Below are 57,671 nucleotides of genomic sequence, written 5' to 3' on the forward strand. Positions count from 1 at the left end.
GTGGCGGTTTCACTTTGGCAGCAATGCATCGGGCGACTACAAGATGAGCTTTCAGCTCAGCAGTTCAGTATGTGGATCAGACCTTTGCAAGCAGAAATGGATGGAGACACACTTGTTCTCTATGCGCCAAATCGCTTTGTACTCGATTGGGTTAGAGATAAGTACATTAATATCATTAACCAGTTCTTTACTGAACAGATGGGCAGCAACGCACCTAAGTTGCGCTTTGATATAGGTAGCAGACCATCTGCACCTAAGCCAATTCAAGCCACTGCGGGAATTATTAGGCCAAGACCGGCTGTAATGCCACAAAAAAGTCCGACCTCTTTTAATGTTAATTCCCCTGAGCCTGCTTCAACGGCTAACCATAGAAGTAATATTAATCCGACTTATCAATTTGAGAATTTCGTAGAGGGTAAGTCTAACCAACTCGGTAAAGCGGCTGCTATGCAAGTGGCTGAAAACCCAGGTGGTGCTTATAATCCATTGTTTTTATATGGCGGTACAGGTTTAGGTAAGACTCACCTGTTGCATGCTGTGGGTAATGGCATTATTAAGAATAATCCCAATGCTAAAGTCGTGTACATGCACTCAGAAAGATTCGTGCAGGACATGGTTAAAGCATTACAAAACAATGCGATCGAAGAGTTTAAGCGCTACTACCGTAGTGTCGATGCCTTGTTTATCGATGATATTCAATTTTTTGCTAACAAAGACAGATCCCAAGAAGAGTTCTTTCATACCTTTAATGCGCTCTTGGAAGGTAACCATCAGATTATTTTAACGTCTGATAAATATCCTAAAGAGATCGATGGTGTAGAAGATCGATTAAAGTCTCGTTTCGGTTGGGGCCTAACGGTTGCCATTGAACCGCCAGAATTAGAAACTCGTGTGGCAATCTTGATGCGTAAAGCACAAGAGAGCGGCATTAACCTTCCAGATGAAGTGGCTTTCTTTATTGCTAAGCGTTTACGTTCGAATGTCCGTGAGCTTGAAGGGGCGTTGAATCGTGTTATCGCTAATGCTAACTTTACCGGTAGACCCATTACGATTGATTTTGTGCGAGAAGCCCTTAGGGATCTCTTGGCTCTGCAGGAAAAGTTGGTCACGATAGATAATATTCAGAAAACAGTTGCTGAGTACTATAAGATCAAGATGGCGGATATGCTGTCTAAGCGTCGTTCACGCAGTGTTGCTCGGCCACGTCAGGTGGCAATGGCACTGTCTAAAGAACTAACAAATCATAGTTTACCCGAAATTGGGGATGCTTTTGGTGGTCGTGATCATACAACGGTATTGCATGCATGTCGTAAAATTGCACAGTTGCGTGAAGAAAGTCATGACATCAAAGAAGATTATGCTAACTTAATCCGTACGTTATCTTCATAAATCTGGGAAATTGGCACTGATGAAATTTTCAATTGATAGGGATGCCCTATTAAAACCGTTGCAACTTGTCACAGGTGCGGTGGAGAGACGACATAACTTGCCTATCCTAGCAAACCTATTAGTGGAAGTGAGTGGTCACTCACTTAAGATGACCGGCACTGATTTAGAAGTTGAGCTTGTTGGTCAGGTTCAACTTGAAGGTGATGTCCAAGAGGGGCGCACTACGATCCCTGCGAAAAAATTTCTCGACATCGTTAAATCATTACCCGATCAGGTTGAGCTTAAAATTGAGCAGATAGATAACCGTCTGTTACTGAGATCCGGTCGCAGCCGTTTTACTTTGGCAACGCTTCCTGCTGAAGAGTATCCCAATGTTGAAGCCTTTCAGGCTGATATTGAATTCACCATTAAACAGGGTACGCTTAAGTCTTTGATTGATGCGACTCAGTTCTCTATGGCGAATCAGGACGTTCGTTACTATCTTAATGGTTTGCTGCTGGAGACTGAAGGTAATGTGCTGCGTGCCATTGCGACTGACGGTCATAGATTGGCATTAAGTCATCGACAAATTGAAGCTACCTTGCCTGAAAAGCAGGTTATTGTGCCACGTAAGGGCGTCATTGAATTGCAGCGTCTGTTTGAAGGCGAAGATTTAGACATTACTATCGCCATTGGTGACAATGCGATTAGAGCGACGACAGCGAGCGCAGTGTTTACCAGTAAGCTGGTTGATGGTCGCTTTCCTGATTATCGTCGTGTATTGCCTAAAGGTGGCGATAAGGTTGTTATCGCAAGCCGTAACCAACTTAAGCAAGCTTTGCTTCGTGCCTCTATTCTTTCGAACGAAAAGTTCCGTGGAGTGCGTGTTCAGCTTGAAAATAACTTAATTAAGATCACTGCTAATAATCCTGAACAGGAAGAGGCGGAAGAGATCTTAGATGTAGAATATGAAAATACCCCGCTTGAGATAGGTTTTAATGTTAGCTATCTACTGGATGTGCTGAATAACCTTCCATCTGACGATGTGCGCATTACCTTAATTGATGGTAATTCTAGTGCCTTGATTGAGAACCATATCGAAGAAAATTCTATGTATGTTGTGATGCCGATGCGATTATAGGTTTCACTCACGATAAATTTTCTATTAAAGACTGATTAATCAGTCTTTTTTCATTTGTGGCTGCAGTGGTTTTTGACGACTTTAACTGGTCCTCTTTAGCGGCTTTGATGTGGCTTGAGGATGTGCTAATCTTCTTGGCTATTTTGAGTATTATCATACAAATTTGTTTTTTAACCTGGACCAATAATACCAATCAGTATAAAGGTGTGGTCGCTCAGCGAGAGTTTAACGCTTCTGAGGCAAGGCAACGAGTGAAGAACATAGTTGTTCTACGTTTAAGCTTGTTAACACAGCATCGGAAGCGATAAAACTCGCCTGTTAAGGAGTGTTTTTGTCTGCCTACTTCTGCGTTGAATGAACTTACAAGGGAATAACCATTCCATCATTCATTCGCCTTGAATTAGTTTGCCAAGAAACACGCTGAGTAGATCACTTTCTTATACTGATTGGTATAGGGTGTTAACTGAGTACTAAATGAGCCTGACACGTCTTCATATCGAAACTTTTCGAAATATCAGTTCGGCTCATTTGAACCCCGGTGATGGTTTAAACCTTATTTATGGTGAAAATGGTAGCGGCAAGACCAGTATTCTTGAGGCTATCTATTTTCTAGGTATGGGGCGTTCATTTAGAAGTCATCTGTCCCAGCGAGTGATCCAACATAATGACGATAAACTGACCCTGTTTGCCACTTTAAGTTTAGGTGAACGGGAGAGTAAAATCGGTTTACGTCGTTTTAGAAGTGGCGAAACTGAGGTCAAAATTAATGGCGATAATATAAAACGCTTGTCGACCTTGGCCGAGACGTTACCCATTCAGGTTATTACACCTGAGAGTTTTTCTTTGCTGTTTGAAGGGCCAAAGTCGAGACGCCAGTTTATCGATTGGGGCGCATTTCATAGCGATAAAAGTTTTCATTCGGCATGGGCCAATGTTAAACGGATTTTAAAGCAAAGAAATCAGTTGCTTAAAAATCAAGTTTCCTATAGTCAAATCCATTTTTGGGATAAGGAACTGGTTCGTTATTCTGAGCTGGTTACAAATATACGGAAACAATATGTAGACTCGTTAAATGAACAACTTAAGGGTATAATCGGAGAGTTTTTACCTCAGGTTGAAGTTAAGGTTTCTTTTACGCGAGGCTGGGATAGTAAAACAGATTTTGGGCAGTTACTTGAGACGCAGTATCTTCGAGATGTCGCGGCAGGGAATACTGGTAGTGGTCCCCATAAAGCTGATTTGCGATTACGTGTAGGAGTCTTGCCTGTACAAGATGCTTTATCCCGGGGTCAATTGAAATTGTTAGTCTGTGCACTGCGTATTGCACAGGGAAAGTTGTTAAAACAACAAACAGATAAGAATAGTATTTATTTGGTGGATGATCTTCCATCGGAATTGGATGCAAAGCACAGGCAACTATTGTTGCGGCAATTGATGGATACCGGTGCACAAGTTTTTGTTACCGCGATCGATCCTGCAGCGATAGTCGATTCGTTAGCCACACCACCAAGTAAGATGTTCCATGTGGAACAGGGGTGTGTAACGGTAATTGATAAACCGACGAGAGAACAATATGTCAGAGAATAGTTACGATTCTTCGAGCATCAAGGTACTAAAAGGTCTTGATGCGGTACGTAAAAGACCAGGGATGTATATCGGTGATACCGATGACGGTACTGGTCTGCACCACATGGTATTCGAAGTGGTCGATAACTCTATCGATGAAGCTTTAGCGGGCCATTGTAACGATGTTATCATCACTATCCATGCCGATGGTTCTGTCTCTGTAAAAGATGATGGACGTGGTATCCCTGTTGCGATCCACCCTGAAGAGGGGATTTCAGCTGCAGAGGTGATCATGACGGTGCTGCATGCTGGTGGCAAGTTCGATGATAACTCTTATAAAGTGTCTGGTGGTCTTCACGGTGTCGGTGTTTCGGTTGTTAACGCACTGTCTAGAAAGTTACAGTTGATCGTTCGACGTGACGGCAAGCTTTACGAGCAATTTTACACTCACGGTGTACCTGATGAACCGATTAAAGAGATCGGGGATTCCACCACTACAGGTACTGAGCTAAGATTCTGGCCAAGTACAGATACCTTTACCAATGTGTTATTTCACTTCGACGTTCTTGCTAAGCGTGTTCGTGAACTGTCATTCCTAAACTCAGGTGTAGGTATTCGCTTAATTGATGAGCGTGACAATAAAGATGAGTTTTTTAAGTACGAAGGCGGTATCAGTGCGTTTGTTGACTATCTAAACGTTAACAAAACGCCAGTGAACAAAGAAGTTTTCCATTTTATTCACGAGCGTGACGACGGTATTACCGTTGAAGTGGCTATGCAGTGGAACGATGGTTTCCAGGAAAACATCTTCTGTTTCACCAACAACATTCCTCAACGAGATGGCGGCACTCACTTAGCGGGTTTCCGTGGTGCGTTGACGCGTAATCTAAATAACTATATGGAAAGAGAGGGTTATAACAAGAAGGGTAAGACTAGCGCGACTGGTGATGATGCCCGTGAAGGTTTAACCGCTGTTATCTCTGTTAAGGTTCCAGACCCTAAATTCAGTTCACAGACCAAAGATAAATTGGTATCGAGTGAAGTGAAAACTGCTGTTGAGCAGACCATGGGTGAGAAATTAGGTGATTACCTGATTGAGCATCCAAATGAAGCTAAGTTGATTGTTGGTAAGATCATTGATGCAGCCCGTGCCCGTGAAGCGGCGCGTAAAGCCCGTGACATGACTCGTCGTAAAGGCGCATTAGATTTAGGTGGTTTGCCAGGTAAGCTTGCAGATTGCCAAGAGAAAGACCCAGCTCTTTCTGAAATTTACATCGTGGAAGGAGACTCTGCTGGCGGTAGTGCTAAGCAGGGCCGTAACCGTAAGAACCAAGCGATTCTTCCACTGAAAGGTAAGATCTTAAACGTTGAAAAAGCACGTTTCGATAAGATGTTATCTTCTCAGGAAGTTGTCACCCTCATTACAGCATTGGGTTGTGGTATTGGCCGTGATGAATATGATCCTGATAAAACCCGTTACCATAACATCGTCATCATGACCGATGCCGACGTCGATGGATCACACATTCGTACTCTGCTTTTGACCTTCTTCTTCCGTCAAATGCCTGAGCTTATTGAGCGTGGTTATATTTACATTGCACAACCACCTTTATATAAAGTTAAAAAAGGTAAACAAGAACAGTATCTTAAAGACGATCCTGCGTTAACTGAATACTTGACTAATCTAGCGTTAGACGGTGGTGAAATCCACCCTTCTGCCGCTGCACCTGCTATGTCTGGCGCACCGCTAGAGAAGTTGGTTTATCAGTACCGTGAAGTGGAAGCCATTTTCACTCGTTTAGAGCAGCGTTACCCTAGCTTGCTGACTGAGCGTATGCTGTATCACCCTGCACTTACTCAAGAGTTATTGAGTGATGAAGCAAAAGTCACGCAGTGGTGTAATGCTTATGTTGCCGATCTGGAAGAGCGTGATTCAGGTGGCGTGCACTACAATGCTGAAGCCTTCCTTGATATTGAACGTAAAGTGTATGTTCCTAAAGTGACGATTCGTAAGCATGGTATCGACACTAACTTCTTGTTCACTTATGACTTCTTACATTCTCATGATTATGAGTTGATGACTAAACTAGCTGAAGCACTTGAAGGACTCATCGAAGAGGGCGGGTTCGTTAAACGTGGTGAGCGTATGCAGGAGATAACGACTTTTGTTGAAGCGCTTAACTGGCTAATGAACGATTCAAAGCGTGGTTTATATATTCAACGTTATAAGGGATTGGGTGAGATGAACCCTGAGCAGTTGTGGGAAACGACCATGGATCCTGAATCGCGTCGTATGCTACAGGTGACTATTGAAGATGCTATTGGTGCGGATCAACTGTTTACCTGTTTGATGGGGGATCATGTTGAACCACGTCGTGACTTTATTGAAGCTAACGCACTGAACGTGGCTAACCTAGACGTCTAGACTAGAAACTGCGAGTTCCTAGCCTCGAGTTGCGAGGTTAAAGCTAAAACTAAAACAAGCCTCAGAGAAATCTGGGGCTTTTTTGCACATGGCGGGAGATGATCTTACATCTCTGTGCAATTTACCTTGTATCTGGCCAAGGGTCACTAAAGGTGGGGTTGTTGATAAAATCATCATCGGTCAAACTGTGCAGGAAGGCTAACAGCTGCTGTTTCTCTTCACTGGTTAAGGTGAATCCTTTGATAAAGGGACTTTTTAATGGATTAAGCCTGCCATCGCCTTGGAATGGGCCATCGGTAACATTACGTCCACCAGCTGCATAAATATCCAGAATCTCATCGAGTGTTGCCACACTACCGTCATGCGTATAGGGAGGAGTTAAGGCAATGTTTCGCAAACTTGGTGCACGAAAGCGTCCATCATCCATGGGGTTGATGGTTACTTCAGCAAGCCCTCTGTCTTTTTTTGGATAGTCTAAGTTATGGGTTTGAGTATTATCGCTTTTTACCAAGTTTGGCCGCTCAGTATAGTAAAGGCCGGTATTGTGAAAAGGGCGTTTATCTAAGGGCTGTTTTTCATGGCTGGTTGATTGAGTAAAGTTGAATCCACCATGGCAGTGATGGCACTCAAGTCTTTCGGAAAAGAACAGATCCATACCGGCAAGCTCTTGCGCATTTAAGGCTTCATCTTGACCTTGATAGGCATAAAGATCGAAGGGGGAGTTCAGAGACAGTAGGCTGCGAACAAAGCTAGATAGGGCTTGAGTGATCTGAATAAAATCAGCAGTTGCTGCAGCCTCTGGAAACGCGCTTTTAAATAGTGCTGGATAAGGAGGGCGCTTAATCGTGCCAGTATCTCAGTTTCATGGCCTATGGCTCCTAACTCTATGGGGCTTTCACCAAAAATAGGGAGGAGTAGCTGTTGCTCTATCTCGGTTAATCCATCATATGCCCAAGTTAAGGTTTTATTGTAAGCGATATTAATTAGTCCTGGAGAGTTACGCCGATGCAACTCCCCTGTGCTACCAACTGACACCGTTCATGCCTCTGAGAATGCCAGTGATTGTAGATGGCAACTGGCGCAGCTTTGAGACTGGTTCGCGGATAAGGCTTTATCGTAAAACAGGTAGCGACCTAGAGTGACTTTAGCTTGGCTCATTGGGTTGTTTTCCGGTACTTGTGGTCAAGGAAACTCCTTAGCCAGTGACCATTGATAATAGGGGGTAGGTGACGGTTGGTTCGATATTATGCCTAGGTAGATTAGAGGGATTAATAATCCTATTAAGCCTATCCATATCAACCTATTCATGATTGCCAACGCCATATTTGAGCGGTGCCATTGACGCCTATTTTAGGTAATAACTCTTTGTAGATAAGCGTGTTTGGGTCTGACATGCATGAGTCTTGTGTGATCTCTTGGTTCTGTAAAACCTCAGATAATAGCGGAGCAAGATCCAGCACTAAGCTGGCTTCACCTTGATAATGTAAAGTGAACCTTGGTCTGTTGGGATAGGCACACTCCTCGGCTGGTGCTCTCATGACACTGGCCGACTGACAGCCCGTTGAGCCCAAGTGAAACTGCCAACCAGTTTGCAGCTTGTCATTTTGCTGCTGTTCAGTTGCGAGATCCAGCCTGAAAAACTTATAGCCCAGCTGCCATGTCCAAAACATGTCACTTTGATTCAGCGGCGATGCGCTCGTGAGTAGCGCCTGATGGTTAAGTTCAAAGGGCACACCTAGGTTGAAACTAAACTCTCCCGGTTGCAAAGCCTGTTCGAAATGGAGTTGCCAGCGTCCATCGGATTGACAATCCGATCCCAATAGGGCCAGATTTTTTTGCTGGGTGTCATGACCTTTCTCGACTAAAGCGATAGCTTGTCCATTGTTGTTGAAATCACTCAGGTAGAACTGAATATTATCCAGCTGCCATAGTGGTAATTCAGGCAAAGCTTGATGACAATTTAATACCTGATCTCCCCACATCAGTTTGATTGGCAACTTTGTTGGTTTAGGGCTACATCCGCTTAAAAACGTGAGAATGATGATCACTGCTAATAGAGAGTTGATTGACGCGGTGCAAGATAGTGAGTGTGCATTATCAGTACTTATCATTGTTACTTTTATGTTGCTTGTGCTAGGTTTTAACCTTACACAAAATCAACATAAGTTGCATCCAAAAAGCCAATCGTTCTAGCTGCAAAAATACAATCAGAGGTTAATATGACGACTCGATTACGGATAAGCCAATGGCCAAAAATGGTATTACTTTTTCTGGGGAGTTGTTTAGTTGTCGCTTATTCATCTGCACACTCTGAGCATGATAAAGCTCGTTTCGTGAGTAGCCAAGGTGAAGATATCGGCTTATGTGACAAGGTTCTGCGTCCATGTAAAACCATTGCTTATGCGGTTAAACATGCCAATAAAGGTGATCGTGTTTTAGTGGCTGATGGTGAATATCACTTAAAAGATGTTGAAGATATTTTTCTGCTTACCAGTGGAATTGTACCTGTAATGGGCGGCTACAATCGCTTTGATCATTATCAATCCCAAGCTCCACAGCTTAATAAAACCTTGCTTGTTGGGGTTCCTGTTGAGTTTGCTGATGGGCTTACACTTAGGGGGTTTAGGGTGATCACCGATGGTATTGGCCAATATGGGACTGAGCTGGATGAGATGCTCAGTGCGCACCAGTCGTTGCAGCAAAGCCACAGTAATCAAGCATGTGAACAGGGAAAGTCAGGAAGCTTTAACTGTGAGAATATCGATCTGGTTTCCCATATGGCTTTGGGTGATTTTTCCTCCTCTCCATCTACAGCAAACGATATCTGGGGTCACGTCGATCTCAATACTGGTACTGAATATGCTTTGATAGGACTCAGAAATGGCACCGCGGTTGTCAGTTTAGCCGATCCTGAAAATCCGTTAGAGGTTGGGGTTATTTCTGGTTCTGGAACCTCTTGGCGAGATATAAAAGTATATCAATGGTTTGATAGTGATAATTTACGTTGGAAGGCTCATGCTTATGTGGTTTCTGAGGGCTCAGATAAGGTTCAAATCATTGACCTGAGTCAGTTACCTAATTCGGTTGTTATGGCAGCGACAGATAATGCCGTTTTGTCAGCACATAATATCTATATTAGCCATGTGGATTACAGCACTAATACGGCCTTGGATGGACTATCTCCTGCATTGCATATTGTGGGTCAAGACAATCAAGGTGGAGCATTTAAAACCTATGGTTTAGCAGATCCCAAAAAGCTTAATACTCTGTTTGCCCACTCTGGCGCAACACGAGATAATTATACCCATGATGCGGCTTCTATGGTTGTGGGCGACTCTCGGGCACAATCAAGTTGCCAAACTAGTTTATGTACCGTACTCATGGATTTTAATGAAAACTCCATGAGCTTGTGGAATATATCTAATCAATCTCAATCTACACTGCTTGCCGACGTCACCTATGATAACGCTCACTATGTGCATTCCGGTTGGTGGAGTGAAGATAAGCGCTATGTGTTTGTGCATGATGAGTTGGATGAGCAAAGGGCTGGGTTAAATACCACGCTGCGAGTATTTAACCTTGATAATCTTAAGGCCCCCTCGTTAGTCAAAGTCTGGACGGGCCCAACCAAAGCCATTGACCACAACGGTTATGTGCGTGGTAATCGTTATTACATGTCTAATTATCAACGCGGCGTGACGATTTTGGATATCAGTGACCCTACCGATCCACAAGATGTAGGCTATTTTGATACCTTCCCGTCATCTGATAGCAATGCTTTCAATGGCGTGTGGGGGGTTTACCCTTATCTTCCTTCTGGTTTGATATTGGCCAGTGACATTACTAGTGGTCTATATGTGCTCAGGGATAACACCCTAAATGAAGCTTTTGGTTCAAGCTCATTCTCTACAAAAGAATCTACGCTTACTCCGGGTGAAAGTGTGACTGTCACCGTTAATAGACCCGCTGGCACTGGTGCTGTCAGTGTGGGCTTTGAAACTTTAGGTGGCTCAGGTGTTCAAACAAGAGATTTTGAACCGCTTGTGGGTCGTTTAACCTGGGGAGCAGGTGATAATACGAGCAAGACGATCACAATTAATACCATATACAGTGGTCAAGATAAGGAGTTGCTGGTCTTTGTTCGTTTGTTTGATCCACAAGGTGGATTAACTCTCTCTGCACCCAGTTACCACACTTTAAGGATTGGAGTAAATCCAGCGCAACCTGGCGTGTTGGGTTTCGCTGATTCGAGTAAGAGCTTAAACGAAGGTGATAGCGCTACTAATGTATCGGTGGTCAGGCTTGGGGGAAGTTCTGGTGAGATAAGGCTTGATTACAGTTTGGTGAGTGGCAGTGCTGATGTTGGTGATGATATTGTCGATACCAGTGGGCAATTAGTTTGGGCAGACGGAGATAGCGAAGCTAAAACAATTAAGCTTACGCCTATCGAAGATAGCTTAGTTGAAGGTGCTGAGCAGTTTAAGATAGAGCTTAAAAGTGTTAATGGAAGCGAGTTGAGTGAGTTAGCGGTGACTATAATCGATAACGAACGAGCTAATACCGCTCCTTCGGTGAGTGCTGGTGAGAGTCGTGAGGTAAATGCCGGTGAAACCGTGACACTGATGGCTACAGCAACCGATGCTGAAAATGATCCTATCACTTACTTATGGGAGCTAGTTGAAGGTAACGTCTCGCTGTCGGCAAATCATCTCGCTGAGGTATCGTTTGTCGCGCCAAGTGAGAATGCATCGCTAAGCTTTAGGGTTACTGCTACAGACTCTTTTGGTGCGAGCTCTCAAGCTAGTGTGACAATTCAAGTTAAGGCGGCAGTAGTTACTCCTCCAACTACATCTGGTAGCTCAGGGGGGGGAGGTGCATTTAATTGGTTAGCGCTATTTATGCTTTCTTTGATTGCAAGTTATCGCAGGACAAAGTTGGTTTAATCTGTATTAGAGACTTTAACTTAAGGTTTCTTTTTTATTTAGTTTGAATTAGTTGATAAATGGACTTAGCAAACTCAAGAGCCTGTTCATTATCACCATGGAGGCAGATTGTATCGGCGTTAATTTTCAACGGTTGGCCATCTAAGCTGGTTATCGGTTTTTGCTGAATAAATTGCTTAACCTGCGCTAGTGCTATCTGCTTATCATGGATTACAGCACCCTCTCTACTGCGGGGGGCCAGTGAACCATCATTAAGGTAAGCGCGATCGGCGAATGCCTCTTGAATAACGTTAAGTCCTGCAAGCTTTGCCTGTTCAACTAAGGGGCTTCCCGCCAAGATCATCAACCTAAGTTTGGGATCTACCTGTTTAATAACATCAATCAATACAAGCCCCATAGCCTCGTTTTTAGCAACGTTATTATAAAAAGCACCATGAGGTTTCACGTGGAACATTTTAGCGCCTAATCGCTCGCAGACTACCTTCAATGCGTTTATTTGGTTGGATATCGACTCATGCAATGCTTTATCTGAGAGTGCCATTGGGGAGCGACCAAAATTAGCCGGATCGGGATAGCTAGGGTGAGCACCGATTTTGACACCGTTTCTCAGTGCGGATTCAACTGCAATTGTCATAGTATCTAGATTACCAGTATGGCCACCACAGGCGATATTGGCTGAGGTGACGATGTGGAGTAAGGCTTCATCATAGAGGCCTCCTTCACCCAGATCAGCGTTTAGGTCTATCGGGTAGTTTTTCAAGTTTTCTTTCACTATTAAACCTTACTGTTATTATTTTCTACGAGCTCTTAGGTTTATCTTTAGCTCGCAACTCGAGACTTACTTATCCTAGCTACTTGCTTCTATGGCTCTCTGTAGCCGATAGAAATACTGTTGCCACTCATAATTTGCGTCATCGGCTTGATTTGGACTGACATGGATGAATCTTATCTCCTGTCCCGGTAGGGTCTGAGCTAGTTTCCATAAATCCGCCACTATCACTGTTGCTATTTTAGGATAACCACCAGTGGTTTGTGCGTCGGCGAGTAGAACTATTGGCTGGCCTGATGGAGGAACTTGTACCACACCAGGCATAACAGCATGAGAATTTAGTTCTTGGAGCTTAGTCAGAGATAATAGCTCTCCTGCGAGTCTTGCTCCCATACGATTACTGTCATTGGTCAATTGCCATGGATTACTCCAGAAGGCTTTGCGAGACTGTAGGGTAAACAGTGACATTTCTGGGCCGGGAAGGGCACGTATTTCGTTTGAATATCCCCTCTGTACTGCACCAATGGGTTTGGCTATCTGCAAAGCTGGCCCGAGTGGTAACTTATCTCCTTGGACAAGTTGCTTAGTCATCTGAAGCCCAAAGTTTTGCTCATTAACTGATAGCACACCGCCATCGACCGTTAGATAGGCACGCATGCCGGATTTAGGACCTCGAAGCGTTAACGTTTCTCCTGATTTTATCTTATTACGCCAACCATGCCAGAGTTCCCGTCCAGCTATGGTTATTTGGTATTGAGCCCCTGTGAGTACAAACCAAGCATCACGGGTAAATTTAAGCTCGACTTGTCCGGAGGTTAACTCGAGTGCTGGAGTATCATCTGGATTGCCTAAAATCCTATTGCCCAGAATCAGTGCGTGGCGATCCAGTGTTCCGCCAAGAGGGATGCCTAAGTGTCGATATCCTGTTAACCCTAATCCTTGAACGGAGCTGAATAGACCAGGTATTATCACCTCTATACTGGCATCGACAGTTGATGACTTCTGTACATTGGCATCGTTAGTTGATGACTCTTGATGATTAATCATAGTGAGATGAACTCTAAGCTGGAAACTGGGGTAAAACGAACCTTGTAACCGGGGACTAGCAGGGTGGGTGTTGCTGGTAACTGGGGAGTGAAGAGCGCGATGTTGGTGCGACCGATAAGTTGCCAGCCTCCGGGGGATGTCGCTGGGTAGATGCCCGTTTGGCTGCCACCAATTCCCACCGAACCCGCAGGGATCGATAGTCTAGGTGTACTTAGCCTAGGCGTGAACAAGCTGCTATCAAGCCCATCGAGATAGGGGAAACCTGGTTGAAATCCTAGAAAGAGTACCGTGTACTCTGGCGTTGAGTGCCTGCGGACAACCTCTTCGGTGTCGAGCTGGTGGCGTCTTGCTACTTCATCTAAGTCGGGCCCATATTGACCGCCATACTGCACAGGGATCTCTATTGTGGGACCGAATATTGCAGTTGCTTTAGTTTCATTCCATAAAGGCACAAGTCTGGCTAACCAATCGGAGGACTGAGCAGACTCTTTTAAATAGATGGTGAGATTATTCATGCCTGGAACTATATCAATAAACACCTCTTTTTCAGTGCATGTTTGCGCTAACTGCCAAATGCGACTTTGGATGGTTAATTTCGTTTGAGCTGGAAAAAGTTCGCTACAATCGAGTACTAATGCCTTCTCTCCTAAGCGATAAACTTTAGGACTGGCGTGCAATGTCATCTGCCTTTTTACCTTGTTTCAGTATCTTGTGGCTTAATTGATAGTGTCGGTATTTGCTGCGGGAAACACAAGCATCTAAAGCTAATTAATGTTGGTAGTTGAGTCGATGAAGCCTTTTGGGAATCTGTGCTTGCAGATATTGATCTATACTTTTCATTATCATTCAGCACTCGGTCATCGTAATTGGTCAAAAAAATTATACAAAAGATATTTAATGTTAGGGATAAAGCCAATGTCGATGAAGCTAAAAGTTCTGCTATCGATCCTAGCTTTCAGAATATTGCATCGGTCTCTCAAAAACCTGTGCAGTCGTCCATGAATCCGCCTAAGCAAAATGTCGTTGCTGAACCCGTAACGGTGGATCTTTGTGCGCTATTTTACGGTCTGCTTTTTCCATCCCAAGGTTGTGATGATGGCAAGATAGCCAATAATCTTGAAAATACGGTAATCTCAGATGTTGAAAACGCACTTATCTGGCCTGAAAATATTGCACAAAAAGTATTGAAATTACCGAGTCAATTAGCTGTTCTTGACCAGAAGCTTAGGGATGATAGTGTTGATATTAATACTGTGCTGGAGGTGTTTAAGACAAAACCCTTGTTGAGTATTGAGGTGCTTAAATTGTGTAACTCACCTGCATTTAAACGATCTGATAAAGAGGTCACTAGTCTTCAGCAAGCTTTTGTTCAATTAGGTCGGGAACAGATAAGGCGACTGGTAATGACCTGTTTTATGGGAGAGTTAGGAGATATAAAACCTATCTATTACCGGCGTTTTGGCTCTCAAATCTGGCGTCATTCTAAGCAGGTGTCGTATCTCTCAGGTGAATTATGTCAAAATGATCCTGATACGGCATTTATGTTGGGGTTGCTTCATGATGTGGGCAAAATTGCGATCTTTAAGATGCTACTAGATGCGTTTCACCAGGCTGAGCCGGGCGAGCAGCCTAAATCGTCACTGTTTAAACAGGTGATGACAACTAAGTCACTGAGTTTAAGTACCTCGTTAGCCAAGTACTGGAATCTTCCAGAGATTTTTGAATCCTCTTTGAGTCAGCTTGCTAATAGCGATACAAAGCCGTCTGCTAGTCTGTCATTAGCTGTCTGGCGTGCAAATTTAATCAGCGAGTGCTCTATGTTGTTTGAAGTAAACCAGTTACAGGACGAGTGCTTAAATAAATTACTTATTGACGCGGATATTACTCGTGAACAGTTCGATATTTATCATGAAAAGTTGAAAGATTTTTAAAGGTTAATTTTTTCTTGGAAAGAGCGATACAAACTAGTCTCCTAGTACATCCTGTACTTAGAGGATAAATACATCCTTATACAAATCCCTTCCTTTACCATCTGACCTCCAGAGAAGGAAGAAATGCCAATAAATGTCGGGAACATTTATTGGCATGGTCATCAGAGATAAAGACATCCATGTATAAACCCCCTCTAACGCTATGACCACCATGGATGTGTGGAAATGTGCTACAGATGTAGGGAACATCTGGTATCCCTGCGTTCGGGGATAAATACATCCATGTATAAAAAAGCCACAGATATCTGAGGCTTAGTTTTATCATTTTACTCGAAGCTAGTTTATTATGCTTTATCTACTCTGACCGGCACGCCGTGGCGGCAGTTGTCACCGGCCCAGTAATCGATCAACATACTGGCTTCTCCTTGCCGGGTTGGGTCGTGGGGGATTAAGCGGTTAACCTCTAACCCACCAGCTCGCCCTACTAGACCAGGCAAGATGACACCATCGATAACCCTGTCATCCCCCCCGAAGCCACGATTGTGACCAAAACCGAAAGAGGCACTGATTGATCCTTGGGTTACTCCTTCGGTTAGCTGCAATGTTCCACTTGCAGGTCGCCCATTGCCGCTGCGGATGGTGACCCGACTTCTGTCCTCCAAGTCTAGTGTTAATGCCGTTTCAGGATGCATATAGATATAGTTTTCTGGGCTCATCTCATCGGTTCTGTCGTAAGCCACCGAATAGGGGGAGCGCACCGCAGGCTTATAGCTAGAGAAGAGTAGTGGGTATGTTGAACTTGGCCAATGTTGCTCCCATGTGTCTCCGTTCCAGAATATATGCTGGTGGAAGATAGGTGTTCCCGGGTAGGGTTTACCTGAGTATGCGTGCTTTAGTTGAGTGACGCCCGCATGATAAAGCTGCAGAAACTTACCTCCGCCCCCATTGATAAACTCCCCACTGTACTTTTCTGAGTCTTCATAATAGCCGCCGCGAGAGAGTAGAGATTCCACCTGTGTAGCTTCAGTCACCGTTAAACGGGGAGTCAGAGGTTTCATGGCATAGTCAAGACCTGCCCATAACCTGTCCTCTTTGCTTACCAAAGGCAAGTTTGTGCATTGTGCGGCAACGTTGGCCAAGTAACAGGCGTGCCAGTCATCAAACTCAAGCAGATCAATCCGCCGTCCATCGGCAGTCGGTATGGCTTCCTTACCAAATCCAGGCAGTTGCATCTCCATGGCGATATCGATAAGGAACTGCTCCATACAAACATGGCGTCCTCGTTTATCTTTTACTGTTCGAGGGCTGACTAGAGGAGCGCCAGCCACAACACCTAGTTTGAAAGCGCCCCACATACGGCTTGCGGCATACTCTTCGTACATACTTCTGTCTGGAATGAAGTAATCAGCATAGCGATTGGTTTCATTGAGGTGGCAATCGATAGCGATAGATAGTGGCACTCTAGCTGGATCTTTCAAGGAGTCCTCGACCGCTTGTGAAATCGAAGCGGCACTATAAAGTACATTGCTGCGCCAGTTGATAAAGGCTTTGGCTGAGTAAGGATCCGCGTTGGCCTGACTGGTTAGCATCTCTGCGGCATTATAGAAGGGCACCAACTCGTGCCAGACATTTTCTGCCGGATAGGGGTTTTGACCATTAGCGATTTTATCTTTGTACTCGGTAGATGACTCATAGCCTCCATCACGACACGCGTCGATAACGCCGGTAAGATCGACCCCATTTTCAACCGTGGACAGATCATAGTTGCCTTCATAACCCCAAATCGCGCCATTGGCATAGAGGGCACCGCCCTTGGCATCGTGGGACGCGATCAGTGTATTGAGCAGGCCACATAGCCAACCTATCATGGTGCTGTCAGAGGAGTTAGCCCCTGTACTGGTCACGATACATGCTCTGCGGCCATGATGGGTAAAGTCATAAGCGGTTGTTTGCATGGCTTGAACACTAATGCCTGAATAACTGGCGTAGTCAGCTAGCGAAGTTCTATCGGCTTCGCGCTTCAATAAGGCAAGGGACGAAACCAAGTTGATTCGATTACCTCTCTTGTCTATGAAGGTACCATTAACCAAGAGCTCGGCTTGATTGGCTTTCGTTGCAAGTTGAAGTTGTCCCTTAACCACAACTAAGGCTTCATCTTTGCCAAGACCAAATTCGGCTGCCGTGGCAAACTGTCCATGGCGTGGATGAGACGCCTGATCTATCACTAGATGAGTGGCATTAGAGTGGTTAACCTCGCCTTTTGCCGTCGCGACATCTGACGAAGGTATGGCAAGGAAACTCGTGTTATGCCAATTATTGGCCAGAATGATCTGTATCAAGCCAAAGAGAAAAGCGCTATCTCGGCCCGGCTTAATTGCGAGCCAGCTGCCCTCTGTGTTGTTGGCGACAGTCGTACGTAGCAAAGGGTCGACACAGACATATTTAAATTGTCGGTTCACCCTAGCATCCGCCAGTCCCCGGCCTACACGATTGAGACTGTAGCCGGATGATCCTGGACTCGTTCCGAGGAATATGGCGTACTGGGCATGATCCCAGTCGATATCATTGAGCCAAGACTCCATGCCGGGGTTAATGGCCAGCGCCATACCTGAACCTAAAGAAGCGCCGCAATAGGAGTGTTTGGTGCCAAGATTTGTGGTTCCCCATGCCTGTTTCATAAAGCGTGAGTATAGGGCTCCCCTGAGGGTATCCTCTTCACAGAAAGTGGCGAACAATCGGTTAGCCGCACTGCCAAACTCGGGATGTCCCTCTCGTGCGGGTTTGTCCAGCTGGTGTATCGCCTTGAGTCCGTCCACATCACCTTCACCGAATAGATCTCCACCATTAAGGATCTCTTGCAGTGCCTGTTCATAGGGAATACTCACCCAGTTATTATCACCACGCTTGCCGGCACGCTTAAGCACTTGAGTGACTCGTCGTTCGTCATCGACAGAGTTGACGCTACAAGCCCCTTTGGCACAAGTTGTGGCTCTATTTTTTTGCCCGGCTTCGCCGCTCAGTTGTCGATAACTCTCTTTGACCTGAGTCACTAGAGGCATGGGGGAGCCTGAGTTGTTTTCACAATAGGGGTTGCCCCCAACTTTCAATAACGTATCACTCGCTTCATCGATACGGGCGCGAATGCCGCACATGTTGTAGCAGGCAAAGCAACGACTGTAGGCCGTACGTATCCCCGGTGTTTTTTGGATATTGCCATCTGACAAGATGGTGAACTCGGGTGGTAAGGGATTACCAAACTTATTGTTGGGTATTGGGGCTAATGGTGGCTGCACCTTGTTGCTACATCCTGAAGCCGTTAGGCCTAGCAGGGAAAGCATGCCAGCCTGATTGATAAACTGTCTTCTATCCATAATGGGGTCCTATCTCTGCCAATCCAGATGACTTAATGCTAAAACCTCTTGGTCGGCAAAGTCTTCTGGAAGTCCTATGTAGTAGATGTTGGGTTGAGTGCCAGAGTCTGACAAGAGTGTGTAAACCCGGTTATTTTTCACGGCTTGATGTACTTGGCTGCTAGGGTCGTTAAGATCGCCAAATAAGCGGGCTTCACCGACACAGGTTTCCACGCAGGCTGGCAATAGACCTTGAGTCGTTCTGTGGATGCAGAAGTTACAATGTTCAGGCGGTGTCTTCATCAATTCTCCACGTCTTCTTGCACCATATGGGCAAGCTTTAACGCAGCGTTGACAGCGAATACATCTCTCTTGATCTATGACGACGATTCCATCCTCTTTTCGCTTGTATGTCGCGTCTTTTGGACAAACTTTGACACACTCTGGATGCTCGCAATGGTTGCATTGGTTGGGCAGTGCTAGGGTCTTGAGTTTACCTGCATGGGCTAAGCTATATTGGGTCACACGGGTTCGTCCCATGCCTTTAGTGACCTGATTTTCTATTGAGCAGGACACAGTACAAGCCATACAGCCTGTACAGCGGCGAACGTCGAAGACCATGGCCATTTTTCGACCTTGTCCTGCTGCAAGAATTGCCTGACTCGGTACCAGTGTCAACATTGCGCTACCGGCGGCAAATTTTAATAGTGATCGGCGATCCATTTTGGATGCTCCTTGTTGAAGCCTAATATAGGTAACAAATCGGTTTTAAATTTCTGGATAAGTACTAGAAATGGTATGCAATACCAATAAGATAGTTTTCGTCATAGAACTCTTGATAGTTAACCTCAGCTAGGAGTTCTAAGTTGTCGAGTGGCCAGTAACTGTATTTTACTGATAGGTCATAGGCGGTTTCTGATATCTCATTACCGTCCATAAACCAATAGGCTTCCCCCTCGAAGAAGTAGCCAGCATGCAGGGTGAAAGTACCGAATTGTTCGGTGGGGAAACTGTAGTTGATATCCGCATACCAAGTTTCCAGATCTTTATCGTAGTAAGCATTTAGATTGGTGTTGAACCAGTCTACAGTTGCGACAAACTCAGTGCTTGAGTCGGCATCGCCATAAGTGTATTGCTGCACGGTAAACCCGAGTGCCAGGTCGTCACTTAGGGAGGTGTAGTAACCCGCGAAGTAATCTATCTCATAGTCATCTTCGATATCTGTCATGCCTTCATAGCGGTAGGTTTCAAAGGCGCCACCAATGTAAAATCCTGAGTCATGGTAGAGGGTGATATCGGCTTGTAGGCTAGGCTTATCATCGCTGAGGCTCATGCCTCGCCATAGATAGTTACTTAGCCCTTTAAATGACCCATTTACAGAGAAACTGGAATCCGCACAGGTAGAGAAAGAGATGGCTGTCATTAGCCCACATGTCGCCAGTAGTTTGATCGATTTCATGGTTTAATCCTTTATTAAGTGAGCTTCACTGTGCCGGAAGTTGGCACAGTGATTTGGTATATGAATTAACGTATTTGCTTGTGCCAGAGGTTGTGGTGTTGCTTGGCCCAGTTCTCATCACAACATCCAGAAACCATGTTTTCCATGCCGCCTTCAGAGATTAAGGTCGCCATAAAGATATGGACAACAGTAAAGACTCCGAGAATGATGGCCGAGATACAATGAAGTACCAACATCCACATCATGGTGCCTTTTGCTAGTGTCATCGCCTCTGGGTACATCAGTGCCAGACCCGATACCACTAGTACTGCACCGAACAGAGCGAAGCACCAAAACCAAAGCTTTTCTCCGGCATTGGCAAAGCCTGCATCGGGATGACTATCCTTTAATGGGCCAAAATTAAGATAGCCACCCAATGATTTGAACCAGGCGAAATCACAAGATTCAGGCAGTTGTTTGCGCGCCCATTTTATGGTCATAACTAACCAGCCGATCACAAAAGGAATGGCAAAGAAATTATGGATAGATATGGAGCTGGCAATAAAATTATTCCAACTGTATGCCGACATCCAATCAATCAAGAAGTAACGTCCGCCAGCAATCACAATACCGGTGAGAATAAGTGCAAGGCATGCGATAGCACCAAGCCAATGGATTAAGAGATCCGTACTGCTCCAGCGTTTTATTTTGATGCCAGAAAAGCCGTTAGCCAGGCGAACAGGCCCATTAATCCAAGTAAATAGAGTAAAGACAGTGATCGCTAACACTAGGCTCCACAAGGTTGCATAGCCCCATGCTTCTCCCGTGTCTAGCACCTCTAAAGCACTAGTGCTTACAGCTTGTGCCGGTTGTTCACGCATGGGTAGTTTCGCCGAATTAGCGATACCGAGTAACTCGGGGGCATCGGCTTGAACCACGACTAGATTAATCGGGTTCCAAGCCTCTGGTTTGAGAGTCTCTGTATATTCAGCGGCCTGAGTGTTACTACAAAACATGATAATTGCACCTATAGCAGTGCATATAGCTTTGTTCATTTTAATTTTCCTTTGTAAGTAACCCCATAGTGGTTAATCTTTAACTGGCATTTGGGCTTTGATAAATAGTCCTAAATGTTCACTAAATAATTTCCAAAATGGCATGCTTGTATTGCTATAAATATCGTTAAGAAAGGCTTCGTACCATTGGCTAAGATGAATGGCGATAAATCCATTGATCTTGTTAGTGATGTCAGCCTTGTCGCTATTCTCTTGTAAATATTTGCAGTGCAGAACGAACAGATATTCCAGTTCATTACCGATAAAGTCAGCGGGTTCACCGGATGCACGATCCGCCATTAAACCTAAAGATTGGTAATGAGCCTCCACCTGTTCGGTTATCTTGGTGAAGATCTCTCTGGATTCACCTCGGTAAACCGACTCATAGGGGGGAGCGGCTAAACGGTAGGGGCCAACACAAAGTTGGTTATACTCAATCTCTACCGCCTCTGCTGATTCCGCCATTTGCTGGCAGATACCAATAAGCTCGGAGTCTGGTTCAGTCATCACCAGGTATTCGCTCAAATTCAGTAGTTTCTCTTTGGATATCCCAAAAAACAGTGATTTATAAACAAATAATCCGGCGGCAGTCATCGGGTTAGCGCTCATTAAGCGCGCTCCTTAATGATCACCATGTTGGGTTTGGTAATGCAGTCGCCGTAGCCCACTCCCTCTTTAGAAGCTGAGGTGCGTTGCAGTACTTGCGCAATGTTATCAATATCCAAACAATTGACTGGGCAACCATCGACACAAGCGGGTTTTTTGCCTGCATCAATTAGCTCGATGCACATATTGCACTTGATTGCCTTACCATCACCCTTAAGTATGGCTACCGCACCATAGGGGCATGCCTGTGCGCATAGACCGCAACCGGTACACAGATCTCGGTCCAGTAATACCAAACCATCGTGTCGTGTACTGTATGCCTTAGATGGACATACAATCAGACATGCCGGGTTATCACAGTGCATACAGGAGTGAGTTAACCAGACATCCTTGACGCGTTTGCCATTGGTGATCTCGTAACGGTCTACTTTACGCAGGCGCACATTCTCTGGAAGTTCGTTATGAATTTGGCAGGCAACCGTACAGCCGCTACATCCGACACAGTTTTCCTGACGGAAAATAAATCCAAGTTGATGTTTGTTTTGCATTTGCTGTCCTTACGCCTTCTCAATGGCCACGTTAGTGGAGTGATACGCAGAGCAACCACCGAGATCGGCAAGGCGATCTGTGGTGATGATGTTGGTACATGTTTTGCTGCCATTAGGATTAAACCGACGCAGATTATTCTTGACGGTTAGCACCACACCGCGACTCACTTGTGAGCTGAGTACAGCCGTGAGGAAGACTTCACCACGATGGTTATAAACACGCACTTGATCGTTATCAGCTATCCCTTGTTCTTTGGCGTCTTCAGGGTGGATAGTGACGGTATAAGCTGGGAAGTTGCGGATATACTTGACGTTATAGAACTCACAGTTCATGCGTTGAATTAACGCAGGGCTCACCATACGGAATGGCAGTTTGCGCTCTTTTTCACCCATCCAATCTTCAACTAAGCCCAGATCGAGTACCGGATGGAAACCCTTATCCACCATATACTGCGACTTAAATTCAAGCTTGCCGCTTGTGGTGTTATATTTGGCTGAACCAAAGTAAGGACGTTGGTCGACAACTTTGACAAATTTATCTTTCATCAGGCGATCGTAGGTGATGCCTTCGAAGAAGGGACTATCGGTCTCTAAGAACTGACGGATTAATTCGTCACTGGTTGCATCAAATTCAGGATCTGTATAGCCCATCGCTTTTGCTAAGCCGCTGAAGAAGGTTAAGTTCGGCTTAGATTCGCCTAACGGTTCGATCACCTGTTCACAAACCTGTACATCATAGAAGCCATATGATCCTATGATGTCGGAGGTTTCAAACTGGGTTGATGACGGCAAAATGATGTCACACATGTCCATACTGTCATGCATATTGAAGTCAAAGCCGACCACAAACAGGTCGTCTCGCTGCATATACTCCAGTACTTTCTGTGCTTCGGGCGCCATTGCTGCAGGGTTGCCATTGTAAAACAGCATAGCTTTGACTAATTGGCTCGGCTTACCATAAGAGGTGGGGTTGACAGGATCTAAAGCTTTGGCCAGTTCCGTAATGTTAGTGTGTTCCACATCGTGATCTGTACGCAGATGTTTGGCGCGGATCTTATCGTGGTTACCACCGCCCCAAGCCTGCATATTGTCATAGGTTAAGCCATTACCAATTTTTGCATAGTGGCCACCGACAGCATGTAATAAGCAAGCTGCACGGGCAATTCGTCCGCCAGTGTAGTTACGCACTATGCCGTAACCTAGGCGCCAATGTGCCAATTTAGCTGTGCTATACAGTTCGATGAACTTTAGTAAGTCTTCTTCGCTTACTTGACAAATCTGGAGTGATTTCTCAATAGAAACAGTCTTAAGTTGTTCAACCACGGCATCAAAATCAACCGTGTGGCGATTAATAAAGTCCATATCATGTAAATTATTATCCACCATGCATTTCATTGCGGCAGCAATGAAATGCACGTCAGTGCCAGGCTTTAACTGAATGTGTAAGTCAGCTTGCGAAGCCAATGGCGTACGGATAGGGTTGATCACAATGACTTTACAGTTATTATCACGCGCCTTATTGATATACTTGAGGACGTGAACATTGGTCGCTGCTTCATTCCAGCCGTGGGAAATATAAAGGTCGGAATAAATACTATCTTCTGGATCTGGCCCATCAGACGTACCTAGAGCTGAGAACACGCCATAAGTACCTGAGTAAGCACATACATAACGATCAAGTTCCCGTGCATTTACCTTGTTCCAGAATCTTTCTGATGCCGCATACATACCGATGGCACCATAGTTACCTGAGTAACTATATGGCAAGATGGCGTTGGCGCCGTCTTCAGCAATGATTTTTTTGAAGCGAGTGGCAATTTTGCTGTATGCCTCATCCCAGCTAATACGCCGCCATTGTCCACTACCTTTAACACCTACTCGTTCCATTGGGTGGAGGATTCGATCTGGTGAGTAGGTGTATTGTACGTAGGTCAAGCCTTTAACACAGGGACAGCTACCTGTCTTGGGCTGTTCTGCGGCACCCTCAACATAGGTCATACGGCCATTTTGAACATAGAACTTAAGCAAGCAACGGTCCGCACAGTTACGTAAGCAGCTATGATAAACAACCTTACCCTGACGTTTTATTAATAAGTCATTACGAGCCCCGTAGTTTTTCGCATTAACAATACCGGGAACTAAACCACTCAGACCGGCGGCGGCACCGGCAATACCTACATTTTTTAAAAAAATTCGTCTATCCATATTACTTAAATCTCATGTATTGAAGGGATGTATAAACTATTTGATATGCTTAGAATGCTTTTTCTACTTGTTTCATTTTCTATGTCCACTAACTCCCATTGAGTAAAATCAATTATTTTATTTATTAGCTTGAGCCCCAAACCGAATCCTGTTGAATTAATACAGTTCTCTTGATTTATATTAGAGTTCTCTATTGTGACTGAGTTCCTATTTTGGGAGACAATCACTTTACCTTCTTGAGTATGTTGAAAGGCGTTTCTAACTAAGTTGCTTAATACTATCTTCAATGCAACTGGGTAAGTTAAACATTCAAAGTCATCAAGGTTTAATTCAAGACTGACTGATTTCCCATGGAGTAGGTATCGGTTGTCTTCTATTACCTCTTTTAATAATAATGAAAGGTTAATGACTTCTCTATTCAGGTTCTCTAATTTTGAACAGTTTAACCACAACATGGTTTCAGTTAGATTAGTTAAATTCCATGCGCCACGTTCGAGCCGATTAATAACATCTTTTCGTTTTTCTGAACTCAATCTATCCCAGAACTTTAGTAGTTCGATATTATTTCGGATTACTGTTAATGGTGTACGCATTTCATGGTTGGTAAAATCAAGGAATTCTTTTTCATTTTTTATACTTTCTTTTGCTGTATTGATATTTGATTCAATTATCTGAGCTAAATTGTCTAGTTCTTGAAACCTAAATTTAATTCTACTTTGTGTCGATGTTTCCGAAGATAGAGCGGTTGCCCATTGCTTTAGTTGTTCGATGGGTTTAATCAATATGCTCAGTAACATTGCAATGGATGCCAAAAACATCAGTAGTATTGCAAGGCCTATAGACATAAATTGATCAGCATTAAGATGGTCCTGTTGGCAAAGACGTTCTGGTTGAAAACTGGGAAAGTACTTAGCAACAAATCGTCTTTGTCCCTGTGAATTAGTCAAATACAATACATAAACACCTGATTGTGGTTGAGCTAATATAGATGATCTAACTAATTGTTTTTTTAGTACATACTCATTTGAAGGGGGGGCATCAAACTGATTGGTTATACTTTGAGGGAGATCCATCCAGCGGCTAGCAACATAAAACCCAAGATGCTGGATGGGGTGGTCATCACTCACGTCAGGGATATCAGATGCCAGCGTCATGGTGTTTCTTAACTCGGTATCCATACCAATAAGGAAGTAATGTACACTGAGTGAAGAGCTAAAGAGTGTTAATGCTGAAACTGATAATATGGCTACTAATATTAAGTAGAGTTTAAAGCTATTCCTAATTTTCATCTTCTACCCGCAAGAATATTCCGTAACCTTTTATTGTTTTTATTTGTGGTAAGCATTTACTGTTAAATAATATTTTTCTCAGATTATAAATGTGAACTTTAAGTGCATCTGTTTTAGGGATGTCATCATTCCAGATATAAGATGCTATATATTGCTTGCTGACTAACTGATTTGAAAATAGAGAAATGCATTCAAGGATTTTGTATTCTATTGGTGGCATGCTAATTTCATTATCATCTACTATGACTTTTTTTAGTGTTTTATTAATGATTAGATTCTTAATGCAGATCATCTGACTTTGACCACTTCGTCTTTTACTAAGAACATTAACTCTAGCTAATAGCTCCTCCATGGCGAATGGTTTTACTAAGTAATCATCTGTTCCTGAGTCGAATCCAAGAAGTTTATCATTTATACTGGCTTTTGAAGTTAGCATAATTATAGGAGTATCGACTCCCTCACTTCTTAGACGCTTACATACCGAATATCCATCCATTCTGGGAATGTTAATGTCTAATATAATAGTTTTATAAATATTATCTTTAGCTAATTGATAGCCAGACTGACCGTTGTTAGCGTGGTCACACTGGATACCCATTAGTTCAAAATAATCGACTAGTGTGTGAGTTAAATCAAGATCATCTTCAATTAACAATACGATCATTATTTGCTCATTATATTATGATAAGTTATTGGTAATCCTAATTAACATATATATCACTACAATGGTAAAGTTATGGTTAAGGCTGGAACATGAAGGATTGTTAAATATTAAATTCTCGATATTGGTCACATATTTTTTAAGTTATGACTATTAATTGACATTGTCTTATATTGATTGGATTTGTATGTAAGCTAAAGAGGTGGTCTAGAAGGGGTTTTTATAGACCTAGTATTTTGGATGGAGAAAGATTGTTACCTAGAGTAAAGAGCGGTTGGGGGGCATGATAGGAATGCACCGAGATGTAGGAAGATTTCCCGCCATGTGCAACGTCTATATGTATACATCCCTGTATAAAAAAGCCTCAGATTACTCTGAGGCTTGATGTTTCTCCCAGGAACTAGCCCCTAGGTTCTCGTCACTTCTTTACTGAAGTAACGAGATATCTGCTACATGTAAGAACTGCTCGCGTAGGCTAGAAAGTAGCGCTAAACGGTTGTTCTTCAATGCTTCGTCATCGGCCATTACCATCACATCTTCGAAGAAGGTATCGACGCTCTCACGCAGTCCTGCCAGTAGTGCAAGGGCTTCTTGGTAATTGGCTGCAGCAAATAGTGGTGCCAGTTGTGGCTGCAGTTCATTAAGTTTGGCAGCTAATGCTTTCTCTGCATTTTCAACAAGTAGTTCAGCATTGATGTCAGTTGCTAACTCGCCTTCAACTTTTGCTAGAATATTAGATACACGCTTGTTAGCCGCTGCCAGTGCTGCAGCTTGTTCAAGGGTTATGAAGTGTGCGACCGCTTTGATACGGCTATCAAAATCTGCCGGTGAAGTTGGATTGCGCGCTAGCACAGCTAAAATTACATCGACACTAATGCCTTGATCCTGATACCAAGCACGGAAACGAGCCATGAAGAACTCGAGTACCTGTTCAGCAGTTTTATCATTAGTTAAGTTGCTACCATGAAGTGCCTGAGCCTTAGCGATAAGGTCAACAAGATCCAGCGGCAAATTATTTTCAAGACAGATACGCAAGACGCCGATAGCGGCACGACGTAGTGCAAATGGATCCGCAGCGCCTTTTGGAGCTTGTCCGATACCGAAGATTCCCACTAAAGTATCTAATTTCTCAGCCAAAGCCACACAAATTGAGATAGATGCTGTTGGCACTGTATCGCCAGAGAACTTAGGCTTATATTGCTCTTCTAGTGCAATGGCAACGGCTTCAGTTTCACCGTTTAGGCGAGCGTAATGCATGCCCATGGTGCCTTGTAGATCGGTGAACTCCATAACCATGTTGGTCATTAAGTCTGACTTAGAAAGAAGACCTGCGCGAGAAGCCTCTTCTGCATTGGCCCCTATTCTGGTGGCAATATAGCCAGCTATCTCAGAAATGCGCTCTACACGTTGTTTAATCGTGCCAAGTTGCTTCTGGAATACCACGGTTTCAAGACTGGTAAGCCGTGATTCCAGTGACTCTTTCTTGTCGTTTTCAAAGAAAAACTCTGCATCGGCAAGACGTGGACGAACCACTTTCTCGTTACCCGATATGATCACCTGAGGATCTTTTGATTCGATGTTAGTCACGAAAATAAAGTGAGGTAACAATTTGCCGGCTTTATCGAATACAGGGAAGTATTTCTGATCGCCTTTCATGGTGTAAACCAAGGCTTCTGCTGGCACATCGAGGAACTTCTCTTCGAAGTTAGCCGTTAACACAACTGGCCATTCGACAAGCGAGGTGACCTCTTCAAGCAATGCATCTTCTAGGTCAGCAACGCCACCAATTTTGGCTGCCGCAGCTTCAGCATCCGCTTTAATGATTGCTTTACGTACTTCATAATCAGCAAGTACCATACCTTGTTCTTTCAGTGCTGAAAGGTAATTATCGGCATGATCTAGCTCAAAACTCTTTTTACCCATGAATCTATGTCCACGGATAACACGGGCAGACTTTATGCCCAGCAACTCACCTTCAACTAATTCGCTACCCAGTAGCATTGTCACAGTATGAACAGGACGGATAAATTGTGTCTTGTTGCTACCCCAGCGCATTGGCTTAGAGATCGGCAATTTATCTAGTGCACGTTGCGCCATATCACTGATTAGGCCTTTTGTTTCTACACCGACAATTTTGGCTTGATGCAGTAACCATTCACCTTTGTCCGTTTTTAAGCGTTCTGCTTGCTCAACGGTAATACCGTTGCCACGTGCCCAGCCCATCGCGGCCTTAGTTGGGTTACCTTCAGCGTCGAATGCCTGCGCAACCGCTGGACCACGTTTTTCTACGACCTTGTCTGCTTGTGCCAAAACCAATTGGTTTATTGTAAAAGCTAGACGGCGTGGAGCTGCATGCCAGACGGCAGATTCAAAGCTTATTTCTGCTTTATTGAGCTCGTCGGTAAAGTTACTAACAAAAGACTCAGCAAGTTTACGCAGAGCTTTTGGAGGTAGCTCCTCTGTACCGACTTCAATGAGTAAGTTTTCAAAATTCATTCTATGTACCTCTACTTACACATTGGGAAGCCAAGAGCTTCACGGGCTTGATAATAGGATTCAGCAACGCCTTTGGCCATAGTTCGAACGCGTAGAATATAACGCTGGCGCTCGGTCACTGAGATGGCATGACGTGCATCTAGCAAGTTAAAGGCATGAGAAGCTTTCATTACTTGCTCATAAGCAGGTAATGGCAGTGGTTTTTCGAGGTTCAATAAACGCTGACAGGCAATTTCGCAATCATCAAACAGCTTAAACTGTACATCCACATCGGCATGTTCGAAGTTATAGGTTGATTGCTCAACTTCATTTTGGTGAAATATATCACCATACATGATTTTGCCCATAGGACCATCAGTCCACACAAGATCGTAAACGCTATCAACTTCCTGAATGTACATCGCCAGACGCTCAAGACCGTAAGTGATCTCGCCGGTAACCGGTGTACATTCTAGTCCGCCAACCTGTTGGAAATAGGTAAATTGTGACACCTCCATGCCATTGAGCCAGATTTCCCAACCTAGACCCCAAGCGCCCAGAGTCGGTGATTCCCAGTTGTCTTCAACGAAACGAACATCATGTACATTCATGTCGACGCCAAGAGCCTCAAGAGAGCCAAGGTAGAGCTCTTGAATATTGTCAGGAGATGGCTTTAAGACGACCTGAAATTGATAATAGTGCTGTAGACGGTTAGGATTCTCACCATAACGGCCATCAGTAGGTCGGCGACATGGTTGTACATAAGCACTGCTCATTGGCTCAGGACCTAATGAACGTAAGAAAGTTTGTGGGTGGAAAGTACCTGCACCAACTTCCATGTCTAGAGGTTGAACGATTGCGCAACCTTGTTGCGCCCAGTATTCCTGCAGGGTAAAAATGAACCCTTGGAATGTCTTTACGTCATGTTTCGTCGTCATGTCTACTCTATACGCCGTCAGGATGATACCAACCTCTCTTTATGCTATTTGAACATGCAGAGTTAGCTTGGAAATTGAAAAAATGTGTTTAATTATACCTTGTCGTCATGGGCTTATGTAGGTTATTTTTTATCTCATCAAGTAATTTAGGAATTTTTTACTATGGAAATGCAACGTTGTAGCTGGGTTGGTGATGATGACATCTATCAGCAATACCACGATAAGGTCTGGGGACGACCGGTTTACGATAGCCAGGAGTTATTTGCCAAGCTTTGTCTCGATGGTCAGCAGGCTGGCTTATCTTGGATCACCATCCTCAAAAAGCAGAAAAATTATGAAGCTGCTTTTGCTAATTTTGACCCGGCGATTATTGCTAAGTTTGATGATACTAAGGTGGAGGCGTTACTACAGGATAAAGGCATAGTGCGTAATCGATTAAAAGTAAACTCGATCATCAAAAACGCCCGTGGCTATATGGCCAACTTTTCTGATACCAAGGGTGAATGTAGTGCTGACTTTTCACAGTTCCTGTGGGATTTTGTTGGTGGAAAACCGATGGTAAATACATTTGGTTCGATGTCAGAGGTTCCGACTCAGACTCCAGAGTCGGAAGCTATGTCTAAGGCGCTGAAAAAACTTGGTTTTAACTTTGTTGGCCCTACGATCTGTTATGCCTTTATGCAAGCGGTGGGCATGGTGAATGATCATACAACAGATTGTTTTTGTTATGATTTAGAAGTCCCTATGGAAAACTAAGAAAGGTTCTAGGACCTAGGAAGATCAAAAGTATGGACGAACACTTCGCTGACGGATTACGGAACGCTCGAAAGCTCACTCACAGAAAAGGTAAAAATTTGAAAGGAAAGGAGGCTTGGTAGTTTGATGCTAGAACCTAGAACCTGCTAGTACTCAAGCCTAGAACCCGAAAATAATAAAGGAGTGTTCCACGTGGAACACTCCTTTTGTTTTCACATAAATATTTTTAACAGCGGAGCTGATTTCAAATTATTTTTAGCTTTTTCACTTAAAAAATAATTTTCCTACAATTAAAATTTGCCAATAAAGTTAGCCAGATTTTAAAGTTAAAAATCGATACTAAAGTTCAAAAAAGAATGGTTTTCGCTTTTCTTTGTCACCATTGAGTTGATCCATCGTCTCAGAATTGTATAACTTTCCATTGACCATGGTATAAGTGACCCGATCTGTTACGCGGATATCATCAAGTGGATTGCCATCAATAACGATAAGGTCAGCAAGTTTTCCTGGCTTGATTGAGCCAAGCTGATGATCCATGGCAAAGTGCTTAGCTGGATTGATCGTGGCCGTTTTGAGAACTTCAAGATTACTCATGCCACCTTGGGCAAACATCCACATCTCCCAATGAGCGGCTAAACCTTCACGCTGACCATGAGCACCGATATTTGGTTTAATGCCTAAATCGTTCATCTCGTTGGCAACTCGGGCAACATTGAAATGGTTGTAATGTTCATCCGGCGCTGTTGGACGACGCATTGAACGTGCTTGTAGCAGATCACCTGGTACGTATTTAGACAGTCTTGGATGAGCCCAAACATCAGTTTTGTCATACCAATAGTTTTCACCAGATATACCGCCATAGGCGACGACTAGAGTTGGGGTATAACCGACTTCAGTCTGACTCCAGAACTGTTTTATATCCTTGTAGATAGCAGCTGCGGGTAGCGAATGTTCAATACCCGTATGTCCATCTGCGATCATCGTGAGGTTATGTTGCAATAAGCTACCACCTTCAGGCACAACCATCATCTCCAGCTCTCGAGCGGCAGCTATCACTTGCTGCCTTTGATCACGACGAGGTTGGTTGTAACTCTTAACACTGAAGGCGCCGACTTTCTTTAGACGCTCCAGATGGAATTTAGCGTCCTCAAGTGAATCTATGTGTGATGTGTAACCTGGTGCATTTGCGCCGTAGAGAATGGTTCCGGTAGAAAAGATACGAGGACCTGCAATATTGCCTGCTTTTTGTTGTTCCGCAGCGGCAAAAATCTCGGTAGTATCGTTAGATGGATCATGAATTGCTGTTACGCCTAGGGCGAGGTTGGCGTAGAGTTCCCAGTTTTGTTGTGGGATGATCTCATTTTCACCTTGAGATCCATGGGCATGAGCATCGAATAATCCAGGCATTAAACTCTTACCAGTAATATCGATCACTTGCGCGCCACTTGGTATCTCTGTGCTGGCATCTCCTACGGTAATAATATGGTTGTCTTTAACTATTACTACACCATTTTCAATTACCTTATCATCTTCCATTGTGATGATATTGCCACCTACAAAAGCAATGGTTCCACGTGGAACATCGGCTTTTTGTGTAAAGCCAAGGTCAGTGACTTTAGGCTCACTGGCTTTATCTATTTCACTATCTGTAGCATCCGATTTCTTAACAGAATACGCAGTGTCCACATCGACTTGATAGAGTTCAGGGCCTAGGGTCCAGTAAAGTTGATCGCTAGCATTGTTCCAGCTGATGCTTTCACCAGCGCGAACGCTGAGCTGAGTAACTGGAAGGTTGTTGGCTTTTGGCCCTATTTCTATGGTTTCACCATGTTTAGCAAAAGGGGTAACCCAAACTTTAAATCGCTCAGCAAAGGCTAGATGTTTGCCGTCGGAAGAGATGCGGAATTCGGTAGCATGCTTACTAGTATAGTGAACCCGTTTTTGAAAACCATCCAGATTAATAGATGCTAGCTCTGGGGTTTCACCGTGATCCATAAAATAGACCCGATCCGATTCAGCACCAAATTGAGGCTGGTAACCATCTGAAGTGATCTTAGTATTCTGCTTACCTTTGATATCTACTCGATAGAGTCCAGTTTCCTGTGACCAGATTCTTGGGGTGATATTTCCGCCTTTAGCTTTGCGATAAACCACAAATGAACCGTCAGGTGAGAAGGTGGGTTCTACATACTTTCCTGGTTCTTTAGTCAGGGTGTTAACTCTTTTGTTTCTGACGTTAGCAACGCGCACGCTGCCTTGATCTTCATCATCCCAAGTAGTGAATACGATACTTTTACCGTCGCGAGACCATTGAGGAAATAGTTCTCTTAGTTCAGCATCGAGCTTAGTTAGTCGAGTATGCTTACCATCTGACTTTCCATCAGTGAGGGATTTTACCCATAGCTTGCCAAGCGCTTCATAGACGACCTTCTTGCCATCTGGTGATACTTGGGCCATACGTAGCATCTTCACGTCAAAGGTGTCTTCATCTAAGTTCTGCGTGAAGCGAACTGATGGTTGGACATCCAGTTGAGTCTTGATTGAGAAGGGGATCTGTTCGACTGACTTTGACTCGACATCAAGCTTATTAATTTTACCGCCGGCCCAGAAGACGATCTCTTCATTATCACTGGTCCAGCTCATGCTTGGGTAGACACCATGGATAGCCCAGGTCTCTTGCATGTCTCTGTCTAGCTTACCGTAGAGCTTGTCGGTTTTACCTGACTTTAGATCTAATAGATATAGGGATGACTGGAAACCATCACGTTTAATATAAGCGAGTTTAGTTCCATCAGGACTTGGCGTAGGTCGAATAGCACCACCAGTGCCTTCGATGAGCACTTCTATATCACCTGTTTGAGTGTCATAGCGTTTTATCTTGTAGATGCCTTTGACTGAGTCTTTCGAGTAATGGAACGTTTTACCCGGAGTCGCGTCTTGGCTGAAGTAGATATAGCGGCCATCGGGAGAGTAGGCCGGTTCACCAAGATCTTTTTGTTCATTTGGGCGTTCGGTAAGCTTGACTCCTTCACCGCCAGCAACATGGTACATCCAGACTTCGCCAGCACCTAGACTGCGAGAACTGGTGTAGTGCTTACGGGCAACTAAGTATTGTGAGTCAGGGCTCCAAGCTGGACTGTTCAATAGTCTGAATGCCTCTTCGGTTACCGCTCTTGGATTGCTGCCATCGGCTTCCATTATCCAGATATTGTCACCGCCATCCTCATCTGAGGTGAAGGCGATATACTTACCGTTAGGGCTATATACGGGTTGCATCTGCCAAGCGATACCCTTTGCTAGCACTTTAGCTTCGCCACCTTCAATCGGAATTTGATAGATGTCACCTAACATGTCGAATACGATATGTTCCCCATCCGGGCTGACACTGACATTCATCCATGTGCCTTCGGTGACATTGATATCTACTTTTTCTAATGGTGCATTGGCGGGGGCATTGACTTGCCACTTTGCTACCTTTTCAGCAGAAGCCTCTTCGGCAAATGAGGGTGAACTAAAGCTAAGTGCTATTGCAGCACACAGTGGAGTTAATCTATTTTTTAGCATTGGGTCCCTTAATAGATCTGCTATGCATCTCTATGTTGGCCGCGGAACGGCATTTTTTAGTTATTGTTATGAGTTACTGCTTGGTTTAGCTTGTTGTCGATAATGATGTTTCTGTAAAATATTGGTGTTATTTATCGCATATTTAAGGAAGGAGTAAAACAAAAACCGTGTAGCAATTTTGTTAACGAAAGTGTTGGCGAGAGAAGTCTTTCATGATGATGAAAGACTCAGTAACAAAGAATTGGTTTGACTCTGTTATTGAGGTGACTGACGCCTTATTAACGAGTTGAGGTTAGCACTGCTCAGGGTGTTTCTGAAATGGTAACTACATCACCTTGAGTGATTTGCGCATCATTCAAGACACGACAAGTGACTCCACCTCGCCAATCTGGAGTGAGCGCTTTCTCCAAACCAGCTTGTGCTATCTCCATTTTTTTACAAGGATCTGTCTCACCAGTTATCAGTAATTCTAAGTCGCCAATTTTTAACCGCTTACCTAGGTCTGCAGTTGAAAAAGTATAATCTTCAATAAGTAAGTTAGCGCGCCTAATAGTCCAGGGGAGTTGGATATTGATCTCTGCACAAACGATGTCCCACTGATCTTGCGACATCACTGTGACTTGCCGTTTACCTGGCCGACCAAAGAAGTCTTGCTCTACGCCTGAAGATTTAGTTACCTGAGCAGTATCGACCAGCGTCATTGGACCTTGTCTCATTGGCTTAAAGCCTATTGCTGACAGTGTTGGCATCATCTCTCCTATTACTTTCATGTTCTATTGAGTCAGAAAGCTTAGGCTCGCCTATAAACCTTTTTGGATCAAGTATTGGTATGGCGTTGTTGCTGTTTGGCTGGCGATAAGCTTATGATCCATAAATTCGCAGAAACTGGGAATATCACGGGTCGTTGCTGGATCATCGGCAATAATAAGTAAGGTTTCACCTTGAGCCATCTTACGTACAGATTTACGAACCATCATTACCGGTTCCGGACATCTGAGTCCAAGTGCGTCAAGTTGGTGTTGTGCTTGTGAAAATGGATCGCTCATGTGTTTAACCTAATTGCCCTAATCGGTTTTTTCCAAGTGACTAATATTACGCTAGGTGTAAAACGATGCCAAGTTCGGCGGGGTACTTTGTGAATATAGAGCTCTTGGATTCGCGCTTCTCAGTGTTCCACGTGGAACATTCTGCAGATTACTCTGCTTATGCTGTAAGTGCTACAAAATGCGCTTTGGTTAGTTGTTGCAGGCTGGCTGGAGCCAGTTCTATATCTAAGCCACGCTTACCACCACTGACATACATCTGTTCGAGTGTCTGGGCAGAGATATCAATATAAGTGACTAAAGGGCGCTTCTGTCCTAGAGGGCTGACACCACCAAGTACATATCCCGTAGAACGCTTCACTTCTTGAGCCGATGCCATGGCGGCTTTTTTAACACCAGCGGCTTTGGCCAAGTGTTTCATATTTAGCATCTCTGCCACGGGGATTATGGCGACTACCAGTTTCTCATTGTCTAGCTTGACGACTAAGGTTTTAAATACCAAAGCTGTATCTAAATTCAATTTAGTAGCTGCTTCTATCCCATAGGCGCCAGCATTGGCTTCGTGGTGATACTCATGAATTTGGTATGCTAGCTTAGCTTTTTTTAACGCATTAATCGCCGGGGTCATAATTTGGTCCTTGGAAGATAATCTATTCAGTCAACGTTAACTTCATTACTAGTACATCAACATTGTGGTAATTGACTCGCTCAATGTTCTTCCACCCCATCCTCTTGTAGAGACCGCCTGTGTGATCTTCGGTTTGTAGGTATAACTCTTTGACACCGTGCTGTTTGGCTAACTGCAAAATACCTGAGATCAGTTTCTGAGCGACAGCATTTCCTCTGTAGTTACGGTCAACATATACACCGCCTAGCCAATGCGAGCTTTCCGGGTAAGTGCTCATCTCCTGAAAGCGCAACTGTGCTGCTGCGATGACTTGTGTATCTCCACTGTTATCCTTATTTGTCGCTAAGAGTATCAAGGGTAACGTGTTTAGATTTAGGTAGTCTTCGAGCTTTGTCTCTAACGTCAGCGTCGAGCGGCTATCGTCGTCTGCAATATACCCCCATTCATCGCTATACCATTTAGCAATTTGTGGAATAGCTTCGGGTCTATTTGCGATTAACATCAGTTCCATTTAAAAAATGTCCTTAGATTGTGAACCAGTTTTGACCGTTTGCTTGCCCTGGGTCAAGTGTGAATAGGCATTATACCAATTGCATTAAGTATCTGTTCATTCAGCGGGAATTCAAAGCGCTGAAGGCAAGGGCTATGCTCCTGCAATACCAACATTCACCACATCCATGTGGCTTGCGGATGATTGAAGCTAATAGTTATTCTCGGCTCTGGCATCCTGCTTCGCCCTAACTTCTGCATCCATGCAGTTGTATATATAAATCATTCAACACAGCATCCAGCGTTTTGAAACCCGCCCTATGGGAGGCGCTCAAACATTCCACTTCTGCTTTGCATTGACTTACAAGGGAGTAACCATTCTTTCATCAACACGCCTTGAATGAAAAATTTGAGCGCCTCTGATTTGATAACATATTTAATGTAATTGGTATTAAAGGGAAGCGTAAATTAAGGTTAGAGGATAATCCATGTCGAACGAAAAAATCCTAGTAACAAGTCACTAGGATTTTTTATAACTAATTTAAAACAGTTGGTTTTATAAACTTATGGACGTTCAAATATCGTAGCTATACCTTGGCCTAAACCGATACACATGGTCGCTAAACCGTATTTTGCATCTTTGGCTTCCATCAAGTTAATCAGCGTTGTAGAGATACGAGTACCAGAACAACCCAGTGGATGACCCAAAGCGATAGCGCCACCGTTAAGGTTAACCTTCTCATCAACCACATCCATCAAACCTAAGTCTTTCACACAAGGAAGTGATTGAGCTGCGAAGGCTTCATTGAGCTCGATAACATCGATGTCATCGATAGTTAGACCGGCACGTTCAAGCGCTTTCTTGGTCGCAGGTACTGGACCGTAACCCATAATCGCAGCATCACAACCGGCAATAGCCATTGAGCGAATACGTGCTCGAATAGGCAGACCTAAAGCTTTCGCTTTCTCCTCTTCCATTACTAGCATGGCCGAAGCGCCATCAGACAGTGCCGACGAAGTTCCTGCTGTTACAGTACCATTTGCAGGATCAAATGCAGGACGTAAGCCTGCAAGAGATTCCATAGAGGTTTCTGGACGAATAACTTCATCATGCTCAACCTTGATCAATACACCATTGGCATCGTGACCTTCGATTGGGTGGATCTCATTAGCAAAACGTCCCTCAACAGTCGCAGCATGAGCGCGTTGATGTGAACGTACTGCAAATGCATCTTGCTGCTCACGAGTGATGCCGTGCATTTTGCCTAGCATCTCTGCAGTAAGCCCCATCATGCCTGACGCTTTTGCGACATTGTTGGCAAGACCTGGATGGAAATCGACACCATGATTCATAGGCACGTGACCCATGTGCTCTACACCGCCGACGATAAAGGTATCACCTTGACCAGTCATGATAGCGCGTGTTGCTTGATGTAGTGCATCCATAGATGAACCACAAAGGCGATTTACAGTGACGGCACCTGCTTCTTTCGGAATGCCAGCAAGTAGCGATGCATTTCGAGCGATATTAAAGCCTTGTTCTAGTGTTTGTTGTACACAACCCCAAATAACATCTTCGATGTCCTTAGGATCTAGTTTTGGATTTCGAACCAATAGTGCTTTCATCAACTCTGCTGAGAGTGTCTCTGCACGTACATTTCTAAATACTCCAGCCTTAGAGCGACCCATGGGAGTTCGAATGCAATCTACGATAACGGCTTGTTTCATTGTTCTATTCCTTCCCACTTATTAAGCTTGATAGTAGCTGCCATTTTTAGCGGCAAGTTCGCGCATTGCATCTGTGACTTGATATAGACCACCTAGGTGAGCATACTTATCAGCAAGAGCAACGAAGTTAGCGACACCCATAGTATCGATATAGCGGAATACACCACCTCTGAATGGCGGGAAACCAAGACCAAAGACTAGGCCCATGTCCGCTTCAGCTGGCGTAGCAATAATGCCTTCTTCGAGACAGCGTACTGTTTCGATAATCATAGGGATCATAGTACGTGCGATGATTTCATCGGATTCAAAAGCTTTAAGCTCACCAAATTCGGCACCTAATAGCTCATAGCTGCTTGGGTCGACATCTTTCTTTGGCTTGCCGCGGCGATCTACTGAGTATGCGTAGAAACCTTTACTGTTCTTTTGTCCGAAGCGATCCGCTTCAAACATAATGTCGATAGCATCTTTACCATTTTTCCCCATACGATCTGGGAAGCCTTCCGCCATAACAGCTTGAGCATGGTGACCCGTATCGATACCCACTACGTCGAGTAGGTATGCTGGGCCCATAGGCCAGCCAAATTGCTTTTCCATCACTTTATCGATAGCAACAAAGTCAGCGCCATCGGCAAGTAGGCCACTGAAGCCCGCAAAGTAGGGGAAGAGTACGCGGTTGACAAAGAAGCCTGGGCAATCATTAACAACGATAGGGGTTTTGCCCATCTTACTGGCATAAGCCACAACTGATGCTACTGTTTCTTCAGAGCTGTTTTCACCGCGAATAACTTCTACTAGCGGCATCTTATGTACAGGATTAAAGAAGTGCATACCACAGAAGCGTTCAGGCTTCTTGAGGCTCTTAGCGAGTAGGTTGATAGAGATAGTTGATGTATTTGAAGTGATGATGGCATCATCAGATACATGTTGCTCAACTTCGGCAAGTACCATTGATTTAACTTTTGGATGTTCAACAACCGCTTCGACCACCACATCGACATCTTTCACTGGGATGTAATCCAGTGTTGCCGTGATATTGTTGAGTACTTTGGCCATTTTTTCAGGCGTTGAACGGCCACGTTTAATTTGTGTAGCAAGTAACTTAGATGCTTCGCCTAAACCAAGTTCGAGAGCGGGTTGCGCGATGTCTTTCATGACAATCGGTGTCCCTTTACTTGCGCTCTGGTAAGCGATTCCACCACCCATGATGCCGGCACCGAGTACTGCTGCCGTATCGATCTTCTTCGCCAGTTTGCCAGCCTTCTTTGCTTTACCTTTAACGAACTGGTCGTTAAGGAACACACCAATAAGGGCCTGAGCTACGTCAGTTTTTGCGAGTTTGATAAAAGCTTGATGTTCTATTTTAAGCGCATCGGCACGTTTACAGCGAGCTGCTTGCTCGATAACGCCAATAGCAGCCATTGGCGCAGGGTAGTGTTTACCTGCTACCTTAAATACCATGCCCTTTGCGGTCGCAAACGACATCATAGCTTCAAGTTTTGGTAGATTGAGCGGTGCCTGCTTCTTAGCACGACGAGCCTGCCAATCTAATTTCTCTGCAAGGGCTTCTTTTAACATGGCGATAGCCGATGCTTGTAAATTTTCCGGAGCAACAACGGCGTCAATAGCGCCCACTTTTAAAGCTGCTTCCGGCTTGTGATCTTTACCTGTGGTTATCCACTCAAGTGCGTTATCGGCACCAATCAGACGAGGTAAGCGAACAGTTCCGCCAAAGCCAGGGATTAGTCCCAGTTTCGTTTCAGGAAGGCCCAGTCTGGCTGTGGTATCAGCAATACGGAAGTCGGTTGCTAGTACGGTCTCGAATCCACCGCCGAGTGCAAAACCGTTAATGGCTGAGATAGTTGGGAACGGTAGATCTTCAATTTTGTTGAAAACATCATTTGCTTCGGCAATCCAAGGAAGAAGTACACTATCTTCTTGAGCAAATAAACCGAGGAACTCTGTGATGTCAGCACCAACAATAAAAGCGCCTTTGGCTGACGTCAGGATCAGAGCTTGAATTTTTGACTCTTGCTTAATCGCGTCTAATGCAGCATTGAGTGAGTCTATTGTCTCTCTGTCTAGTTTATTGACTGAGCCAGCAGCGTTAAAGCATAACCGGGCAATATTGTCTTCAAGTAATTCAACCTGAATCGTAGGACTTTGGTAGATCATTGCTTGCTTCCTTTTGCGTGATACGTGCCTTTAATTATATGTAGCGAGGGTAACGTCGTTAACTCAGCGCAGGTCATCAACTGACCAGATACTTCTCAGTGTGCGACGAATTGAATCAAATTACAACACCCAATTTAAACAGGTGTTTGATTGCTGTGTGGGTAGAGTGATTTTTATGCTTTATGTTAAACTGTTTCTAGTGACGAATTTTACTTTTTACACCATGATATTATCGAGTAGAAAGTGGTAGTTTGCTTTTGACGTTAAAACATAATAATTAATAATAGGGAATAGCACATGGATCAGCTGGCTAATCATTTTAAATCTCACATCGCAGAGTTGAATCATCGCGTTGCAGAGATTGTTTCACGTGAAAACCTTTCTGGTTTGGTGATCCATTCGGGCCAGCCTCATCGACAATTCCTAGATGATATGGACTATCCGTTTAAAGTTAACCCTCATTTTAAAGCTTGGCTGCCCATTTTAGATAACCCCCACTGCTGGTTGCTTGTTAATGGTCGAGATAAGCCGCAGTTGATCTTCTACCGTCCGGTAGATTTTTGGCATAAGGTGGCTGATCTTCCCGATGCCTTTTGGGCTGATCATGTAGAGATTAAACTATTAACCAAAGCTGACAAGGTGGCTGAATTACTGCCAAATGATATCGGTCAATGGGCTTACATTGGTGAACATTTAGATGTTGCCGAAGTGCTTGGGTTTAAGACCCGTAATCCAGATGCCGTGATGAGTTATCTGCATTACCATAGGGCGAGTAAGACGCAATACGAGTTAGCGTGTATGCGAAAATCTAATGAGATTGCTGTTAAAGGACATATTGCTGCTAAAAATGCTTTCTTTAATGGTGGCTGTGAGTTTGAGATCCAGCAGGAGTATCTGACCGCGACTAATCAGGGGGAAAATGAAGTTCCTTACAGTAACATCATAGCTTTGAATGAAAATGCTTCTATTTTACACTACACCAAATTAGAGCATTTGCGTCCCGATAACAGACGTTCTTTTCTCATTGATGCCGGTGCTAGTTTTTTCGGGTATGCGTCAGACATAACTCGTACCTATGCTTTTGAGAAAAATATTTTTAGCGAGCTTATCGAAGCGATGAACAAGCTACAACTAGAGATAGTGGCTATGATGCGCCCAGGCGTTAAATATGTGGATCTGCATATTGCGACTCATCAAAAAATAGCCAACATCTTAGTGGCGTTCAATATCGCCTCTGGTGATCCACAAGAGTTAGTTGACCAAGGGATCACTAGCGTCTTCTTTCCCCATGGTTTGGGCCATATGTTGGGGCTTCAGGTCCATGATATGGGTGGTTTCCTCCATGATGAGCGTGGTACTCATATTGCGGCGCCTGATGCCTATCCATTTTTACGATGCACACGCACATTAGCGGTGAACCAGGTGCTCACTATTGAGCCAGGTCTGTATATTATTGATTCTCTGCTAGATGAATTAAAACAAGATACTAGAAAGAGTTTGGTTAATTGGAACACTGTTGATCTGCTGCGTCCTTTTGGTGGGATCAGGATCGAAGATAATGTGATTGTCCACAGCGACCGCAATGAGAATATGACCCGAGACTGTGGGTTAAATTGATCTGCTGCGCAGCTCAATTTTAGGCCACTGCGTGGCGGATATTTATTATTAAAGATACATACTTAATCATAGTTATTTTTTTGGTTAATGAATTGATGAAGCAAAAGGTGTGCTGTATTGAGTGATAGTTATCGGATCCCGTCGGCTGAATTGATTGTAGAAGAAGAGATAAAGCATAGTCGCTTTATCTCTTTTCTTTTTCAATGTCAGTCATATGAAGAGCTGAAGTGTGCACTTACTAACATTAAAGCTGATTATCCTGGAGCAAATCATTATTGTTATGCTTTTGTTGCTGCACAGCCCGACAATACTGTGGCTATGGGGTCCAGTGATGATGGTGAACCATCAGGGAGTGCTGGGCGCCCTATGTTGGCTATGTTACAGGGCGCGAATATTGGCGAAATAGGGGCTATCGTAGTACGTTATTTCGGTGGAACTAAGCTAGGTGTCGGTGGATTAGTCAGAGCATACAGTTCAGGCATAAAGCAGGGGTTAACCCAGTTACAGACACAAGTGAAACAGATCCGTTATCCTGGGTTACTTGTTTGTGATTATAGCCAGCTAAAAGATGTAGAGTATCTTTTAGCTCAATATGATTGTGTAATAGAGGAGCGGGGTTTTATGGAAAAGATTACGGTTAACTTTGTTATTCCCAAGCGATTTCAAACAAATTTAAATCGAGATCTGGCGACCATGAGCCAAGGGAGTTTAGCGGCTAAGTTTGAATTTTTGAAAGAGTGATTCAGCCTTGTCTAAAGCGTGTTAAACTGCCAAATAACCTGTGTCTACAGGTTATTTGGCAGTGTTGTGAGCAACTAGCTAGGTGGCCGAATTGCCATGAATTTTTAACGGATGTTATAAAACCTGAATGCAATATAGAACAATAATAAGAATCACCGGTTTTTTAATGGGGTTATTCTCCCTGTCACTGCTTCCTCCTGCATTGATAGCGGTGATCTACAAAGACGGTGGTGGTACTGCCTTTATACAAGCATTTTTTCTCAGTTTATTTCTTGGCTTTCTTTTTTGGTATCCAAATCGACATCATAAAAAAGATCTGCGCACTCGAGAAGGCTTCCTGTTAGTTGTGCTTTTTTGGGGGGTACTTGGGTCTATCGGTGCTGTGCCTTTTCTCTTTAGCAGTCAACCGGATCTCAGTGTCACAGATAGTTTCTTCGAATCATTCTCAGCCCTGACTACAACAGGGGCGACGGTGATTGTTGGTTTGGACTCTTTACCTAAAGCTATTCTCTTTTATCGACATCTGTTGCAATGGTTAGGGGGGATGGGGATTATTGTATTAGCTGTGGCCATCTTGCCAATGTTAGGTATCGGGGGAATGCAGTTATATAGGGCTGAGATGCCTGGACCTGTCAAAGACAGTAAGATGACACCTCGTATAGCCGAGACCGCCAAGGCTCTTTGGTATATCTATTTTGCCCTGACAATAGCCTGTGCAGTTGCTTATTGGTTAGCTGGGATGGATGTTTTCGATGCTATCTGTCACTCGTTTTCGACCATAGCCATTGGCGGGTTTTCAACTCATGATGCTAGCATAGGTTATTTTGATAGTACGGCGATAAACATGGTCTGTGTGGTGTTTCTCTTGATCGCCGCGCTCAATTTTAGTCTGCATTTCGCGGCGTTTACTCGGCGTGGTATCAACCTTAAAATTTACTTTAAAGATGCCGAATTTAAAGCATTGATCATCGTGCAATTAGTACTAACAGGGATCTGTTTTGCTACCCTATATCATTCGGGAATTTATGACTCTCCGGAGCAAACCTTAGATTTTGCACTATTTCAGGCAGTGTCTATCTCGACGACGGCAGGTTTCGGAACCGAAAGTTTCCATATGTGGCCACTGTTTTTGCCCATGCTACTTATCTTTTCCAGTTTTATCGGTGGTTGTGGTGGTTCTACAGCTGGTGGCATCAAGGTAATACGGATGATCTTGCTGTTAAAGCAAGGCTCGAGGGAGCTGAAACGTCTAGTTCATCCTAGAGGGATGTTCTCAATTCGTATCGGCGACAAAGCGTTACCCGATAGAATTATTGATGCGGTTTGGGGGTTCTTTTCTGCCTATGCCTTAGTTTTTGTCTTGTGTATGCTGTTACTAATGGCTCTGGGGATGGACAACATTACCGCCTTCAGTGCCACGGCGGCTTGCTTAAATAACCTAGGACCTGGCTTAGGCGAAGTGGCGAGTAACTATGCCAGTATCGGCGATGCAGAGAAGTGGGTGTTATTATTGGCGATGTTATTTGGTCGACTCGAAGTTTTTACTTTGTTAGTACTATTTACACCTACATTTTGGAAGAACTAAAGTTAGCCGAAAAATTATTTAGGATTATCGATGAACAAGACGCTTATTATCTACTCAACAGTCGATGGACAAACACGCGCAATTTGCGAGTTTATGAAAGGGATAAATCAAACTGCAGAGAGTGAGGTTACTGTCGCTTCATTGGAAGAAGCAAAGGAGTTGAGTTTAGCTGGTTTTGATAAAATAATGATTGGGGCTAGCATCAGGTATGGTAAACATCGGCCTGAGTTGTATCAGTATATTAATCATCATCACGCGGTGTTGAGAGCAAAACAGAATGCTTTTTTTACAGTGAATGTTGTGGCAAGAAAGCCTGAGAAGAACACTGCGGAAACTAACCCATATATGAAGAAGTTTCTTGAATTATCGTTGTGGAAACCTCAACAGCTAGGTGTCTTTGCCGGTAAAATTGATTATCCCAAGTACCGCTTCTTCGACAAAAGCATGATACGTTTTATTATGTGGATGACCAAAGGGCCGACTGATACCAGTGGTACTTTTGAGTTCACCGACTGGCAGCAAGTTGAAGATTTTGGCAAGGCGTTTGCCGATAGATAGGGTTAGCTGTGATGAGAACTAAAAATGCCAGTCGAGTGACTGGCATTTTTAGTTTACAAGTCAGGTCGCTTATTGTTTTAATAACTAAGCACAAAACTGCTTATACATGATCGATATGATTTTAGTGACTTGTTCATTCTTGAGTGAGTAATACACCACCTGCGAACTCTTGCGTGTAGAGACAAGATCTTGAGCACGTAAAACGGCTAAGTGTTGTGATAAAGCTGACTGACTCAAAGGAATCGTCTCATTCAGCTTAGTGACGCTGTATTCGTTCTCTAGCAATAGGCACAAGATCATTAGACGATAGGGGTTGGCGATAGCCTTAAGCCATTTTGCTGCGTTCTCAGCATTGGATAGCATTGCATCGACATCGATCTCTTTTTGCATGGGCTCATTCACTCCTTTGTACTATCTACCTATTGTTTCATTAGTTAATTCTAATTGAGTTGTAGAGTAAAAACAATCACTAGGACCCTTCGGAGATCTCAATTTTGAAGGGGAATTATATGAGCTAGTGCTAATTTGTGATCAATTATCCTGTTTATTGTTCGACATACTGAAACAATAGAGGAAGCAATTAAGATTATAAATTAGGCATGTGAATGAAATCAGTTCTTGTACTTTATTACTCCCGAGGCGGACATACCGCTAAGATTAGTCGTGCTATCGCTGAACATATTGAGCATCAGGGTCATAAATCGACCGTCATGCATATTAGTGAAGCGGTAAAGGTGGGGATCGACTGGACTAAGTATGACAGTGTCGCACTCGGCGCCTGTGTTATGTATGGCAGTTACGACAAGAGCGTATTTGAGTTCACCACTCAGCATCAGGCAGCATTAAGTGGTAAGCCGAACAGTTTTTATAGTGTCAATGTGGTGGCTCGTAAGCCAGAAAAGCGAGTTCCAGAGAATAATAAATATCTGCAGAAGTTTATCGAACTCTCTCCGTGGAAGCCAAAAGATGTCAAAGTGATCGCTGGTAAGGTGGATTATCCTTCATGGCGTTGGTGGGACAGACTCGCTATTCAATTCATAATGAAGATTACTGGTGGGCCAACCGATCCCAAATCTGTTATTGATTACACCGACTGGGATGACGTTAAAGTCTATGCCGATCACTTGATTAGCCTAGCTGAGTAATGCTCAGCTTTTTCTATACCTGTTATTTGAGTTGGCCTTCGAATGAAGGCCAACTCAAAGGCAAAGACTGCAATCCTTCTACTTGGAGAGGTTTATACGGGATATGTTACTTAGTATCGCAATCTCTTGACGCCAATATTGAAAATTTTACTTATAGATTAAACCATATGGATATTTTACTTATTCGCCTTGAGTATTGTTATTGGTCTTAGCTTGCCAATGATACCAAAAATTGACAAACTCTTTAGCTGGCATGGGTTTAGCGAATAGATAGCCCTGTTGCAAATGTACGTCTCTTGCTAATAGTGCTTGGGATTGCGCTAAGGATTCAACCCCTTCGGCAATCACTTCCAAGTTTAGACTGCGTGCCATGTTGACGTAGGCGTCCAATACTTGAGTGCGATTGTCAATCAGTCCCAAAGTATCGATAAACAGCTTATCAATTTTCATCACATCGAGATGTAACTGCTGCACATAACTGGCGCCGCCATAACCAGTACCTGCGTCATCAAGCTCTATCCAGCAACCTAAGGCTCTAAAGCGATCCAAATTAATCTTGGCATTGGGCATATCATAAATGGGTGAACGTTCGGTTATTTCTAAGGCTAATTGTTGACAAGGATAACCCTCGGCTGCCAGCTGCGTGAGCCAATCGACACAAATTGGCGATTCTATCTGCTCGGCAATTAAATTAACACCACAACGAAATTGGCTATCCGCAGTTAAAACTGCGGCGAGATCCTTAGGCATGTCGATTATAATTTGTTGAGTGACTTCGTTGATTAACGTACTTTGTTCAAGTTCGGCGATAAAACTATTTGGTAAGATCACCTCACCTTCAGGAGTTATCCAGCGGATTAAGGCTTCTGCTGCTACAATTCTCTGGGTTGAGGCATCAATAATAGGCTGGTAATAGGCTTGCAGTTGGCGTTGGGTAACCGCATCTTGCAAGCGATACCTTAAGCTCTGACGGAGCTGTATACGCAATTTATATGAATGCCGCAATAACAAAACAAATATTGTTAGTAGTAATAAGAAAGTCACAAAATAATACTTACTTAACGTTAATACTCGTTGTGGACTAACCACTGCGGTCACTTTAAAAGGAAACTGATCACTCTCGACGCTGACAATAGTTAGCTCTTCTTGGTTGAAACTGCCTAGCTCCATCACTATCTCACCATTACTCAGGTGCATATGAACTCGTCGATGACCCTGTAAATGGGCCTCATAAAAAGGATAATTCTCCATCAGCGGCAATCGACGTAGATTAACTTGTCGACCTTGATACACCATAAATAAATCGCGGCGCAGTTGACCTTGCCATTCATACTCACCCAGTAACAAGTTAGTTCTCTTCAAATTCGGCACCGGTAATAACTCACCGCTTCCTGTAGCATTAGGATCAAAATTCATATTCCCCACGGCACTGCAATAGTGCAATGGTTTATCATCCAGGCTACGCACCAAGAACAGACCGCCATTGACCGTGTCAAATAGAAACTCTTTGAGCAACTCTTTCCCCGCGTCATTACACTCTTGATAGGGGATCTGATCGAGCCTTTGTAAATCTTGGTAGGCGGTTTGTAAACGACCATCGATAAACATAACCAGATCTTGGGAATCATTTTGGATTTCGTTTTTGACCAACCAGTAACTGCTAGCAAAAGCCAATATAATAGCGATGGCGATGATCGAAGTTATAACCATTAAGGTAAGAAAGTGGCGATGAATGCTAATTGCTGGGGACACTTGTTGTCTCATTTTGTATTAATCTAAATTATCTAGGATTAAGGACACAAAACATAAATGATGATTAAATCAATACAACCTACTGTATTTTATCATGGTTGTATGATATTCGTCCAAATATGTGAAATTACACTTCCAGATGATTCTAAAGAGGATTTGACTGTTTCAATAATTCATCTTTTCATCAATTCAACTAGATAAGACATTTTTCATCATCAACAGAAATGCGTAAAGAGATTATCTAAGCAAAGTCATATTCTTTTTGATCCAAGTATTTCGAACTAATACTTCCAAAAGCTAGGGTGAAACAATACTGCTACAGTCAGTATCTCTAAACGACCCAATAGCATCCCAATAGCCAGTGCCCACTTTGCTACATCTGGCAGCGTTGAGAAGTTTCCTGCGGGACCAATAATGTTGCCTAACCCTGGACCCACGTTGGTGACGGCGGTGATTGCACCAGTAAAACTGGTGATGGGATCGAGTCCTGTTAAAACTAAAATAATTGAGAGAGCAACGATAACCATCATAAACAGTAAAATAAAAGTCACCAAAGAGCGTACGATATCATCGCTGATTATGCGGTTATTATAGCGTTCCTTAAATACACCGTTAGGGTGAAATTGCTGCTTAAGTTGCTCGCGCATGATAGCGCCCGCTATCTGGAAGCGGAAAATCTTAATGCCGCCTGATGTTGATCCTGAACAACTGCCAACAAACATCAAAAATAGAAAGGCAATATTGGCTAATGCTCCCCAAGCGGTGTAATCCGTGAGGCCATAGCCTGTGGTGGTGACTACTGAGACCACATTGAAACTGGCTAAACGCAGAGCATCAATGGGGGTTATCTCGTGTCCTAGCCATAGCCAGAAGGCAAGTCCAATGGAAACGGTAGAGATAAACAGAATAAATCCTTTTACCTGAGCGTCATTCCAGACCCATAGTGAACGCCGCTGAATGCTGTTGACGAACATAAGCAGTGGCAAACCGCCTGCGATCATAAAAATGATACCAACCCAGTGTGATTGGTTGGAAAATGCGGCCATTGAACTATCAGAGGTTGAGTATCCCCCGGTCGACAATGTGGTCATGGCATGGTTAATTGCTTGGAACCAGCTCATTCCGGAGAGGTGATAAGCCACTCCACACACAATGGTGAGTAGGAGATAGATATAGAAAAGGTGTTTAGCTATATCCTGAGTTCTGGGGATCGCTTTGTCGCTCCAGTCTGATGATTCGGTATGAAACAGTCTCATGCCACCGACATTGAGGAAGGGCAGTACAGCAACAGCCATGACGATGAAGCCGATGCCTCCCATCCACTGCAGCAAAGATCGCCAGATAAGAATGCTGTGATCCATGGTATCGAGCCCGGATAGCACGGTTGAACCTGTGGTGGTGATTCCTGACATCGTTTCGAAAAAAGCATCGGTATAGTTAATGCCGTGGTACAAGGTGAAAGGCATGGCGGCAAAGAAGCTGACTATAAGCCAGGTTAAACTGGTCAAAAGAAACATGTCTCGGATATTGAGATGTATGTTCCTACTTCGTCCCTGATGTATGCAAGCACTGGCAAAAGTGCCTGTGACCAACGAGGAGATCATAAATGCACCCTCAGTCTCTTCGCCATAAAAAAGGGCGAAAAGAAGTGGGATAAACATAAAGACTGTCAGAGTCGACAGAAAAATGCCCAAAATAAAGAGTAGAGGTCGAAGATTCAGCATAGTACTCATACCAATTAGATTAAACATCTGTTTGCACAGTATTTCTTCTTTTATTGCATCGCCGCGAAAATCTTAGAAGAAAAAAGCACTCGGCTGGAACAGTTTTTCAACTTCACCCACAAACTTTTTGTTCACTAGGAAGAGAATAACGTGATCTCCCTGTTCAATAATGGTGTTGTCGTGTGCCATTAGCACTTCATCGTCGCGGACAATGGCGCCAATGGTGGTACTCGGCGGTAACTTGATTTCGCCAATCTTCTTACCGACGACTTTAGAGGTTTTGGCATCGCCATGGGCGATAGCTTCAATAGCCTCTGCAGCCCCTCGCCTTAGTGAATAAACATTACAGATATCACCTTGCCTAATGTGGGTCAGTAGTGCTGAAATGGTGGCTTGTTGTGGTGAAATTGCGATATCAATATTGGCTTCTTGAACAATATCGACGTAGGCCTCACGTTGAATAAGCACCATGACCTTCTTGGCGCCCATGCGCTTCGCTAGTAGTGCTGCCATGATGTTGGCTTCATCATCGTTGGTGACAGCGATAAAGACGTCTGTTTGATCGATATGTTCTTCGAGTAGTAGCTCTTGATCTGAGGCGTCACCACAAAAGACGGTGGTGTTATCGAGTTTTTCTGATAACTCTTCGGCGCGTTCTTGGTTGTGTTCGATTAGTTTGACCGAGTGATTGCGCTGTAGTTGCTTAGCCAGCCCCATCCCAATATTACCACCGCCGGCTATCATGATATTACGATAGGTGTTATCTAGCTTCTGCATCTCACTCATTACCGCACGCACATGGCGAGTGTCGGCAAGGAAGAATACCTCATCATCGGCTTCGATAATGGTGGTGCCCCTTGGCAAAATAGATTTACCTTGTCTAAAAATAGCTGCAACCCGGGTATCAATATTGGGCATATGCTCACGCAGTGTAGCAAGTGCATTGCCGACAAGTGGGCCACCATAATAGGCGCGTACCGCCACTAAACTTAAGCGACCTTCGGCAAATTCGAGTACTTGCAGTGCCCCAGGATATTCAACTAAGCGACGGATATAGGCAGTGACAAGCTGTTCTGGCGCGATCAACTCATCAATAATAAAACCACCGCGAGGACTGTTATCATTTTTCTTGGTTTCGCTATTGATAAATAATTTATCGCGAAGACCTAAATATTGTTCAGAGCGGATCCGGGCAATTTTAGTCGGTGTACCAAATAATGAATAGGCGATCTGGCAAGCTGCCATATTACATTCATCGCTGTTAGTCACAGCGATCAACATATCGGCATCTTCAGCTCCAGCTTCTTTCAAGGTACTGGGATGAGCACCATGACCGAAAACCACTCGCAGATCGTACTTGTCTTGTAATGAGCGTAATCTTCGTCGGTCATTATCGACGACTGTGATGTCGTTATTCTCGCCGACTAAGTTTTCGGCTAAGGTACCGCCCACCTGACCTGCACCTAAAATGATAATCTTCATGGCCTTGCTTTATCCCTTTACTAGGCGTGCGTAATAGAACCCGTCCATATTTTCCATTCCCGGGGTGATCTGCCAGCCTATATCATCAGAGTTTGGCTGCTCTGAGATCGCAACCAGTGTCGCATCATCGGTTCTTTCAAGGAAAGCACTAATTTGTTGTGCGTTTTCCTGGGGAAGAATTGAGCAAGTTGCATATAGGAGTGTGCCACCTGACTTTAACCACTGCCAGCAATGATCCAATATTTTGCTTTGTAACTGAGCCAACTCTTCGATATCGGCCTGCTTTCTTAACCATTTAATATCTGGGTGGCGACGTATCACACCGGTCGCAGAGCAGGGAGCATCAAGTAAGATGCGATCAAATTTATCACCAGACCACCAAGCGTCAATATCGGCAGCGTCGCCATGAACAAGTTTGGCATTAAGCGCAAGACGATCTAGATTTTGTTGCACTCGTTCAAGACGGTTGGCATCAAAGTCGACCGCGACTAATTCGATATTAGCGCGTTCGAGCAGATGACAGGTTTTACCGCCGGGTGCCGCACAGGCATCGAGGATCAACTCGCCATCGACTGGAGCCAATAATGTCGCTGCCCATTGGGCTGCGCCATCTTGAACAGAAACGGCACCAGTCTCAAATCCTGGAAGTTGCATTACGTCTTTAGGACTCTCGAGTAAAATCGCATCACTACCCTTACCAGATATTGCTGGGATATCAGCTTCAGCTAATTGAGCGAGATATTCATCACGGCTTTGGGAGCGCATGTTGTTACGCAACCACATGGGAGGACGTTGATGACTGTTTTCAATCACGGCTTGCCAATTCTCTGGGTAGGCTTGCTTTAGACTCTTCACAATCCAGGTCGGAGTGTTATACATTAAGGTGTCGTTGTCGGTTGGCAGTGGCTTCTCTTGACGTTGAATATTACGCAGAACACCGTTAACGACCTTAACAAGGCCATCGAATTTCAATTGACGACAAGCCTCGGCGGTTTCAGAAATCGCCGCATGACTAGGTATACGAGTGAAATAGAGCTGGTAACAACCTACTAGCAACAGTTGATGCAAAATTCTCTGCTTACCTTTCAGTGGCTTAGCCATGCAATCGCTGACCAACTTGTCTAGTTGCGGTAATTGACGCATTACACCGTAACTTAGCTCGGCGAGTAGGGCTTTATCTTTACCACTTTCACAATGCTTCTGTTGCTCAGGTAGAGCTACAGAGAGTGAGATCCCTTTTTCTAACACTTGAAAAACGACTTTTGCCGCCAGCGCACGCAAATTCATATTATGTTGCCTCTTTTATACTGCTTAAGCGTGTGCCGGGCGTAAACCATTCACTACGAGAGTTAAGAATATCACCGACATTAAGCGGCTTCTTACCTGGAAGTTGCATATTGAGCAGTGTCAGTACACCTTCGCCTGTCGCAACGTCAATCCCTTCTTTGTTCGCAGAGATGATGGTGCCGGCAGGTGCGCTAGATTCAGCAAGACTCACTTCGGCTTCTCTGACTTTTATACTGGCATCTTGATGGGTGAAGTGGCTGATAGGCCAAGGATTAAATGCTCTAATCTCACGCCAAAGCTGTGTTGCTGTTTTATTCCAGTCGAGCTCAGCTTCCTCTTTACTTAACTTATCTGCATAGTTCGCCAATGACTCATCTTGTTTTTCAGCAACTAATTCACCTTTTGCTAGACCCGCTAACGCTTCGATTAAAGCGCCAGGCCCTTGTTCCGCAAGCTTCTCATATAGACTGGCTGAGGTATCACTACCTAAGATCGGTAGCCGAGTCTTTAATAACATATCACCAGTATCTAGGCCTATATCCATCTGCATTATGGTCACGCCAGTGCCACTGTCGCCAGCCCAAAGTGCACGTTGGATCGGAGCAGCACCGCGCCAGCGAGGCAGAATTGAACCATGAACGTTAATACAGCCTAACTTGGGCATATCTAACACCACTTTAGGCAAAATAAGTCCATAGGCCACCACAACCATGATATCCGCATTAAGACTGGCTAATTCCGTTTGTGCTTGCTCGTCTCTTAACGATGCTGGTTGAAAGACAGGAATGTTATTTTCCATTGCCAGTATTTTAACAGGGCTGGCTTGTAGCTTTTTCCCCCGACCAGCGGGCTTATCTACTCGAGAGTATACGGCGATGACATTATGATCTGAATTGATCAGCGCTTGAAGATGGCGAGCAGCAAAATCGGGTGTACCTGCAAAAATAACGTTTAATGGTTTCAAAAAATCTCTATCCTTTTCTTTCTTCGAGGCGCGCGGCTTTTTCAAGTTTTTGCTTTATTCTTTGTCGCTTTAGCGGCGACAGATAATCGACAAACAACTTACCTTTTAGGTGGTCTAACTCATGTTGTAAACAGATAGAGAATAAGCCATCAGCTTCTAAGGTAAACTCGTTACCTTCGGCATCTAATGCTTTAATGGTGACCAGTTCTGCACGTTCGACGTCGGCATAGATCCCCGGCACCGAAAGACAGCCCTCTTCATTGACGAAGTGACCGCTACTGGCAATAATCTCCAAATTAATGAAGACTTTTGGTCTCTCAACCTCATCCTGAAGATCCATTACGATCAACTGGTGATGATAATCGACTTGGGTTGCGGCTAGACCGACCCCCTTTTCTAGATACATTGTTTCTAACATGTTATCGATTTGAATTTGCAAGTCAGTGTTAAACTCAATAACTGGCTTGGCAATCGAACGTAATTTCTCATCTGGGAAACGTAAAACTTTTAATAAACTCATACATAAACTCTTAACAAGTCTGTCAAATCTTTATCAGTTGGTTATACTGACTTTAGCTAATGCTTCAATTTTAATCCTTAGTGACATTCAATAACAGCAAAAGCTCTCTATATACGCAAACTAGTTCAAAGTACTTTATATTTTACACCGAGTTCTAGCCTAGAGATTAAATAGCTATCAGCATGGAAAACCCCATGAAACGACTAATTTTACTCGCTTTAATGACATTTAGTTGCTCCATATTCGCCGATACTCTCACATTGAAATCCGGACACCCTGATTCCTATGTCGTTGTTAAGGGGGATACGCTTTGGGATATCTCGGGACATTTTCTTAATGACCCATGGCGCTGGCCAAAATTGTGGGGTGTTAACCCTCAAATCGCCAATCCTCACCTTATCTATCCTGGAGATCGCTTAACGTTAGTGTTTATTGATGGTGAACCCAGATTAGTGTTGAAACCTCATAAACGTAAGAGTCCCACAGGTAGAATTCAAGCTAAAGGTGATGCAATACCTGCAATTGATTTGTCTTTGATTCGTCCCTATCTTGTTCAAAATAGAGTCGTCGATAGTGATTGGTTCGATGATCAGCCTATGGTATTGGGTGGTGAGAGTGAATCTAGGCATCATATTATCGGTGATGTGATTTATGTTCAAAGCGTACTCACTTTAGGCGATAAATATGGTGTCTACTCAAAAGGGCGAGAGTTTGTCAGTAAAGATGGGGGAGATCTTCTTGGTCAAGAAGTCGTGTTAACTGCGAGTGGCCGAGTGGTTGAATCTGGTTCTGTTTCTAAAATTAAACTATTGAGTAATTTTCGTGAAACCAAAGCAGGAACGCGTGTTTTACCTATTGAGAATGATTCACTTATCTCTGCTTACTTTATGCCGAAGGCTGGCACTCTGGAGGGAACCGCCTCTATACTCGCATCGGAAAAGCATGTGAGAGAGATGGGTAAGCTTGATGTAGCCTATCTCGATAAAGGGAGAGAAGATGGTGTTGAACCTGGTCATGTCTTTTCTATCTATCGAGATGGTGTCGACATAGTGATAAATGGAGATGGCAAGCCAGTTCTACCGAGTGACCGTAGTAGTTATGATAACCTGTTAGGCGATATCTCTTCTGGTCATTCGGTCAAAATGCCAGATATCTACCGTGGTAAATTAATGGTATTTAAAGTGTTCGAAAAGACAAGTTTAGGTCTTATTATGGTAAACGAGAAAACGGTGAGGGTGGATGATAAATTGATCAAGCCTGATTCTCTTCATTTGCTAAGAGCATTTGCTGATTAATAGTTTCACTGAATTTGAAGATATAAGCTCTGTTTATCCAAGGGGGAGTGTATAACTGACAAACTGGTCGATTGGCTAGTTGTTAACGCAGTATCTGGGCTAGGTCCTGCTCGGATTCAACAGCTACTGAACTATATGGATGTAGAGGAGCTTAGGCAGATGTTAGAGCATGAAAAACATGCACTTCCTCTGCCTGAAAGTCTGCTTAAGCGTGAGCTTATCCCTAATTTCGCATTAGTTGAATCAGCTTTAGAGTGGCAAGAGTCCGCAGACAATCACTCTATTGTCTGTTTCGATGATCCCAATTACCCTAAGATGCTGCAGCAAATACCTTCTCCACCGCCTCTCTTATTTGTTAAGGGCGATCTGAGTGCTCTTTATCCGCCAAGTATTGCCATTGTTGGTAGTCGAGCCGCCTCCAGAGCAGGCTTACAGCTTGCTTACCAGTTTGGTAAAGAGTTAGGTGGGTTAGCGTTCTCTGTTAGCAGTGGGATGGCTGTAGGGATTGATGGTTCTGCACATCAAGGATGTATTGACAGTGGTGGCAAGACTTTGGCTGTTTTAGGCACTGGGGTTGATGTTATTTACCCTAAGCGACATCGCAAAATATATGAAAGTATTCAAACTAATGGCGCTATTATTAGTGAATTTTGGCCAGGTACTCAGCCTTTTTCTGGTAACTTCCCGAAACGTAATCGTATTATCAGCGGTCTATCTCTAGGTACGCTAGTGGTCGAAGCCTGCAGAAAAAGTGGTTCGTTGATCACCGCTAGGCTGGCTTTAGAGCAGGGCAGAGAGGTTTTTGCTATTCCAGGCAGTATATTGGCTGAAAACAACCAAGGTTGTCATGATTTGATTAAAGACGGGGCAAAGCTTGTCGAGAATGTGGCCGATATAATAGTGGAAGTATCAGTTTTATGTGATTTTCACCTTGAAGAATTGAAAAATAGTCACCATATAGAGGGGGAGAACACTTCTGATTTGCCATTTGCCTCTCTGTTAGCTAGTGTTGGATATGAGGCCACTGCAATTGATGTTGTGGTTGAGCATAGTGGAAAAGCCATAGAGTTAGTATTAGAGCAAATGCTTGAACTTGAGCTACAAGGTTGGATCGCTGTAGTACCCGGTGGTTACGTAAGAATAAGGAGGAGCTAGCCATGTTTGATATCCTCATGTACCTGTTTGAAAACTATGTTCACAGTGAAGTTGAGTTTCTCGTGGATGAAGATGAGTTAACACAAGAGTTAACACGTGCTGGATTTCATCAGTCCGAAATTATCAAGGCCTTGTCTTGGCTTGAAAATTTAGCCGAGTTACAGGAGGGTGACAAACCCTACTTATGCAATCATGCTCAACACTCCTTCAGAATTTACACTCAAAATGAGATGGATAAACTGGATGTTGAGTGTCGTGGTTTTATTCTGTTTTTGGAGCAGATTGAAGTCCTGAGTGTTGTGACTCGCGAGATGGTTATCGATCGTGTCATGGAACTGGATGAAACAGTTCTTATTCTCGAAGATCTAAAATGGGTTGTGCTTATGGTGCTATTTAATGTACCGGGTAATGAGTCAGCCTATGAGCAGATGGAAGATCTGATATTCGAGCAGCCCGATGGTAGACTTCACTCGTAGTGAACCGCATATTGTTGCGAAAAAGAAAGGAGGCTTAGCCTCCTTTTTTGTACACGGAAGTACTTATCCCTGAACGCAAGGATTGCGTAAGAAGGGATTTGTGTCCGGCCAACTATTTACCCTGAGAATAGGTTCCCAACATTTATCGGCATTTCCTCCTTGACCCACATGGAGGTGGGGAATGCCATGAAGGTATCTGGAGTATCTTTGGCCCTTGGAGGTCAGAACACTTGTGCTTACAAAATTAAAGCCGGCCAGCCTTCTTACTTAGCTTTTCAGTTTTAATAGTGCAGATGCTTATTATCTTGCTTTAGGTGCTCTGGCTGCAAATAGTCACGGTAACTGTAACGATTCTGTTTATGCAGCCTTGGTTTCGTCTTCTCTTTAGTGTCATCAAATTGCTCGACCTGAATATTTAACCAAGCGGAGAACTGGGGTTGATGCTGAATGAGTTTCTGCAGTAGTAGTTCATAACCTTCGAAGTAGTCCGTCTTTAGATATTGGCTTAATTGCACGAAATCACTGTGGTGATGCTCTGCTAAGAAGCGGACAGCCATATAACTCCATTTGTAAGTTCTGTCTTGACCGTCTTTATATTCGGTGGCGAATATCTCCTCCAGTGACGGCGCTTTATCAATATCACGCTTGATGATTTTGAGTGTATTTGGGTTTGAGTCACCCTTAGAAATATATTCAGCTAGCCCTTCAGACCACCACACCATTTTTGCTGGAAAATGTCCGAATCCACCATATTTCACAAAGTGACCATCTAGATAGTGAACGTATTCGTGGTTTAAATTCCAGATAGCAAAGTCAGGTTCAATCCAAAATTGTCGATAAGCGAAGAAAGTAGCCTGATTATCTGGCTTAGAAGGCGTGCCCTCGATATACATGCCGCCATTATCTGTGTTTATGTCGAATAGTAGCTGACCATAAGCATTATATTGACTCCAGTTTTTAAAGGCGACGACCCGTAATGCGGTACTAAAATCATTGGCGGTGGCTTGATGTCCAGTTTCAAGCACTTGATGGAAGTTGGCTTCTTGTGAGGTTAATTTGAAACAACTGGTCGCCAACTCCTCTCTATTTAGATCTTGAGCTAAGATAAATAGACTATCGGAGCAGGGATGATTAATGGGTAAAATATCAGCTAGTTCGGGGATACGACAAACATCATTGTTCTGCTCACAGCTCTCTTTCCCTGCAAAAGCGTTGACATGAAAACCCAATGTATA

General features: G+C 43.9%; 46 protein-coding genes and 1 pseudogene (1 of these 47 running past the window's edge). 15 read left to right on the plus strand and 32 right to left on the minus strand.

What is annotated here, in order from left to right:
• The 4 genes from dnaA to gyrB all read left to right on the plus strand — a co-directional run bounded on the left by dnaA (nt 1) and on the right by gyrB (nt 6,500).
• A complete protein-coding gene (gene dnaA / locus HWQ47_RS00005; protein ID WP_269969177.1) occupies nt 1–1,389 on the plus strand; it encodes a chromosomal replication initiator protein DnaA in 1,389 nt (462 codons plus the stop codon).
• 19 nt (nt 1,390–1,408) lie between these two features.
• Nucleotides 1,409–2,509, plus strand: coding sequence for a DNA polymerase III subunit beta (gene dnaN, locus HWQ47_RS00010; RefSeq protein ID WP_269969178.1), 1,101 nt, complete (start codon nt 1,409–1,411; stop codon nt 2,507–2,509).
• 474 nt (nt 2,510–2,983) lie between these two features.
• Nucleotides 2,984–4,096 carry a DNA replication/repair protein RecF gene (gene recF / locus HWQ47_RS00015; RefSeq protein ID WP_269969179.1) on the plus strand — a complete coding sequence of 371 codons (1,113 nt, stop codon included), beginning with the start codon at nt 2,984–2,986 and terminating at the stop codon, nt 4,094–4,096.
• The gene (gene gyrB / locus HWQ47_RS00020) at nt 4,083–6,500 is read left to right on the plus strand and encodes a DNA topoisomerase (ATP-hydrolyzing) subunit B (RefSeq protein ID WP_269969180.1); all 2,418 of its coding nucleotides are present in this window, start codon (nt 4,083–4,085) and stop codon (nt 6,498–6,500) included. The genes recF and gyrB overlap by 14 nt, the downstream gene beginning before the upstream one ends.
• Before the next feature lie 121 nt (nt 6,501–6,621).
• Here gyrB and HWQ47_RS00025 read toward each other — a convergent pair whose 3' ends face one another.
• The 3 genes and pseudogenes from HWQ47_RS00025 to HWQ47_RS00035 all read right to left on the minus strand — a co-directional run bounded on the left by HWQ47_RS00025 (nt 6,622) and on the right by HWQ47_RS00035 (nt 8,611).
• A complete protein-coding gene (locus HWQ47_RS00025; protein ID WP_269969181.1) occupies nt 6,622–7,155 on the minus strand; it encodes a hypothetical protein in 534 nt (177 codons plus the stop codon).
• A gap of 93 nt (nt 7,156–7,248) precedes the next feature.
• Nucleotides 7,249–7,658 (minus strand): annotated as a pseudogene (locus HWQ47_RS27925) (cytochrome c peroxidase); the annotation flags it as partial.
• A gap of 146 nt (nt 7,659–7,804) precedes the next feature.
• Nucleotides 7,805–8,611: an MbnP family protein gene (locus tag HWQ47_RS00035; protein WP_269969182.1), complete on the minus strand. Its 807-nt coding sequence runs from the start codon at nt 8,609–8,611 to the stop codon at nt 7,805–7,807.
• A 108-nt stretch (nt 8,612–8,719) separates the two neighbouring features.
• On the opposite strand from HWQ47_RS00035, the gene HWQ47_RS00040 reads away from it, so the two are divergent.
• Nucleotides 8,720–11,443, plus strand: coding sequence for a choice-of-anchor B family protein (locus HWQ47_RS00040; RefSeq protein ID WP_269969183.1), 2,724 nt, complete (start codon nt 8,720–8,722; stop codon nt 11,441–11,443).
• A gap of 34 nt (nt 11,444–11,477) precedes the next feature.
• Here the strand turns inward: HWQ47_RS00040 and pxpA are convergent, their stop codons facing one another.
• The 3 genes from pxpA to pxpB all read right to left on the minus strand — a co-directional run bounded on the left by pxpA (nt 11,478) and on the right by pxpB (nt 13,942).
• Entirely contained in the window at nt 11,478–12,215 is a 738-nt protein-coding gene (gene pxpA / locus HWQ47_RS00045; protein WP_269969184.1) for a 5-oxoprolinase subunit PxpA, read from the minus strand.
• A gap of 75 nt (nt 12,216–12,290) precedes the next feature.
• A complete protein-coding gene (locus tag HWQ47_RS00050) occupies nt 12,291–13,259 on the minus strand; it encodes a biotin-dependent carboxyltransferase family protein (protein WP_269969185.1) in 969 nt (322 codons plus the stop codon).
• Nucleotides 13,256–13,942, minus strand: coding sequence for a 5-oxoprolinase subunit PxpB (gene pxpB, locus HWQ47_RS00055; protein WP_269969186.1), 687 nt, complete (start codon nt 13,940–13,942; stop codon nt 13,256–13,258). The genes HWQ47_RS00050 and pxpB overlap by 4 nt, the downstream gene beginning before the upstream one ends.
• Before the next feature lie 183 nt (nt 13,943–14,125).
• Here pxpB and HWQ47_RS00060 point away from each other — a divergent pair, with 183 nt between their 5' ends.
• On the plus strand, nt 14,126–15,190 hold the full coding sequence (locus HWQ47_RS00060; RefSeq protein ID WP_269969187.1) for an HDOD domain-containing protein: 1,065 nt from the start codon (nt 14,126–14,128) through the stop codon (nt 15,188–15,190).
• 344 nt (nt 15,191–15,534) lie between these two features.
• Here HWQ47_RS00060 and HWQ47_RS00065 read toward each other — a convergent pair whose 3' ends face one another.
• The 11 genes from HWQ47_RS00065 to glyQ all read right to left on the minus strand — a co-directional run bounded on the left by HWQ47_RS00065 (nt 15,535) and on the right by glyQ (nt 29,755).
• The gene (locus tag HWQ47_RS00065) at nt 15,535–18,561 is read right to left on the minus strand and encodes a molybdopterin dinucleotide binding domain-containing protein (protein ID WP_269969188.1); all 3,027 of its coding nucleotides are present in this window, start codon (nt 18,559–18,561) and stop codon (nt 15,535–15,537) included.
• Between the two features lie 9 nt (nt 18,562–18,570).
• Complete coding sequence (locus HWQ47_RS00070) at nt 18,571–19,263, minus strand: 4Fe-4S dicluster domain-containing protein (protein ID WP_269969189.1); 693 nt, start codon at nt 19,261–19,263, stop codon at nt 18,571–18,573.
• Between the two features lie 64 nt (nt 19,264–19,327).
• On the minus strand, nt 19,328–19,999 hold the full coding sequence (locus HWQ47_RS00075; RefSeq protein ID WP_269969190.1) for a TorF family putative porin: 672 nt from the start codon (nt 19,997–19,999) through the stop codon (nt 19,328–19,330).
• Between the two features lie 65 nt (nt 20,000–20,064).
• Entirely contained in the window at nt 20,065–21,033 is a 969-nt protein-coding gene (locus HWQ47_RS00080; RefSeq protein ID WP_269969191.1) for a formate dehydrogenase subunit gamma, read from the minus strand.
• A gap of 33 nt (nt 21,034–21,066) precedes the next feature.
• Complete coding sequence (locus HWQ47_RS00085) at nt 21,067–21,642, minus strand: TorD/DmsD family molecular chaperone (protein WP_269969192.1); 576 nt, start codon at nt 21,640–21,642, stop codon at nt 21,067–21,069.
• Nucleotides 21,642–22,187: a 4Fe-4S dicluster domain-containing protein gene (locus HWQ47_RS00090; protein ID WP_269969193.1), complete on the minus strand. Its 546-nt coding sequence runs from the start codon at nt 22,185–22,187 to the stop codon at nt 21,642–21,644. The genes HWQ47_RS00085 and HWQ47_RS00090 overlap by 1 nt, the downstream gene beginning before the upstream one ends.
• Before the next feature lie 9 nt (nt 22,188–22,196).
• Nucleotides 22,197–24,392, minus strand: a complete 2,196-nt coding sequence (locus HWQ47_RS00095) for a molybdopterin-dependent oxidoreductase (protein WP_269969194.1) — start codon at nt 24,390–24,392, stop codon at nt 22,197–22,199.
• 5 nt (nt 24,393–24,397) lie between these two features.
• Nucleotides 24,398–25,546: a sensor histidine kinase gene (locus tag HWQ47_RS00100; protein ID WP_269969195.1), complete on the minus strand. Its 1,149-nt coding sequence runs from the start codon at nt 25,544–25,546 to the stop codon at nt 24,398–24,400.
• Nucleotides 25,547–25,670: 124 nt separating this feature from the next.
• Nucleotides 25,671–26,345 (minus strand): response regulator transcription factor, encoded by a 675-nt coding sequence (locus HWQ47_RS00105; RefSeq protein WP_269969196.1) that lies wholly within the window; start codon nt 26,343–26,345, stop codon nt 25,671–25,673.
• A gap of 423 nt (nt 26,346–26,768) precedes the next feature.
• Nucleotides 26,769–28,838 carry a glycine--tRNA ligase subunit beta gene (glyS, locus tag HWQ47_RS00110; RefSeq protein WP_269969197.1) on the minus strand — a complete coding sequence of 690 codons (2,070 nt, stop codon included), beginning with the start codon at nt 28,836–28,838 and terminating at the stop codon, nt 26,769–26,771.
• 11 nt (nt 28,839–28,849) lie between these two features.
• Complete coding sequence (gene glyQ, locus HWQ47_RS00115; RefSeq protein WP_269969198.1) at nt 28,850–29,755, minus strand: glycine--tRNA ligase subunit alpha; 906 nt, start codon at nt 29,753–29,755, stop codon at nt 28,850–28,852.
• A 162-nt stretch (nt 29,756–29,917) separates the two neighbouring features.
• Here glyQ and HWQ47_RS00120 point away from each other — a divergent pair, with 162 nt between their 5' ends.
• Entirely contained in the window at nt 29,918–30,511 is a 594-nt protein-coding gene (locus HWQ47_RS00120; protein ID WP_269969199.1) for a DNA-3-methyladenine glycosylase I, read from the plus strand.
• 339 nt (nt 30,512–30,850) lie between these two features.
• Here the strand turns inward: HWQ47_RS00120 and HWQ47_RS00125 are convergent, their stop codons facing one another.
• The 7 genes from HWQ47_RS00125 to fadB all read right to left on the minus strand — a co-directional run bounded on the left by HWQ47_RS00125 (nt 30,851) and on the right by fadB (nt 40,135).
• A complete protein-coding gene (locus HWQ47_RS00125) occupies nt 30,851–34,075 on the minus strand; it encodes an amidohydrolase family protein (protein ID WP_269969200.1) in 3,225 nt (1,074 codons plus the stop codon).
• Between the two features lie 302 nt (nt 34,076–34,377).
• Entirely contained in the window at nt 34,378–34,824 is a 447-nt protein-coding gene (locus HWQ47_RS00130) for an MOSC domain-containing protein (protein WP_269971881.1), read from the minus strand.
• A 51-nt stretch (nt 34,825–34,875) separates the two neighbouring features.
• Complete coding sequence (gene tusA, locus HWQ47_RS00135) at nt 34,876–35,121, minus strand: sulfurtransferase TusA (RefSeq protein WP_269969201.1); 246 nt, start codon at nt 35,119–35,121, stop codon at nt 34,876–34,878.
• A 157-nt stretch (nt 35,122–35,278) separates the two neighbouring features.
• Complete coding sequence (ybaK, locus tag HWQ47_RS00140) at nt 35,279–35,746, minus strand: Cys-tRNA(Pro) deacylase (protein ID WP_269969202.1); 468 nt, start codon at nt 35,744–35,746, stop codon at nt 35,279–35,281.
• A gap of 22 nt (nt 35,747–35,768) precedes the next feature.
• A complete protein-coding gene (locus HWQ47_RS00145; RefSeq protein ID WP_269969203.1) occupies nt 35,769–36,257 on the minus strand; it encodes a GNAT family N-acetyltransferase in 489 nt (162 codons plus the stop codon).
• 542 nt (nt 36,258–36,799) lie between these two features.
• Nucleotides 36,800–37,963, minus strand: coding sequence for an acetyl-CoA C-acyltransferase FadA (gene fadA / locus HWQ47_RS00150; protein WP_269969204.1), 1,164 nt, complete (start codon nt 37,961–37,963; stop codon nt 36,800–36,802).
• Nucleotides 37,964–37,984: 21 nt separating this feature from the next.
• Entirely contained in the window at nt 37,985–40,135 is a 2,151-nt protein-coding gene (gene fadB, locus HWQ47_RS00155) for a fatty acid oxidation complex subunit alpha FadB (RefSeq protein WP_269969205.1), read from the minus strand.
• Between the two features lie 297 nt (nt 40,136–40,432).
• Here fadB and pepQ point away from each other — a divergent pair, with 297 nt between their 5' ends.
• From pepQ to hemG (HWQ47_RS00175), 4 genes are all read left to right on the plus strand, one after another.
• Nucleotides 40,433–41,752, plus strand: a complete 1,320-nt coding sequence (gene pepQ, locus HWQ47_RS00160; RefSeq protein WP_269969206.1) for a Xaa-Pro dipeptidase — start codon at nt 40,433–40,435, stop codon at nt 41,750–41,752.
• Between the two features lie 117 nt (nt 41,753–41,869).
• Entirely contained in the window at nt 41,870–42,493 is a 624-nt protein-coding gene (locus tag HWQ47_RS00165) for a YigZ family protein (RefSeq protein ID WP_269969207.1), read from the plus strand.
• 127 nt (nt 42,494–42,620) lie between these two features.
• Complete coding sequence (locus HWQ47_RS00170; RefSeq protein ID WP_269969208.1) at nt 42,621–44,078, plus strand: TrkH family potassium uptake protein; 1,458 nt, start codon at nt 42,621–42,623, stop codon at nt 44,076–44,078.
• Between the two features lie 30 nt (nt 44,079–44,108).
• Complete coding sequence (gene hemG, locus HWQ47_RS00175) at nt 44,109–44,636, plus strand: menaquinone-dependent protoporphyrinogen IX dehydrogenase (protein ID WP_269969209.1); 528 nt, start codon at nt 44,109–44,111, stop codon at nt 44,634–44,636.
• Between the two features lie 84 nt (nt 44,637–44,720).
• Here the strand turns inward: hemG (HWQ47_RS00175) and HWQ47_RS00180 are convergent, their stop codons facing one another.
• Nucleotides 44,721–45,026 (minus strand): ArsR/SmtB family transcription factor, encoded by a 306-nt coding sequence (locus HWQ47_RS00180; protein WP_269969210.1) that lies wholly within the window; start codon nt 45,024–45,026, stop codon nt 44,721–44,723.
• Between the two features lie 215 nt (nt 45,027–45,241).
• On the opposite strand from HWQ47_RS00180, the gene hemG (HWQ47_RS00185) reads away from it, so the two are divergent.
• Nucleotides 45,242–45,781, plus strand: coding sequence for a menaquinone-dependent protoporphyrinogen IX dehydrogenase (hemG, locus tag HWQ47_RS00185; protein WP_269969211.1), 540 nt, complete (start codon nt 45,242–45,244; stop codon nt 45,779–45,781).
• Between the two features lie 180 nt (nt 45,782–45,961).
• Here hemG (HWQ47_RS00185) and HWQ47_RS00190 read toward each other — a convergent pair whose 3' ends face one another.
• The 6 genes from HWQ47_RS00190 to def form a co-directional block, all read right to left on the minus strand.
• The gene (locus HWQ47_RS00190) at nt 45,962–47,533 is read right to left on the minus strand and encodes an EAL domain-containing protein (protein WP_269969212.1); all 1,572 of its coding nucleotides are present in this window, start codon (nt 47,531–47,533) and stop codon (nt 45,962–45,964) included.
• Nucleotides 47,534–47,814: 281 nt separating this feature from the next.
• Complete coding sequence (locus HWQ47_RS00195; protein ID WP_269969213.1) at nt 47,815–49,257, minus strand: TrkH family potassium uptake protein; 1,443 nt, start codon at nt 49,255–49,257, stop codon at nt 47,815–47,817.
• A 72-nt stretch (nt 49,258–49,329) separates the two neighbouring features.
• A complete protein-coding gene (trkA, locus tag HWQ47_RS00200) occupies nt 49,330–50,739 on the minus strand; it encodes a Trk system potassium transporter TrkA (protein ID WP_269969214.1) in 1,410 nt (469 codons plus the stop codon).
• 9 nt (nt 50,740–50,748) lie between these two features.
• On the minus strand, nt 50,749–52,026 hold the full coding sequence (rsmB, locus tag HWQ47_RS00205) for a 16S rRNA (cytosine(967)-C(5))-methyltransferase RsmB (RefSeq protein ID WP_269969215.1): 1,278 nt from the start codon (nt 52,024–52,026) through the stop codon (nt 50,749–50,751).
• A 1-nt stretch (nt 52,027) separates the two neighbouring features.
• The gene (fmt, locus tag HWQ47_RS00210) at nt 52,028–52,990 is read right to left on the minus strand and encodes a methionyl-tRNA formyltransferase (protein ID WP_269969216.1); all 963 of its coding nucleotides are present in this window, start codon (nt 52,988–52,990) and stop codon (nt 52,028–52,030) included.
• A gap of 7 nt (nt 52,991–52,997) precedes the next feature.
• Entirely contained in the window at nt 52,998–53,510 is a 513-nt protein-coding gene (gene def / locus HWQ47_RS00215) for a peptide deformylase (RefSeq protein ID WP_269969217.1), read from the minus strand.
• 182 nt (nt 53,511–53,692) lie between these two features.
• Between def and HWQ47_RS00220 the strand changes: the two genes are divergently transcribed.
• The 3 genes from HWQ47_RS00220 to HWQ47_RS00230 all read left to right on the plus strand — a co-directional run bounded on the left by HWQ47_RS00220 (nt 53,693) and on the right by HWQ47_RS00230 (nt 56,436).
• Nucleotides 53,693–54,805 carry a LysM peptidoglycan-binding domain-containing protein gene (locus HWQ47_RS00220; protein ID WP_269969218.1) on the plus strand — a complete coding sequence of 371 codons (1,113 nt, stop codon included), beginning with the start codon at nt 53,693–53,695 and terminating at the stop codon, nt 54,803–54,805.
• 135 nt (nt 54,806–54,940) lie between these two features.
• On the plus strand, nt 54,941–55,960 hold the full coding sequence (gene dprA, locus HWQ47_RS00225; RefSeq protein WP_269969219.1) for a DNA-processing protein DprA: 1,020 nt from the start codon (nt 54,941–54,943) through the stop codon (nt 55,958–55,960).
• A 2-nt stretch (nt 55,961–55,962) separates the two neighbouring features.
• A complete protein-coding gene (locus HWQ47_RS00230; protein WP_269969220.1) occupies nt 55,963–56,436 on the plus strand; it encodes a DUF494 family protein in 474 nt (157 codons plus the stop codon).
• A gap of 281 nt (nt 56,437–56,717) precedes the next feature.
• Here HWQ47_RS00230 and HWQ47_RS00235 read toward each other — a convergent pair whose 3' ends face one another.
• Nucleotides 56,718–57,671, minus strand: partial view of a collagenase gene (locus HWQ47_RS00235; RefSeq protein ID WP_269969221.1) — the 3' portion only. The gene runs 819 nt beyond the window's last position; only the last 954 of its 1,773 coding nucleotides appear in the window; its start codon lies beyond the right edge, outside the window; its stop codon occupies nt 56,718–56,720.

Source organism: Shewanella sp. MTB7 (genome assembly GCF_027571385.1).
GTDB lineage: Bacteria > Pseudomonadota > Gammaproteobacteria > Enterobacterales > Shewanellaceae > Shewanella.

Excerpts from the sequence above, each read along its gene's own strand:
- dnaN (WP_269969178.1), top strand. The coding sequence starts at position 1,409 with ATGAAATTTTCAATTGATAGGGATGCCCTATTAAAACCGTTGCAACTT.
- recF (WP_269969179.1), top strand. The coding sequence starts at position 2,984 with ATGAGCCTGACACGTCTTCATATCGAAACTTTTCGAAATATCAGTTCG.
- gyrB (WP_269969180.1), top strand. The coding sequence starts at position 4,083 with ATGTCAGAGAATAGTTACGATTCTTCGAGCATCAAGGTACTAAAAGGT.
- HWQ47_RS00025 (WP_269969181.1), bottom strand. The coding sequence starts at position 7,155 with ATGGATCTGTTCTTTTCCGAAAGACTTGAGTGCCATCACTGCCATGGT.
- HWQ47_RS00035 (WP_269969182.1), bottom strand. The coding sequence starts at position 8,611 with ATGATAAGTACTGATAATGCACACTCACTATCTTGCACCGCGTCAATC.
- HWQ47_RS00040 (WP_269969183.1), top strand. The coding sequence starts at position 8,720 with ATGACGACTCGATTACGGATAAGCCAATGGCCAAAAATGGTATTACTT.
- HWQ47_RS00050 (WP_269969185.1), bottom strand. The coding sequence starts at position 13,259 with ATGATTAATCATCAAGAGTCATCAACTAACGATGCCAATGTACAGAAG.
- pxpB (WP_269969186.1), bottom strand. The coding sequence starts at position 13,942 with ATGACATTGCACGCCAGTCCTAAAGTTTATCGCTTAGGAGAGAAGGCA.
- HWQ47_RS00065 (WP_269969188.1), bottom strand. The coding sequence starts at position 18,561 with ATGGATAGAAGACAGTTTATCAATCAGGCTGGCATGCTTTCCCTGCTA.
- HWQ47_RS00070 (WP_269969189.1), bottom strand. The coding sequence starts at position 19,263 with ATGGATCGCCGATCACTATTAAAATTTGCCGCCGGTAGCGCAATGTTG.
- HWQ47_RS00075 (WP_269969190.1), bottom strand. The coding sequence starts at position 19,999 with ATGAAATCGATCAAACTACTGGCGACATGTGGGCTAATGACAGCCATC.
- HWQ47_RS00080 (WP_269969191.1), bottom strand. The coding sequence starts at position 21,033 with ATGAACAAAGCTATATGCACTGCTATAGGTGCAATTATCATGTTTTGT.
- HWQ47_RS00085 (WP_269969192.1), bottom strand. The coding sequence starts at position 21,642 with ATGAGCGCTAACCCGATGACTGCCGCCGGATTATTTGTTTATAAATCA.
- HWQ47_RS00090 (WP_269969193.1), bottom strand. The coding sequence starts at position 22,187 with ATGCAAAACAAACATCAACTTGGATTTATTTTCCGTCAGGAAAACTGT.
- HWQ47_RS00095 (WP_269969194.1), bottom strand. The coding sequence starts at position 24,392 with ATGGATAGACGAATTTTTTTAAAAAATGTAGGTATTGCCGGTGCCGCC.
- HWQ47_RS00100 (WP_269969195.1), bottom strand. The coding sequence starts at position 25,546 with ATGACGCTGGCATCTGATATCCCTGACGTGAGTGATGACCACCCCATC.
- HWQ47_RS00105 (WP_269969196.1), bottom strand. The coding sequence starts at position 26,345 with ATGATCGTATTGTTAATTGAAGATGATCTTGATTTAACTCACACACTA.
- glyS (WP_269969197.1), bottom strand. The coding sequence starts at position 28,838 with ATGAATTTTGAAAACTTACTCATTGAAGTCGGTACAGAGGAGCTACCT.
- glyQ (WP_269969198.1), bottom strand. The coding sequence starts at position 29,755 with ATGACGACGAAACATGACGTAAAGACATTCCAAGGGTTCATTTTTACC.
- HWQ47_RS00120 (WP_269969199.1), top strand. The coding sequence starts at position 29,918 with ATGGAAATGCAACGTTGTAGCTGGGTTGGTGATGATGACATCTATCAG.
- HWQ47_RS00125 (WP_269969200.1), bottom strand. The coding sequence starts at position 34,075 with ATGCTAAAAAATAGATTAACTCCACTGTGTGCTGCAATAGCACTTAGC.
- HWQ47_RS00130 (WP_269971881.1), bottom strand. The coding sequence starts at position 34,824 with ATGCCAACACTGTCAGCAATAGGCTTTAAGCCAATGAGACAAGGTCCA.
- tusA (WP_269969201.1), bottom strand. The coding sequence starts at position 35,121 with ATGAGCGATCCATTTTCACAAGCACAACACCAACTTGACGCACTTGGA.
- ybaK (WP_269969202.1), bottom strand. The coding sequence starts at position 35,746 with ATGACCCCGGCGATTAATGCGTTAAAAAAAGCTAAGCTAGCATACCAA.
- HWQ47_RS00145 (WP_269969203.1), bottom strand. The coding sequence starts at position 36,257 with ATGGAACTGATGTTAATCGCAAATAGACCCGAAGCTATTCCACAAATT.
- fadA (WP_269969204.1), bottom strand. The coding sequence starts at position 37,963 with ATGAAACAAGCCGTTATCGTAGATTGCATTCGAACTCCCATGGGTCGC.
- fadB (WP_269969205.1), bottom strand. The coding sequence starts at position 40,135 with ATGATCTACCAAAGTCCTACGATTCAGGTTGAATTACTTGAAGACAAT.
- pepQ (WP_269969206.1), top strand. The coding sequence starts at position 40,433 with ATGGATCAGCTGGCTAATCATTTTAAATCTCACATCGCAGAGTTGAAT.
- HWQ47_RS00170 (WP_269969208.1), top strand. The coding sequence starts at position 42,621 with ATGCAATATAGAACAATAATAAGAATCACCGGTTTTTTAATGGGGTTA.
- hemG (WP_269969209.1), top strand. The coding sequence starts at position 44,109 with ATGAACAAGACGCTTATTATCTACTCAACAGTCGATGGACAAACACGC.
- HWQ47_RS00180 (WP_269969210.1), bottom strand. The coding sequence starts at position 45,026 with ATGCAAAAAGAGATCGATGTCGATGCAATGCTATCCAATGCTGAGAAC.
- hemG (WP_269969211.1), top strand. The coding sequence starts at position 45,242 with ATGAAATCAGTTCTTGTACTTTATTACTCCCGAGGCGGACATACCGCT.
- HWQ47_RS00195 (WP_269969213.1), bottom strand. The coding sequence starts at position 49,257 with ATGCTGAATCTTCGACCTCTACTCTTTATTTTGGGCATTTTTCTGTCG.
- trkA (WP_269969214.1), bottom strand. The coding sequence starts at position 50,739 with ATGAAGATTATCATTTTAGGTGCAGGTCAGGTGGGCGGTACCTTAGCC.
- rsmB (WP_269969215.1), bottom strand. The coding sequence starts at position 52,026 with ATGAATTTGCGTGCGCTGGCGGCAAAAGTCGTTTTTCAAGTGTTAGAA.
- def (WP_269969217.1), bottom strand. The coding sequence starts at position 53,510 with ATGAGTTTATTAAAAGTTTTACGTTTCCCAGATGAGAAATTACGTTCG.
- HWQ47_RS00220 (WP_269969218.1), top strand. The coding sequence starts at position 53,693 with ATGGAAAACCCCATGAAACGACTAATTTTACTCGCTTTAATGACATTT.
- dprA (WP_269969219.1), top strand. The coding sequence starts at position 54,941 with ATGGATGTAGAGGAGCTTAGGCAGATGTTAGAGCATGAAAAACATGCA.
- HWQ47_RS00230 (WP_269969220.1), top strand. The coding sequence starts at position 55,963 with ATGTTTGATATCCTCATGTACCTGTTTGAAAACTATGTTCACAGTGAA.